Origin of the sequence: Pseudomonas sp. MWU347 (assembly GCF_017947305.1) — a bacterium.
GTDB classification, from domain to species: Bacteria; Pseudomonadota; Gammaproteobacteria; order Pseudomonadales; family Pseudomonadaceae; genus Aquipseudomonas; species Aquipseudomonas putida_A.
Window position 1 is genome coordinate 281,013 of the sequence record NZ_JAFGZB010000004.1, and the last position, 54,072, is coordinate 335,084.

At 60.3% G+C, this 54,072-nt stretch carries 62 protein-coding genes and 1 tRNA gene (2 of these 63 running past the window's edge); 40 read left to right on the top strand and 23 right to left on the bottom strand.

The features are described 5' to 3' along the window. Positions 1–129 carry the 5' portion of a tripartite tricarboxylate transporter substrate binding protein gene (locus KCG87_RS10630; RefSeq protein ID WP_169841079.1) on the bottom strand. The gene continues 849 nt to the left of window position 1, outside the view, so only the first 129 of its 978 coding nucleotides appear in the window; the start codon lies at positions 127–129; its stop codon lies off the left edge, out of view. A gap of 39 nt (positions 130–168) precedes the next feature. Beyond that, positions 169–1,461, bottom strand: coding sequence for an OprD family porin (locus KCG87_RS10635; RefSeq protein WP_135295135.1), 1,293 nt, complete (start codon positions 1,459–1,461; stop codon positions 169–171). A 236-nt stretch (positions 1,462–1,697) separates the two neighbouring features. Between KCG87_RS10635 and KCG87_RS10640 the strand changes: the two genes are divergently transcribed. Next, positions 1,698–2,369, top strand: a complete 672-nt coding sequence (locus tag KCG87_RS10640; protein WP_003222545.1) for a response regulator — start codon at positions 1,698–1,700, stop codon at positions 2,367–2,369. Continuing rightward, positions 2,362–3,747: a sensor histidine kinase gene (locus KCG87_RS10645; protein ID WP_096796597.1), complete on the top strand. Its 1,386-nt coding sequence runs from the start codon at positions 2,362–2,364 to the stop codon at positions 3,745–3,747. The genes KCG87_RS10640 and KCG87_RS10645 overlap by 8 nt, the downstream gene beginning before the upstream one ends. 117 nt (positions 3,748–3,864) lie before the next feature. On the opposite strand, the gene KCG87_RS10650 is transcribed toward KCG87_RS10645, so the two are convergent. Next, positions 3,865–4,686 carry an HDOD domain-containing protein gene (locus KCG87_RS10650; RefSeq protein WP_027614457.1) on the bottom strand — a complete coding sequence of 274 codons (822 nt, stop codon included), beginning with the start codon at positions 4,684–4,686 and terminating at the stop codon, positions 3,865–3,867. Positions 4,687–4,721: 35 nt separating this feature from the next. Continuing rightward, positions 4,722–5,663: a folate-binding protein YgfZ gene (locus KCG87_RS10655; protein ID WP_098967662.1), complete on the bottom strand. Its 942-nt coding sequence runs from the start codon at positions 5,661–5,663 to the stop codon at positions 4,722–4,724. A 150-nt stretch (positions 5,664–5,813) separates the two neighbouring features. Here KCG87_RS10655 and KCG87_RS10660 point away from each other — a divergent pair, with 150 nt between their 5' ends. Then, positions 5,814–6,068: a succinate dehydrogenase assembly factor 2 gene (locus KCG87_RS10660; RefSeq protein WP_003222550.1), complete on the top strand. Its 255-nt coding sequence runs from the start codon at positions 5,814–5,816 to the stop codon at positions 6,066–6,068. Continuing rightward, positions 6,052–6,504, top strand: coding sequence for a protein YgfX (locus KCG87_RS10665; RefSeq protein ID WP_097086670.1), 453 nt, complete (start codon positions 6,052–6,054; stop codon positions 6,502–6,504). The genes KCG87_RS10660 and KCG87_RS10665 overlap by 17 nt, the downstream gene beginning before the upstream one ends. Here KCG87_RS10665 and nadB read toward each other — a convergent pair. Further along, positions 6,473–8,089, bottom strand: a complete 1,617-nt coding sequence (gene nadB / locus KCG87_RS10670; RefSeq protein WP_098967664.1) for an L-aspartate oxidase — start codon at positions 8,087–8,089, stop codon at positions 6,473–6,475. The two genes, KCG87_RS10665 and nadB, sit on opposite strands and share 32 nt — an antisense overlap. Before the next feature lie 558 nt (positions 8,090–8,647). Here nadB and rpoE point away from each other — a divergent pair. From rpoE to KCG87_RS10690, 4 genes are all read left to right on the top strand, one after another. Continuing rightward, a complete protein-coding gene (gene rpoE, locus KCG87_RS10675; RefSeq protein WP_003172477.1) occupies positions 8,648–9,229 on the top strand; it encodes an RNA polymerase sigma factor RpoE in 582 nt (193 codons plus the stop codon). Positions 9,230–9,259: 30 nt separating this feature from the next. Then, the gene (locus KCG87_RS10680; protein WP_003222558.1) at positions 9,260–9,847 is read left to right on the top strand and encodes an RseA family anti-sigma factor; all 588 of its coding nucleotides are present in this window, start codon (positions 9,260–9,262) and stop codon (positions 9,845–9,847) included. Between the two features lie 8 nt (positions 9,848–9,855). Next, on the top strand, positions 9,856–10,818 hold the full coding sequence (locus tag KCG87_RS10685) for a MucB/RseB C-terminal domain-containing protein (protein WP_098967666.1): 963 nt from the start codon (positions 9,856–9,858) through the stop codon (positions 10,816–10,818). Between the two features lie 210 nt (positions 10,819–11,028). After that, a complete protein-coding gene (locus tag KCG87_RS10690) occupies positions 11,029–12,459 on the top strand; it encodes a DegQ family serine endoprotease (RefSeq protein WP_123586894.1) in 1,431 nt (476 codons plus the stop codon). 79 nt (positions 12,460–12,538) lie between these two features. Here KCG87_RS10690 and KCG87_RS10695 read toward each other — a convergent pair whose 3' ends face one another. Next, positions 12,539–13,972, bottom strand: a complete 1,434-nt coding sequence (locus KCG87_RS10695) for a M48 family metalloprotease (protein ID WP_007963277.1) — start codon at positions 13,970–13,972, stop codon at positions 12,539–12,541. 98 nt (positions 13,973–14,070) lie between these two features. Between KCG87_RS10695 and KCG87_RS10700 the strand changes: the two genes are divergently transcribed. Continuing rightward, positions 14,071–14,310, top strand: coding sequence for a sulfurtransferase TusA family protein (locus KCG87_RS10700; protein ID WP_007963279.1), 240 nt, complete (start codon positions 14,071–14,073; stop codon positions 14,308–14,310). Between the two features lie 31 nt (positions 14,311–14,341). Continuing rightward, positions 14,342–15,412: an AI-2E family transporter gene (locus KCG87_RS10705; RefSeq protein ID WP_003222568.1), complete on the top strand. Its 1,071-nt coding sequence runs from the start codon at positions 14,342–14,344 to the stop codon at positions 15,410–15,412. 125 nt (positions 15,413–15,537) lie between these two features. On the opposite strand, the gene KCG87_RS10710 is transcribed toward KCG87_RS10705, so the two are convergent. Next, positions 15,538–16,011, bottom strand: coding sequence for a peroxiredoxin (locus KCG87_RS10710; protein WP_003222570.1), 474 nt, complete (start codon positions 16,009–16,011; stop codon positions 15,538–15,540). 10 nt (positions 16,012–16,021) lie between these two features. Further along, positions 16,022–16,582 carry a glycine cleavage system protein R gene (locus KCG87_RS10715; RefSeq protein WP_007963284.1) on the bottom strand — a complete coding sequence of 187 codons (561 nt, stop codon included), beginning with the start codon at positions 16,580–16,582 and terminating at the stop codon, positions 16,022–16,024. Positions 16,583–16,907: 325 nt separating this feature from the next. On the opposite strand from KCG87_RS10715, the gene dapA reads away from it, so the two are divergent. From dapA to KCG87_RS10750, 7 genes are all read left to right on the top strand, one after another. Next, entirely contained in the window at positions 16,908–17,786 is an 879-nt protein-coding gene (gene dapA / locus KCG87_RS10720) for a 4-hydroxy-tetrahydrodipicolinate synthase (protein ID WP_041070368.1), read from the top strand. 17 nt (positions 17,787–17,803) lie between these two features. Then, positions 17,804–18,919, top strand: coding sequence for an outer membrane protein assembly factor BamC (gene bamC, locus KCG87_RS10725; protein ID WP_027614466.1), 1,116 nt, complete (start codon positions 17,804–17,806; stop codon positions 18,917–18,919). A 4-nt stretch (positions 18,920–18,923) separates the two neighbouring features. Beyond that, entirely contained in the window at positions 18,924–19,685 is a 762-nt protein-coding gene (locus KCG87_RS10730; RefSeq protein WP_210557899.1) for an MBL fold metallo-hydrolase, read from the top strand. A gap of 28 nt (positions 19,686–19,713) precedes the next feature. Further along, positions 19,714–20,427, top strand: a complete 714-nt coding sequence (gene purC / locus KCG87_RS10735) for a phosphoribosylaminoimidazolesuccinocarboxamide synthase (protein WP_007963288.1) — start codon at positions 19,714–19,716, stop codon at positions 20,425–20,427. Positions 20,428–20,511: 84 nt separating this feature from the next. Then, positions 20,512–20,601, top strand: a tRNA-Ser gene (locus KCG87_RS10740). A gap of 346 nt (positions 20,602–20,947) precedes the next feature. Further along, a complete protein-coding gene (locus KCG87_RS10745; RefSeq protein WP_081730304.1) occupies positions 20,948–21,202 on the top strand; it encodes a type II toxin-antitoxin system HicA family toxin in 255 nt (84 codons plus the stop codon). Continuing rightward, complete coding sequence (locus KCG87_RS10750) at positions 21,199–21,531, top strand: type II toxin-antitoxin system HicB family antitoxin (RefSeq protein ID WP_047598089.1); 333 nt, start codon at positions 21,199–21,201, stop codon at positions 21,529–21,531. The genes KCG87_RS10745 and KCG87_RS10750 overlap by 4 nt, the downstream gene beginning before the upstream one ends. A gap of 117 nt (positions 21,532–21,648) precedes the next feature. Here the strand turns inward: KCG87_RS10750 and KCG87_RS10755 are convergent, their stop codons facing one another. Together KCG87_RS10755 and KCG87_RS10760 are read right to left on the bottom strand one after the other, a co-directional pair. Then, positions 21,649–21,855 carry a hypothetical protein gene (locus tag KCG87_RS10755; protein ID WP_027614505.1) on the bottom strand — a complete coding sequence of 69 codons (207 nt, stop codon included), beginning with the start codon at positions 21,853–21,855 and terminating at the stop codon, positions 21,649–21,651. 138 nt (positions 21,856–21,993) lie between these two features. Then, on the bottom strand, positions 21,994–22,185 hold the full coding sequence (locus KCG87_RS10760; protein WP_007963291.1) for a DUF1508 domain-containing protein: 192 nt from the start codon (positions 22,183–22,185) through the stop codon (positions 21,994–21,996). Between the two features lie 276 nt (positions 22,186–22,461). On the opposite strand from KCG87_RS10760, the gene KCG87_RS10765 reads away from it, so the two are divergent. The 7 genes from KCG87_RS10765 to KCG87_RS10795 all read left to right on the top strand — a co-directional run bounded on the left by KCG87_RS10765 (position 22,462) and on the right by KCG87_RS10795 (position 29,432). After that, the gene (locus tag KCG87_RS10765; protein ID WP_027614506.1) at positions 22,462–23,427 is read left to right on the top strand and encodes a glycosyltransferase family 2 protein; all 966 of its coding nucleotides are present in this window, start codon (positions 22,462–22,464) and stop codon (positions 23,425–23,427) included. A 3-nt stretch (positions 23,428–23,430) separates the two neighbouring features. Further along, positions 23,431–24,141: a class I SAM-dependent methyltransferase gene (locus KCG87_RS10770; protein WP_210557897.1), complete on the top strand. Its 711-nt coding sequence runs from the start codon at positions 23,431–23,433 to the stop codon at positions 24,139–24,141. Continuing rightward, complete coding sequence (locus KCG87_RS10775; RefSeq protein ID WP_027614508.1) at positions 24,138–24,524, top strand: GtrA family protein; 387 nt, start codon at positions 24,138–24,140, stop codon at positions 24,522–24,524. Before KCG87_RS10770 ends, KCG87_RS10775 begins: the two co-directional genes overlap by 4 nt. Continuing rightward, a complete protein-coding gene (locus tag KCG87_RS10780; RefSeq protein ID WP_210557895.1) occupies positions 24,521–26,626 on the top strand; it encodes a DUF6311 domain-containing protein in 2,106 nt (701 codons plus the stop codon). The genes KCG87_RS10775 and KCG87_RS10780 overlap by 4 nt, the downstream gene beginning before the upstream one ends. A gap of 81 nt (positions 26,627–26,707) precedes the next feature. After that, complete coding sequence (locus KCG87_RS10785; protein ID WP_027614510.1) at positions 26,708–27,628, top strand: LysR substrate-binding domain-containing protein; 921 nt, start codon at positions 26,708–26,710, stop codon at positions 27,626–27,628. Positions 27,629–27,805: 177 nt separating this feature from the next. Beyond that, positions 27,806–29,014, top strand: coding sequence for a low temperature requirement protein A (locus tag KCG87_RS10790; protein ID WP_134785673.1), 1,209 nt, complete (start codon positions 27,806–27,808; stop codon positions 29,012–29,014). A 52-nt stretch (positions 29,015–29,066) separates the two neighbouring features. Continuing rightward, positions 29,067–29,432, top strand: a complete 366-nt coding sequence (locus KCG87_RS10795) for a 5-carboxymethyl-2-hydroxymuconate Delta-isomerase (RefSeq protein ID WP_210557893.1) — start codon at positions 29,067–29,069, stop codon at positions 29,430–29,432. Positions 29,433–29,435: 3 nt separating this feature from the next. Here the strand turns inward: KCG87_RS10795 and KCG87_RS10800 are convergent, their stop codons facing one another. Together KCG87_RS10800 and KCG87_RS10805 are read right to left on the bottom strand one after the other, a co-directional pair. After that, positions 29,436–30,371: a LysR family transcriptional regulator gene (locus KCG87_RS10800; protein ID WP_027614513.1), complete on the bottom strand. Its 936-nt coding sequence runs from the start codon at positions 30,369–30,371 to the stop codon at positions 29,436–29,438. 201 nt (positions 30,372–30,572) lie between these two features. Further along, on the bottom strand, positions 30,573–31,754 hold the full coding sequence (locus tag KCG87_RS10805) for a cyanate transporter (protein ID WP_135295149.1): 1,182 nt from the start codon (positions 31,752–31,754) through the stop codon (positions 30,573–30,575). A 254-nt stretch (positions 31,755–32,008) separates the two neighbouring features. On the opposite strand from KCG87_RS10805, the gene rnd reads away from it, so the two are divergent. The 3 genes from rnd to KCG87_RS10820 all read left to right on the top strand — a co-directional run bounded on the left by rnd (position 32,009) and on the right by KCG87_RS10820 (position 34,483). Then, positions 32,009–33,142 (top strand): ribonuclease D, encoded by a 1,134-nt coding sequence (rnd, locus tag KCG87_RS10810; RefSeq protein ID WP_097086696.1) that lies wholly within the window; start codon positions 32,009–32,011, stop codon positions 33,140–33,142. Further along, positions 33,139–33,432 (top strand): YcgL domain-containing protein, encoded by a 294-nt coding sequence (locus tag KCG87_RS10815; protein ID WP_097086697.1) that lies wholly within the window; start codon positions 33,139–33,141, stop codon positions 33,430–33,432. The genes rnd and KCG87_RS10815 overlap by 4 nt, the downstream gene beginning before the upstream one ends. Positions 33,433–33,550: 118 nt before the next feature. After that, the gene (locus tag KCG87_RS10820; RefSeq protein ID WP_003222601.1) at positions 33,551–34,483 is read left to right on the top strand and encodes a D-2-hydroxyacid dehydrogenase; all 933 of its coding nucleotides are present in this window, start codon (positions 33,551–33,553) and stop codon (positions 34,481–34,483) included. A gap of 124 nt (positions 34,484–34,607) precedes the next feature. On the opposite strand, the gene KCG87_RS10825 is transcribed toward KCG87_RS10820, so the two are convergent. Continuing rightward, the gene (locus KCG87_RS10825; RefSeq protein WP_210557892.1) at positions 34,608–35,201 is read right to left on the bottom strand and encodes a nitroreductase family protein; all 594 of its coding nucleotides are present in this window, start codon (positions 35,199–35,201) and stop codon (positions 34,608–34,610) included. 165 nt (positions 35,202–35,366) lie between these two features. Between KCG87_RS10825 and KCG87_RS10830 the strand changes: the two genes are divergently transcribed. Further along, a complete protein-coding gene (locus KCG87_RS10830) occupies positions 35,367–35,816 on the top strand; it encodes a YcgN family cysteine cluster protein (protein ID WP_098967686.1) in 450 nt (149 codons plus the stop codon). 36 nt (positions 35,817–35,852) lie between these two features. Further along, positions 35,853–37,082, top strand: a complete 1,230-nt coding sequence (locus KCG87_RS10835; protein WP_210557890.1) for a hypothetical protein — start codon at positions 35,853–35,855, stop codon at positions 37,080–37,082. A 120-nt stretch (positions 37,083–37,202) separates the two neighbouring features. Here the strand turns inward: KCG87_RS10835 and KCG87_RS10840 are convergent, their stop codons facing one another. The 4 genes from KCG87_RS10840 to KCG87_RS10855 form a co-directional block, all read right to left on the bottom strand. Further along, positions 37,203–37,580 (bottom strand): DUF2892 domain-containing protein, encoded by a 378-nt coding sequence (locus KCG87_RS10840; protein WP_098967689.1) that lies wholly within the window; start codon positions 37,578–37,580, stop codon positions 37,203–37,205. 82 nt (positions 37,581–37,662) lie between these two features. Continuing rightward, positions 37,663–38,133, bottom strand: a complete 471-nt coding sequence (locus KCG87_RS10845) for an RNA methyltransferase (RefSeq protein ID WP_007911337.1) — start codon at positions 38,131–38,133, stop codon at positions 37,663–37,665. Positions 38,134–38,325: 192 nt separating this feature from the next. After that, the gene (locus KCG87_RS10850; RefSeq protein ID WP_003222612.1) at positions 38,326–38,697 is read right to left on the bottom strand and encodes a YajD family HNH nuclease; all 372 of its coding nucleotides are present in this window, start codon (positions 38,695–38,697) and stop codon (positions 38,326–38,328) included. A gap of 49 nt (positions 38,698–38,746) precedes the next feature. Next, positions 38,747–39,433, bottom strand: a complete 687-nt coding sequence (locus KCG87_RS10855) for a spermidine synthase (protein ID WP_003222615.1) — start codon at positions 39,431–39,433, stop codon at positions 38,747–38,749. A gap of 80 nt (positions 39,434–39,513) precedes the next feature. On the opposite strand from KCG87_RS10855, the gene KCG87_RS10860 reads away from it, so the two are divergent. Continuing rightward, the gene (locus tag KCG87_RS10860) at positions 39,514–39,798 is read left to right on the top strand and encodes a hypothetical protein (protein ID WP_134785679.1); all 285 of its coding nucleotides are present in this window, start codon (positions 39,514–39,516) and stop codon (positions 39,796–39,798) included. Here KCG87_RS10860 and KCG87_RS10865 read toward each other — a convergent pair. Next, positions 39,795–40,268, bottom strand: coding sequence for a cyclic nucleotide-binding domain-containing protein (locus KCG87_RS10865; RefSeq protein WP_041070525.1), 474 nt, complete (start codon positions 40,266–40,268; stop codon positions 39,795–39,797). The two genes, KCG87_RS10860 and KCG87_RS10865, sit on opposite strands and share 4 nt — an antisense overlap. Positions 40,269–40,474: 206 nt before the next feature. Next, a complete protein-coding gene (locus KCG87_RS10870; protein ID WP_210557888.1) occupies positions 40,475–42,529 on the bottom strand; it encodes a S9 family peptidase in 2,055 nt (684 codons plus the stop codon). 236 nt (positions 42,530–42,765) lie between these two features. Here KCG87_RS10870 and KCG87_RS10875 point away from each other — a divergent pair, with 236 nt between their 5' ends. From KCG87_RS10875 to KCG87_RS10885, 3 genes are read left to right on the top strand one after another with little or no spacing between them, the layout of a single operon-like run. Beyond that, positions 42,766–43,263, top strand: a complete 498-nt coding sequence (locus tag KCG87_RS10875) for an MFS transporter (protein WP_086791999.1) — start codon at positions 42,766–42,768, stop codon at positions 43,261–43,263. Between the two features lie 16 nt (positions 43,264–43,279). After that, positions 43,280–44,056, top strand: a complete 777-nt coding sequence (locus KCG87_RS10880; protein WP_025110635.1) for a class II glutamine amidotransferase — start codon at positions 43,280–43,282, stop codon at positions 44,054–44,056. Positions 44,057–44,070: 14 nt separating this feature from the next. After that, positions 44,071–44,613 carry a DUF2937 family protein gene (locus KCG87_RS10885; RefSeq protein ID WP_007969600.1) on the top strand — a complete coding sequence of 181 codons (543 nt, stop codon included), beginning with the start codon at positions 44,071–44,073 and terminating at the stop codon, positions 44,611–44,613. 144 nt (positions 44,614–44,757) lie between these two features. Here KCG87_RS10885 and KCG87_RS10890 read toward each other — a convergent pair whose 3' ends face one another. Further along, on the bottom strand, positions 44,758–45,672 hold the full coding sequence (locus KCG87_RS10890) for a LysR family transcriptional regulator (RefSeq protein ID WP_098967696.1): 915 nt from the start codon (positions 45,670–45,672) through the stop codon (positions 44,758–44,760). Between the two features lie 158 nt (positions 45,673–45,830). Between KCG87_RS10890 and KCG87_RS10895 the strand changes: the two genes are divergently transcribed. The 4 genes from KCG87_RS10895 (at position 45,831) to KCG87_RS10910 (ending at position 49,554) form a co-directional block, all read left to right on the top strand. Next, complete coding sequence (locus KCG87_RS10895) at positions 45,831–47,117, top strand: MFS transporter (protein WP_096796615.1); 1,287 nt, start codon at positions 45,831–45,833, stop codon at positions 47,115–47,117. Between the two features lie 63 nt (positions 47,118–47,180). Next, positions 47,181–47,933 (top strand): 5-oxoprolinase subunit PxpA, encoded by a 753-nt coding sequence (locus KCG87_RS10900; RefSeq protein ID WP_098967699.1) that lies wholly within the window; start codon positions 47,181–47,183, stop codon positions 47,931–47,933. Next, entirely contained in the window at positions 47,930–48,634 is a 705-nt protein-coding gene (locus tag KCG87_RS10905) for an allophanate hydrolase subunit 1 (protein ID WP_210557886.1), read from the top strand. The genes KCG87_RS10900 and KCG87_RS10905 overlap by 4 nt, the downstream gene beginning before the upstream one ends. Continuing rightward, positions 48,631–49,554: a biotin-dependent carboxyltransferase family protein gene (locus tag KCG87_RS10910; RefSeq protein ID WP_210557884.1), complete on the top strand. Its 924-nt coding sequence runs from the start codon at positions 48,631–48,633 to the stop codon at positions 49,552–49,554. Before KCG87_RS10905 ends, KCG87_RS10910 begins: the two co-directional genes overlap by 4 nt. A 92-nt stretch (positions 49,555–49,646) precedes the next feature. Here the strand turns inward: KCG87_RS10910 and KCG87_RS10915 are convergent, their stop codons facing one another. After that, positions 49,647–50,825: a VWA domain-containing protein gene (locus KCG87_RS10915; protein ID WP_027614532.1), complete on the bottom strand. Its 1,179-nt coding sequence runs from the start codon at positions 50,823–50,825 to the stop codon at positions 49,647–49,649. A gap of 12 nt (positions 50,826–50,837) precedes the next feature. Further along, positions 50,838–51,683 carry a MoxR family ATPase gene (locus KCG87_RS10920; RefSeq protein ID WP_003222636.1) on the bottom strand — a complete coding sequence of 282 codons (846 nt, stop codon included), beginning with the start codon at positions 51,681–51,683 and terminating at the stop codon, positions 50,838–50,840. Between the two features lie 202 nt (positions 51,684–51,885). Between KCG87_RS10920 and KCG87_RS10925 the strand changes: the two genes are divergently transcribed. Both KCG87_RS10925 and KCG87_RS10930 read left to right on the top strand, forming a co-directional pair. Further along, positions 51,886–52,116: a DUF4160 domain-containing protein gene (locus KCG87_RS10925; protein ID WP_097086717.1), complete on the top strand. Its 231-nt coding sequence runs from the start codon at positions 51,886–51,888 to the stop codon at positions 52,114–52,116. After that, positions 52,104–52,601, top strand: coding sequence for a helix-turn-helix domain-containing protein (locus KCG87_RS10930; protein WP_041070304.1), 498 nt, complete (start codon positions 52,104–52,106; stop codon positions 52,599–52,601). Before KCG87_RS10925 ends, KCG87_RS10930 begins: the two co-directional genes overlap by 13 nt. Here the strand turns inward: KCG87_RS10930 and KCG87_RS10935 are convergent. Then, entirely contained in the window at positions 52,598–53,674 is a 1,077-nt protein-coding gene (locus KCG87_RS10935) for a DUF748 domain-containing protein (RefSeq protein ID WP_210557882.1), read from the bottom strand. The two genes, KCG87_RS10930 and KCG87_RS10935, sit on opposite strands and share 4 nt — an antisense overlap. Before the next feature lie 127 nt (positions 53,675–53,801). Between KCG87_RS10935 and cysK the strand changes: the two genes are divergently transcribed. After that, a protein-coding gene (cysK, locus tag KCG87_RS10940) for a cysteine synthase A (protein ID WP_041070300.1) crosses the window boundary here: on the top strand, positions 53,802–54,072 show its start. It continues 704 nt past the right edge of the window; only the first 271 of its 975 coding nucleotides appear in the window; the start codon lies at positions 53,802–53,804; the stop codon falls past the right edge of the window.

Genomic DNA, 54,072 nt, shown 5'->3' on the forward strand with positions numbered 1-54,072 from the left:
AGTCAGGTCGAAACCACCGCCGGGGGAGGCCGGGGCGATGCATTCCGGACGTTTCGGTTCGGCCATCAATTGGCCGGCGAACAGCATGACGCTAGCGGCCAGAGCAACTTTACGCAGTGATAAGTTCATCTATGTCTCCTTGGGAGTTGTTGTTATGGACGTACTGAATTACCAAAGGGCAACGCTATAGCTCACCAGCAGACGCACTTCATCGGCATCGCGAGCGGAGTAGTTGGAACGGTAGGTGGCATTACGCAGGCGTACGGCAACGTCCTTCAGGGCGCCGCTTTGTACTACATATTTGATCTCGGTGTTGCGCTCCCACTCTTTGCCTTCTTCGCCATTCTTGAGCTTGATGTTGTCACCGCTCAGGTAACGGCTCATGAACGACAGGCCAGGGATGCCGAGACGCGCAAAGTCGAAATCGTAACGCGCCTGCCATGAGCGCTCTTCGGCGCCGGCGAAGTCGTTGATCTGCACGAAGTTGACCAGGTACGGGTCGCTGCCATCGACATACGGGAAGGCGCTGTCGCCGGACATGTGCTGATAACCGGCGGTGAACTTGTGGCCGCTCAGGGCGTAGCTGACCAGACCGTTGAGCGAGCGGTTGTCGATCTCGCCACCCCGGGCCGCGCCCTGATCGTCACTGACCGCAAAGCGCAGGTCGGTGGCGAAGGTGCCCGGGCCCATCGGCCGCGAGGCGACCAGACCGAAGAAGTGCTGGTTATAAACTTCGTCGAGCTGGGCGAAGTGGTAACTGCCGGTGATCTTGTCGGTGAACTTGTAGTCCACGCCGGCAAAATCGAAATGCTTGCCGGCCACGGTGCCCGCGAAGCGGCTGTTCTTGTTGTTGAGGGCGATGTCCTCGAAATCGGTGCTGTCGCGATCCTTGGCTTTCTCCAGACGCCCACCGGTGAAGGTCAGGTTCTTGATCTCCTTGGAGGTCAGCAAACCACCTTCGAACGTCTGCGGCAGGATGCGCCCGTCATTCGGTTTGAGGATCGGCAGTTCGGGAATCAGGCTGCCGATTTTCAGTTCGGTGGCGGAGATTTTCACTTTGCCGGTCAGGCCGACTTTCGAGTATTCGTTCGCCGCGCGCCCGTCATCGTGGGTCGGCAACAGGCCGGTGCCGGTACGATCCGGGCTCGAATCAAGTTTGACCCCGAGCATGCCCAGCGCATCGACACCGAAGCCCACGGTGCCGTCGGTGTAACCCGATTGCAGGTTGAGCATGAAACCCTGCGCCCATTCATCACGCTTGCTTTGCTGGGCACTGGTGCCGTCGCGAAAGTCGCGGTTGAAGTACATGTTGCGGGTTTCGAAGGTGGCGGAACTGTCTTTGATGAAGTCGGCGTAGCTCAACGGTGAGAAACCGGCGAGGGCAGCGGTGCTGGCTAGGGTGGCGTGGCGCAAACGAGAAGGACGAACAGGCGTAGAAGCCTTGGTCTGCAAGGACGGCATGCGGGTGTACTCCGTTTATTGTTCTTATTGGTCGAAAACGCTTCGAGGCGTTTTTCGTATCGCTGTGTGGCAGCAGCGACGGCAGTCGAAACTGTCCGTGACCGGACTCTAACGGGCTAACCTTTCACTAACCTTTCAGCTGGATTTCGCGGGTTTCGGGCTTCACAGCGGCGGTTGCGGCTGTAAACTCCGCGGCAAAGAATGGCGTCGGCCATCCCTGAATGAGGTAGAGATCCATGCGTGTTCTGCTCGTCGAAGACCATTTGCAACTGGCCGAAAGCGTCGCCCAGGCGCTCAAGAGCACCGGTCTGACCGTGGACGTGTTGCACGATGGCGTGGCCGCCGACCTGGCGCTGGGCAGCGAGGAATACGCGATGGCGATCCTCGATGTCGGCCTGCCGCGCATGGACGGTTTCGAGGTGCTGGCGCGCCTGCGCGCACGTGGCAAGAACCTGCCGGTGTTGATGCTGACAGCGCGCAGCGATGTGAAGGACCGCGTACACGGCTTGAATCTCGGCGCTGACGATTACCTGGCCAAACCGTTCGAACTGACCGAGCTCGAAGCCCGGGTCAAAGCCCTGTTGCGGCGCAGTGTGCTCGGTGGCGAGCGTCAGCAGCGCTGCGGCGTGCTGGCCTACGATCTCGACACCCGACGCTTTAGTCTCGGCGAAGAACTGCTGACTCTGACCTCCCGCGAACAAGCCGTGCTCGAAGCGTTGATCGCCCGCCCGGGACGGGTGATGAGCAAGGAGCAACTCGCCGCACAGGTGTTCGGTCTCGACGAAGAAGCCAGCCCCGATGCCATCGAAATCTACGTGCATCGTCTGCGCAAGAAACTCGACGGCCAACCGGTGGCGATCGTGACCTTCCGTGGCCTTGGTTACTTGCTGGAAAGCCGCGATGCATAAGCCCAGCAGCCTGCGCTGGCGGTTGCTGTGGAACCTCGCGTTGTTGCTGGTGGTGTTGATGCTCGCCAGTGGTCTGAGCGCATACTGGAACGGGCGCGAAGCTGCCGACACGGCTTACGACCGAACCCTGTTGGCCTCGGCGCGAACCATTGCCGCCGGCCTGTCGCAGCGCGACGGCACGCTCAGCGCCGACGTGCCCTACGTGGCGCTGGACACCTTCGCTTACGACAGCGCCGGGCGGATTTACTACCAGGTCAACGACATTCACCAGAAGCTGATTTCCGGCTACGAAAACCTGCCCGGACCACCACCCGGTACGCCAAGAACTGACGATTATCCAGCGCTCGCGCGCTTCTATAACGCGACCTATCGCGGGCAGAACGTGCGCGTGGTCAGCCTGCTCAAAGCGGTCACCGAGCCGAACATGAATGGCATGGCGGAAATCCGTGTCGCGGAAACCGATGAGGCGCGGGTCAGCATGGCCCGCAGTCTGGCGGCCGATACGCTGCTGCGTCTGGGCATGCTCGCGATCGGCGCCCTCTTGCTGGTGTGGTTCGCGGTGAGTGCCGCGCTGCGCCCGCTGGAGCGTTTGCGCACGGCGGTGGAGGAGCGTCAGCCGGATGATTTGCGGCCGCTGCCGCTGGTGGAAGTGCAACATGAATTGTGGCCGCTGGTGCGCGCGCTCAATCACTTCACCGAACGCTTGCGCGGGCAGTTTGAGCGGCAGGCGCAGTTCATCGCCGATGCCGCCCACGAACTGCGCACGCCACTGGCGGCGTTGAAGGCGCGGCTGGAACTGGGGCTGCGTTCGTCTGAAGCGGAAACCTGGCGCAGCACGCTGGAATCCTCTGCGCAAAGCACTGATCGCCTGACCCATCTGGCCAATCAACTGCTGTCGCTGGCGCGGGTGGAAAACGGTGCCCGGGCGATTGCCGAGGGCGGCGCGCAACTGCTCGATCTGAGTCAGTTGGCCCGCGAACTGGGCATGGCCATGGCGCCGTTGGCTCATGCGCGCGGAGTCGCGCTGGCTCTGGAGGCGGATGAGCCGGTGTGGCTGCGCGGTGAGCCGACGTTGCTCAATGAGCTGCTGAGCAATCTGGTGGACAACGCGCTGGCGCATACGCCACCGGGCGGCAACGTGATTCTGCGGGTCGCGGCGCCGGCGGTGCTTGAAGTTGAAGATGACGGGCCGGGGATTCCGCTGGAGGAGCGTGATCGGGTGTTTGAACGCTTCTATCGGCGCAATCAGCAGGTCGCGGGGTCAGGGTTGGGTCTGGCGATTGTCGGAGAGATCTGCCGGGCGCATCTGGCGCAGATCACCTTGCACGATGGAGAACAGGCCGGTTTGAAGGTTCGGGTGAGTTTTATTGCTGGATAAATGTGGTGTTGGTGCGGGCCTCTTCGCGAGCAAGCCCGCTCCCACAGGGGGTCCACGCCGTACACAAATCCCCTGTGGGAGCGGGCTTGCTCGCGAAGGCCGCGCCGCGGTTCCGGATCAGTAAAACATCGTCCGCGATTCTTCCAGATCCGCGCACAACTCCTTGTTCTCCGGATCGATCCCAAGCTTCCTGAACGCCGGCACGCTGAGTGGGTCAATCCGCGCAATCGGATGATCGCTGTCCTTGTGACAATACAGACTCGCCACCTGCACCAGATCGACGTAATCGAGGTGCGCCGAGTCGCGTTTGAAATCCAGATACAGCCCCGGCAACGCCACCAGTTGCTCGGGAAATTCCCAGACCCGCAACAGCTTGTCGCCCAGCAGCGGGTGAATGTGGTCGATCACATGGTTGAGGCTGACCGGGTCTGACAGCAGTTCGTAGTGATCTTCGGCGTAGGTCAGGATCGGCAATACGCCGATCTGATGCACCAGCCCGCCCAACGCCGCCTGATCAGGTTTGAGTTGGGTGTGCCGACGGCACAGGGCGTAGCTGACGCCGGCGATCTCCAGGCTCTTGCGCCAGACTTCGCGCATCTTCTGTTCGACCACCTCGGAGCGGGCGTGGAAGATCTGTTCCATCACCAGGCCGATCGCCAGGTTGCTGCTGTAGTTCACCCCCAGTCGGGTGATCGCGGTGTGCAGGTCGGTGACTTCCTGGGTCGCGCGCAGCAACGGACTGTTGACCACTTTGATCAGGCGTGCCGACAGCGCCGTGTCGCGGCCAATCACTTTGCTCAGGTCGCTGACACTGATCTCCGGGTCTTCGGCGGCCTTGCGAATTTGCAGGGCCACTTCCGGTAACGTTGGCAGAACCAGGTCATCGTTATCGATGGCCTCAACCAAATCCTGTTGGACCTTATCCGCCAGCTCGCTCATGTAGATTCTCTAGGGTGTTGCAACAAAAGCTGCGATCAGCGCTGGATTTCGCGGTCGCGATCCAGTTCGTAGGGCAGGTCGAGCAAATGCAGGGCTGGCCCCTCAAGGGCGCCCAGGTGCAGATCACCCGCTTCGGCAGCTTCGGCCTGCAACACCGCCAGCAGTTCAATCTTTTCTGCGGCGCGGGCGGCAATCACCACTTCGCCGATGGTGCTGCTGTGGCTTGGGGCGAACAGCGGGGTGCCCGGCTCTGGCAGTTCAGTCGCGTCAAGTTCTACGCGATAGAGGCGACGCTTGAGCTTGCCCAGGTACTGCATGCGCGCGACGATTTCCTGGCCGGTGTAGCAACCTTTCTTGAAACTCACGCCACCGACGGCCTGCAGGTTGAGCATCTGTGGGATGAACAACTCGCGGGTGGTCGGCATGACCTGACCGATACCGGCGCGAATCTGCCCCAGCAGCCATTGGTTCAATTCGCCTTCAGGCAGGGCGGTGGCCAACTTGGCTTTGATGGCGTCGGCTTGATCGGCCGGTACCCAGAGTTCGGCGCGATCCGGCGAGACGCGAATCGCGATCAGGCCTGCGCTGCGCACTACGCTGTCGGTTTCGCTTGGCAGGCTCAGACCCAGGCTGGCCAACGCGGCGTCGCCGTGCTCCAGGCCAAAACGCACCCAGGCGGCGCTTTCGTCGGTCAGTTTGGACTTGGAGAACACCGCGTACTTTTTCAGATCCGCCAGTTGCGGCTCCAGCAGTTCACTGGCCATTGCCAGCAGCACGCCGTCACCTTCGAGCAGAATGCGGAAGCTCGACTGCATCCGGCCTTTTTGCGTGCAGCGCGCGCCCAGGCTGGCCTGGCTGTCGCTGAGGTAATTGATGTTGCAGGTCAATTGGCCTTGCAGGAATTTGCCGGCATCCACGCCGCGAACCGCGAGTACGCCTTCATGAGACAGGGTGCAGAAAAAAGCAGAATCGGCCATGGGTCATCGCAGGGTAAAAAAGTCTGGGGCACATCATAAGGGCGCGTTGTTGAAATGGGTAGTTGATAAAGGATCGGTGGTGCCCGACCAAAGCCGACTGTGCGACCCGCGCCGGGGCTGTATACTGCGCGCCTATTTGAGGAGGGCTCCATGGTCGAACAAGTTGAACTCAATCGCCTCTTCTGGCACAGCCGCCGCGGCATGCTGGAACTTGACGTACTGCTGGTGCCGTTCGTGAAAGAGGTCTATCCGCACCTCAACCAGGTCGATCGCGACTTGTATGTCCGTCTGCTGACCTGTGAGGATCAGGACATGTTCGGCTGGTTCATGGAGCGCAGTGAGTCCGAAGACCCTGAGCTGCAGCGCATGGTCCGGATGATCCTGGACCGTGTTCAGCCCAAGTAATACGTTCGAATGCCGCTGGCATGCCTCTCGGCAGTTGCTGGCGGCGTATCTGTTGACCCAGGCGTTCGCGCTGGGTGTGTTGTTTCTCCTGTCGATTCCACTCTGGGCCTGTCTGCTCGGGGCCTTCGCCTGTCTGCTGCACGCCGTGTGGGTGTTGCCACGGCAGATTCTGCTGACGCATCCGCAGGCTTTTTGCCGATTGCGCCGCGATGCCGATGGCTGGCAATTGTGGAATCAGGCGGGCGGCTGGCAAGCAGTCCAGCTGCGCCCTGACAGCCTGGCGTTGCCGTTGATCGTGGTGCTGCGCTTTCGTTTGCGCGGGGAGCGGCGGGTGCGCTCGATCTGTGTACCGCGAGACTCGCAGGCAGCGGATGTGCACCGACGCCTGCGAGTGCGGCTCAAGTTCAGCCGGCGTAGGTGGGCGGCACCAGAATAGTGTCGAGCGCCTCGGGCAGCAGGTTCGGGTAGTCGAGGGTGTAATGCAGACCGCGACTTTCCTTGCGCTCCATGGCAGAGCAGATCATCAGTTCGGCGACTTGCGCCAGATTACGCAGCTCGATCAGGTCGCGGCTGACTTTATAGTTGCTGTAGAACTCGTCGATCTCGTCCAGCAACAGACGCACGCGGTGCTGCGCTCGTTGCAGGCGCTTATTGGTGCGCACGATCCCCACGTAGTCCCACATGAAGCGGCGCAGCTCGTCCCAGTTGTGGGCGATGATCACGTCCTCGTCGGAATCGGTGACCTGGCTGGCGTCCCACTCGGGCAGGGCGGTTGGCGCGGTGACGTCATCCAGTTGCGCAAGAATATCCGCAGCCGCCGAGCGGGCATAAACGAAGCATTCGAGCAGCGAGTTGCTGGCCATGCGGTTGGCCCCGTGCAGGCCGGTGAAGCTGGTTTCGCCGATGGCGTACAGCCCCGGCACGTCGGTACGACCGTGCTGGTCAACCATCACGCCACCACAGGTGTAGTGCGCTGCCGGTACGACCGGAATCGGCTGCTTGGTGATGTCGATGCCGAAACCCAGGCAACGTTCGTAGACGGTCGGGAAGTGGTTTTTGATGAAGGCTTCAGGCTTGTGGCTGATGTCGAGATAGACGCAGTCGACGCCCAGCCGCTTCATTTCATGGTCGATGGCGCGGGCGACGATGTCGCGTGGCGCCAGTTCGGCACGTTTGTCGAAGCGCGGCATGAACCGTTCGCCGTTGGGCAGCTTCAGGTGCGCGCCCTCGCCACGCAAGGCTTCAGTGATCAGGAAACTCTTGGCCTGCGGGTGATACAGGCACGTAGGGTGGAACTGGTTGAATTCCAGGTTCGCCACTCGGCAGCCCGAGCGCCAGGCCATGGCGATGCCGTCACCGCAAGCGCCGTCGGGGTTACTGGTATAGAGGTAGACCTTGGCGGCGCCGCCGGACGCGAGGATCACGAAGCGTGCGCCGTAGGTGTCGACTTCGCCGGTCGCGCGATTCAGCACATAGGCGCCGAGGCAGCGCTCGCCACTCATGCCCAGACGGCGTTCGGTGATCAGATCAACGGCAACTCGCTGCTCCAGCAGTTCGATGTTGCTGCGTTCTCTGGCTTGGGCGAGGAGGGTGGTGAAAATCGCTGCGCCGGTTGCGTCGGCGGCATGGATGATGCGTCGATGGCTGTGGCCGCCTTCGCGAGTCAGGTGGAATTCGAAACCGCCGTCTTCGGTGCCGGACTGTTCGTCGCGGGTGAACGGCACGCCCTGGTCGATCAGCCACTGGATGGCTTCGCGGCTGTGCTCGACGGTAAAACGCACCGCGTCTTCATGGCACAGACCGCCGCCGGCGTTCAGGGTGTCGTCGACGTGGGATTCGACAGTATCGGTATCGTCCAGCACGGCAGCGACGCCGCCCTGGGCCCAATAAGTCGAGCCGTTGGCCAGATCACCTTTGCTCAATACGGCAATGCGCAAATGACCCGGCAAGGTCAGCGCGAGACTCAAACCGGCAGCGCCGCTGCCAATCACCAGAACATCGTGTTGAAACTGTTGGCTCATTTCAGGATTCCGCTCAAAGCGACCCGGATCGGGGGTGGCGCAGGACAGCTGGATCGGCGAGTCAAGACAGCCACACAGCCCACTAGTATATAGAGGGGTGGAGCGGCACAATAGCCGAGCTCGTATGGCATTGTGAAACTACTGTGACGACAAAAGCTTGACGTTTCGTCGGACGTTTTTTTCTGTCGTTTTGGGAAAAGGCGACTGTATCGAGGATGAAACAGGCTTTTTCAGCACGCGGTTGCTCAATGTCGCTTCAGCACGGCTATAAATAATTGGAACTTTTGCCAGAGGCCCAAGATCAATAGTCAGTTGCCAGAAGCACGGGACAGTGTCGGCTTCAATGCAGAACCTGCGATTGGGTTTTTGCCGGCGAACCGATGACAAGATTATTCGCGCAGCCGGTTTATCCCGCGCTGCGTTTTTCGTGCGTGCCAAATCAGAGCCCGCAGGAAACTTGCCTGGAGGGGGAGAACTTTTGCGAAAAGCCCGAGTCTATGTTTGCAAGTCTGGTCGTTTAGTTATGCAAGCCTCCTCCATGCTTATCGAGGAGTGTTCATGCTAACCCAGGAAGAGGATCAGCAGCTGGTCGAGCGCGTTCAGCGTGGCGACAAGCGAGCTTTCGATCTGCTGGTGCTGAAATATCAGCACAAAATTCTCGGGTTGATCGTGCGTTTCGTGCACGACACCCATGAAGCCCAGGATGTGGCTCAGGAAGCCTTTATCAAGGCCTACCGAGCGCTAGGAAACTTTCGCGGAGACAGCGCGTTCTATACGTGGCTTTACCGCATTGCCATCAACACGGCAAAGAACTATCTGGTTTCACGCGGCCGCCGGCCGCCGGATAGCGATGTAAGTTCTGAAGACGCAGAGTTCTACGACGGCGATCACGGCCTGAAGGATCTCGAATCGCCGGAACGCGCGTTGCTGCGGGATGAGATCGAAGGCACCGTCCATCGAACCATTCAGCAACTGCCAGAGGATTTACGTACGGCTTTAACTTTACGTGAATTCGATGGTCTGAGTTACGAGGACATTGCGAGCGTCATGCAGTGTCCGGTGGGTACCGTGCGCTCCCGGATTTTCCGCGCCCGGGAGGCCATCGATAAAGCCCTGCAGCCGTTGTTGCAGGAAAACTGAGACAGCGGCGACAGCCAAGAGAGGAACGCCATGAGTCGTGAAGCCCTGCAGGAATCGCTGTCCGCAGTGATGGATAACGAAGCGGACGAACTGGAATTGCGTCGAGTGATCAATGCACTGGACGATGTTGAAACCCGTGAGACCTGGGCTCGTTATCAGATCGCTCGGGCAGCCATGCACAAGGATCTGCTGCTTCCGCGTCTGGACATTGCTGCGGCAGTTTCTGCTGCGCTGGAAGACGAAACGGCTCCAGCCAAAGTATCCCGCGGCCCTTGGCGCAATCTGGGTCGTCTGGCCGTTGCGGCTTCGGTGACCGTTGCGGTATTGGCTGGTGTGCGCCTGTACAACCAGGACGAAATCGCTGGCGTCGAACTGGCCCAGCAGTCCAATCAGCCTTCGCTGGTTGCGCCGCAGGTCAAAGGCCCGGCCGTCCTGGCTGGCTACAAGGAAAGCTCGGAAACTACGGGGCCGATGGCCAACGGCGTTCTGCAAGGTCAGCCAGGCTGGCACGATCAGCGTCTGCCAGGCTATCTGCGTCAGCATGCTCAGCAAGCTGCGTTGAAAGGTACTGAAAGCGCTCTGCCTTATGCGCGTGCAGCAAGCATGGAAAACCGTTAAGGAGGATCATGCGCGCCATACCTCTACTTTCGCTTCTGCTTAGCGGCTGGTTCATTGTTCCAGCCCATGCCGACGAGGCCCAGGACTGGTTGATCCGCCTGGGTCAGGCCGAGCAGCAGCAAAGCTTCCAAGGCACTTTCGTATACGAGCGTAACGGTAGTTTTTCTACCCACAATATCTGGCATCGTGTCCAGAGTGGTCAGGTCCGCGAGCGTTTGCTTCAGCTCGACGGCTCGGCTCAGGAAGTCGTGCGTGTTGATGGGCATACTCAATGCGTCAGCGGCACTCTGATTGCGGGGTTGGGAGACTCTCCCAACTCGACCGCTCGTTCGCTTGATCCCCAAAAGCTGAAAAACTGGTATGAGCTTGCCGTCATCGGCAAGTCGCGCGTGGCCGGGCGTGATGCGGTCATCGTATCGTTGACGCCTCGCGACCAGCATCGTTATGGTTTCGAACTGCATCTGGATAAACAGACCGGATTGCCACTGAAGTCGTTGTTGCTCAACGATAAAGGGCAGCTACTCGAGCGTTTCCAGTTCACCAGCCTCGATACCGCTGATGTCCCGTCGGACAAAGACCTTCAAGCTGGCGCCGAGTGCAAGGCCGTCACTATTGATAGTGACAAGGCGTCTGCCGTGAAAACGGCTCAGGTCTGGCATTCCGACTGGCTGCCTCCGGGTTTCGTGCTGACCAGCAGTACTTCACACAAAGATTCCGAAACCAAAACTCAAGTCAGCAGCCTGATGTATGACGACGGGCTGGCGCGGTTTTCAGTGTTTCTTGAGCCGTTGAACGGTGCAACAGTGACCGATACCCGCACGCAGTTGGGGCCGACTGTCGCAGTTTCCCGCCGCCTCACTACGCCTGAGGGTGAGATGATGGTGACGGTGGTCGGCGAAATTCCAATCGGCACGGCCGAGAGGATTGCCCTTTCGATGCGCAACGATGGCGCTGCAACCAGCAAGCAGTGAGCTGATTTCAGTCATTTCCACTTCTTCTTCGAGACGTAGATGAAATGTTTGCTCAGCATTTTCATTTGCAAATCACCCGAAAGTTTTTTATAGGTCAGAGCCTCACGGCTCTGGCCTTGTCTGTTGTTCCCGGAACAAAAATACCGGCCCGCGGTTCCCGGTGTTCCTTGCTCCATATCGCTTAACCCTGCTCGTCGTAACGGGAGCTGTATGTCGATACTTAGCTTGAAGTCTTATCTCTCCATTTTCGCCACCGTGCTGGTGCTGGGTCAGGCTGTCCCCGCTGCCCAGGCGGCCGACCTGCCGGATTTCACCCAACTGGTTGAACAGGCCTCGCCTGCAGTGGTGAACATCAGTACCACGCAGAAGCTGCCGGACCGCAAGGTGAACCAGCAGATGCCTGACCTGGAAGGCTTGCCGCCGATGTTGCGCGAGTTCTTCGAGCGTGGCATGCCGCCTCAGCAGCGTTCGCCGCGCGGCGATCGTCAGCGTGAAGCGCAATCGCTCGGTTCGGGCTTCATCATTTCCTCCGATGGCTACATCCTGACCAACAACCATGTGATTGCCGATGCCGACGAAATCCTCGTGCGTCTGGCAGATCGCAGTGAAATGAAAGCCAAGCTGATCGGCACCGATCCACGCTCCGACGTGGCCCTGCTGAAAATCGATGGCAAGGATCTGCCGGTGCTCAAGCTCGGCAAGTCCCAGGACTTGAAGGCGGGTCAGTGGGTTGTGGCAATCGGTTCGCCGTTCGGCTTTGACCACACCGTGACCCAAGGTATTGTCAGCGCCGTCGGCCGTAGCCTGCCGAACGAAAACTACGTGCCGTTCATCCAGACCGACGTGCCAATCAACCCGGGTAACTCCGGTGGCCCGCTGTTCAACCTGAACGGTGAAGTGGTCGGGATCAACTCGCAGATTTACACCCGTTCCGGTGGCTTCATGGGGGTGTCGTTCGCCATTCCGATCGACGTGGCGATGGACGTTTCCAATCAGCTGAAAAGCGGTGGCAAGGTCAGCCGCGGCTGGCTGGGCGTGGTCATCCAGGAAGTGAACAAGGATCTGGCCGAGTCGTTCGGTCTTGATAAGCCGGCCGGTGCGCTGGTTGCGCAGATTCAGGATGACGGTCCGGCAGCCAAGGGTGGCCTGCAAGTGGGCGACGTGATCCTGAGCATGAACGGTCAGCCGATCGTCATGTCCGCCGACCTGCCACACCTGGTGGGTGCGCTGAAAGCGGGCGCCAAGGCCAACCTCGAAGTGATCCGTGACGGCAAGCGCAAGAATGTCGAGCTGACCGTCGGCGCGATTCCGGACGAGGACAAAGAACTGGCAGCACTGCCGAAGTCGGGTGCGGAAAGCAGCAGCAACCGCCTCGGCGTTTCGGTGGCGGAACTGACCGCTGAGCAGAAGAAAACCTACGACCTCAAGGGCGGAGTGGTGATCAAGGAAGTTCAGGACGGTCCTGCGGCTTTGATCGGTCTGCAACCGGGTGACGTGATCACTCACCTGAACAACCAGGCCATCGGCTCCACCAAGGAGTTCGCCGAGATCGCCAAGGCGCTGCCGAAGAATCGTTCGGTGTCGATGCGCGTCCTGCGTGAAGGTCGCGCGAGCTTCATCACCTTCAAACTGGCTGAATAACCCGGTTGCGGTGAAATAAAAACCGCCTCGAAAGAGGCGGTTTTTTTATGCCTGAAATTTTTATATCGCTGATGAAAACTCAGCCCATCATGTCCTTGATCATGCGCTCCTGCTCCATCAGCTCGCGCTGGCGTGCATCGATCCGCGAGGACAGCGGGAAGTTGCTGCCCGCCTTGCGCTTGGCAAAATCAAGCTGCTGGATCGCCTGACGATAATCGCCGACCAGCGCGAAGTACTCGGCGCGGGCCTGATGCAGACCAATGATGTTGCCAGAGAGGCCACGGGTTTCGGCGACCTGATACCACACGTCCGGATCATTCGGACGGGATTTGAGCAAGCTGTCGAGGGCTTTCTCGGCGTCGGCGGTGCGATTCTGTTTCAGCAACAGATCGACCCGAACCTGATTCAGCGGGTAATTGCCCGGATATTGCGTGAGCATGCGGTCAACCCGCGTTTGCGCATCCGGCAGGCGGTTGTTGGTAATGTCCAGGTCGATCTGCGCGAGGTTGTAGATGATCTCGTTGGGTGACTTGGCCAGCAGCTGTTTGAGATTCTCCCTGGCTTCATTGAGCTGGCCGCCCTTGATCTGGGCGATCGCCAGGCCGTAGCGCGCCACGTCGTTTTTCGGATTCTCATCCAGTTGTGCACGAAAGCGCTTGGCGCCCAGTCCCGGGGTTTCTTCGTAGATCAGCTGTACGCGGGCGCGGATCAACTGATAGCGCATGCTGTCTTCAATGCCGCCCGCTGGCGCTTGTTCTGCACGGTTACGGGTGTCGGCGATACGCGATTCGGTCACCGGGTGAGTCAGCAGAAATTCTGGTGGCTTGGCGTCGAAGCGATACTGGCGCATCAGGCGTTCGAACATAGTCGGCATCGAGCGCGGGTCGTATCCGGCCTTTTCCAGGTTGAGGATGCCGATACGGTCGGCTTCCTGCTCGTTCTGGCGCGAGAAGGTACGCTGCGACTGAATGGCTGCGGCCTGAGTACCGGCGATGGTTGCGATCCCGGCATCACCGCCACCGGCGGCGGCAATCACGATCCCGGCGAGCAGCGCCGCCATCATCGGCACCTGCATCCGCTGCGAAGCTTCTACACCGCGCGCGAAGTGGCGCTGTGACAAGTGAGCCAGTTCGTGGGCCAGTACCGAGGCGTATTCGCCTTCAGTCTGCGCGTTGAGGAACAGGCCACCGTTGACCCCGACCACGCCCCCCGGCGCTGCGAAGGCGTTGAGTTGCGGGCTGTTGATCAGGATGAATTCCAGGCGACGATCGGTCACCTGGCTGGTTTCCACCAGCTTATAGACGCTGGATTCGACGTAGTCTTTGAGCTGCGGATCGTTGAGCTGTGCAACCTGACTGCGCAACATGGCCAGCCAGGCGCGGCCCAACTGGTATTCCTGTTGCGGAGAGACAATGGCAGAACTGGCGTCGCCAAGTGACGGCAGATCGTCGGCAAAGCCCGGTGAGGCGAGCAGGCAAGCGAGCGTCAGCAGGGTAGGGCGCAGAAATGTCATGCACAAAGCCTTAGAAGACAAAGACCTTACTGTAGCCGGACACCGGGCTTGCGACCAGATATTCTAGGCGCCTCAACCACCTGAACCGGAGTGACGCAATGACTGACGCTGTAGCCCATGACTGTGAATTGGACGCCAGTGGCCTGAATTGCCCGTTGCCGTTGCTCAAGGCCAAGATGGAACTCAACAAGCTGCCCAGCGGCGCGGTGCTCAAGGTGATCGCCACGGACGCGGGTTCGCAGCGTGACTTCCGCACCTTTGCCCGTCTGGCCGGTCATACGCTGCTGCGCGAAGAAGACGAAGCGGGCGTCTACCGTTACTGGTTGAAAAAAGCCTGAACCGACAGCGTAAAAGACCTAAGGATTATTGATGTTCAAAGTGTTACGCGACTGGATTCAGCGCTACTTTTCCGACGAAGAAGCGGTGGTGCTGGCGGTGCTGCTGTTTCTCGCCTTCACCGCGGTGCTCACGCTCGGTGGCATGCTCGCCCCGGTATTGGCCGGGATGGTGTTGGCGTATCTGATGCAGGGGCTGGTGCTCGCTCTTGAACGCATGCGCTTGCCTGGTGCGGCGGCGGTGGGGCTGGTGTTTGCGCTGTTCATGGGCGTGTTGCTGGTGTTCATCGTGGTGGTCTTGCCGTTGCTGTGGCATCAGTTGATCACGCTGTTCAACGAACTTCCGGGGATGCTCGCCAAATGGCAGTCGCTGCTGCTGTTGCTGCCGGAGCGCTATCCGCATCTGGTCTCTGACGAGCAGGTGCTGCAGGCCATCGAAGCGGCGCGTGGCGAAATCGGCAAGTTCGGCCAATGGGCGCTGACCTTCTCGCTGTCGAGCCTGCCGCTGCTGGTCAACATCATGATCTATCTGGTGCTGGTGCCGATTCTGGTGTTTTTCTTCCTCAAGGATCGGGCCATGATCGGCGAGTGGGTGCGCGGCTATCTGCCCCGTGAGCGAGCGCTGATCACCCGCGTGGCGCAGGAAATGAACCGGCAGATCGCCAACTACATTCGTGGCAAGGTCATCGAGATCGTGATCTGTGGCGGCGTGACCTACATCGCGTTCGTCGCGCTCGGCCTCAACTATGCGGCGCTGCTGGCGTTGCTGGTCGGGGTGTCGGTGGTGGTGCCGTACGTCGGCGCGGTGGTGGTGACCGTGCCGGTGTTGCTGATTGCGTTGTTCCAGTGGGGCTGGAGCGATCAGTTCATCTATCTGATGGCGGTCTACGGGATCATTCAGACCCTGGATGGCAACGTGCTGGTGCCGTTGCTGTTTTCCGAGGCGGTTAACCTGCACCCGGTGGCAATCATTTGTGCGGTGCTGTTGTTTGGCGGGTTGTGGGGGTTCTGGGGCGTGTTCTTCGCAATTCCGCTGGCGACGCTGTTCAAGGCCGTGCTGGATGCGTGGCCGCGCAAGGAGCCGGTTGTGGCTCCATTGCTTTAGAGCCGAGCTATTCGCTGAGGCTTATTGCCCCTTCGCGAGCAAGCTCGCTCCCACATTTTGAAATGCATTCCAAATGTGGGAGCGAGCTTGCTCGCGAAGGCGTCAGTGAAAACGACGCAGAAATATCAGGCCTTGTTCAGCGCCTGAGCCGCAGCCAGCACCGCATCCACATGCCCCGGCACTTTCACGCCGCGCCATTCCTGGCGCAGCACGCCATTCTTGTCGATCAGGAATGTGCTGCGATCAACGCCCAGATATTCCTTGCCATACAGTTTCTTCAACTTGATCACGTCGAACAGCTGGCAGACGGCTTCGTCCTTGTCGCTGATCAGCTCGAACGGAAATTCCTGCTTGCACTTGAAGTTCTCGTGAGACTTCAGGCTGTCGCGGGAGATACCGAAAATCTCGGTATTAGCGGCCTGGAACGCCGCGTACTGGTCACGAAAACCCTGGCCTTCGGTGGTACAGCCGGGGGTGCTGTCCTTCGGATAGAAGTAGATCACCACTTGCTTGCCCTTCAGGGCGGACAAGCTGACGGTCTGCCCGCTGGTGGCAGGTGCTTCGAAATCCGCAACCGGTTGGTCGATGACAACGGCCATGAAAGCTTCCTTACATTGGGTTTTGTGGGCGCCAAGGTTCGATCAGCGCATCCAGGTTCATCGCGTCGGCGAAGTCCAGGAACTGGTCGCGCAGCCAGCTGATCTGGGTGCCGGCCGGCAGCGTTACGGTGAACGTGGCGTTGAGCATGGTGCCGCCAGTCTGCGGGGCCTGATAGGTATCGCAGGTCAGGTTTTCCAGCTCGACGTTGTGATCCATGAAGAACTGGCACAGCTCGTTGATGATGTCCGGGCGATACGCCGAGCTGACATAAGCCACGTACGGCAGGGCCTGTGGACGATTTTCCAGGGCCGCGCTGCGTACCACGTTGACGGTGAATGCGTGGCGCTTGGCCAGGGTCGGCAGGCTGCCTTCGAGGCGGGCCAGCGCGTCCCAGCTGCCGGAGATTTCCAGCACCAGGGCGCTGCATTCGCCATGGCGAGTCAGGCGGGAGGTGACGACGGCGCAGCGATTTTCATGGCTGGCGCGGCACAGGACGTTAGTCAGCTCCATGGGGTTGGCGCCAAGGGCACTGATGACAAGGAATTGTTCGCGAACTGTGGGGGTGGACATGCAGCATTCCTAAAGCGATGAGCGGTCGGTAGGTCGATGGGCGTTGGCCGTCGGGAAGCGTCTGCGCGTGCCCGTTCAGAAAGCCCCGGGCCGTGGCTCGCAATTCGCTCCAATAAAGGCGGAGCGTGCAGCAGCGACACTGGAACGGGGCCTGGGAGGCCGAAAGGGGAGGCTGGAACCCGGCGTACAAGCTGATCTGTACCGATCAAAGTCTGAAGGGTAGCGAAAACCGACGCCAAGGGGAATGGCGGCGCAGTACTTCGCTTGTGCAAGCATCTTGGCGCCAGTACCATTACCGCTCTCTTTTTCCGGCAGGAGCGGTTTCATGATTGCGGGCAGTATGGTGGCACTGGTCACTCCCATGGATGCACAAGGGCGTCTTGACTGGGACAGCCTCAGCAAACTCGTGGACTTCCATCTCAAGAACGGCACCCATGCCATTGTCGCGGTCGGTACTACCGGCGAGTCGGCGACCCTTGATGTAGAAGAACACATCGCCGTCATCAAAGCCGTGGTCAAACAGGTAGCCGGGCGCATTCCGGTGATCGCCGGTACCGGCGCCAACTCGACCCGCGAAGCCGTCGAGCTGACCCGCAACGCCAAGGAAGCCGGCGCCGACGCCTGCCTGCTGGTAGTTCCGTACTACAACAAGCCGACCCAGGAAGGCCTGTACCAGCACTTCAAGCACATTGCCGAAGCCGTCGACATTCCACAGATTCTCTACAACGTTCCCGGCCGCACCTCCTGCGACATGCAGGCCGAGACCGTAATTCGCCTGTCCACCGTGCCGAACATCATCGGCATCAAGGAAGCCACCGGCGACCTGAAACGCGCCAAAGCCATCATCGACGGCGTGAGCAAGGACTTCATCGTGCTGTCAGGCGATGATCCGACCGCGGTCGAGCTGATCCTGCTGGGTGGCAAAGGCAACATCTCCGTAACGGCCAACGTCGCCCCGCGCGAAATGGCTGACCTGTGCGAGGCCGCGCTGAAAGGCGACGCCGAGACCGCACGGGCGATCAACGAAAAATTGATGCCGCTGCACAAGGACCTGTTCATCGAAGCCAACCCGATTCCGGTGAAGTGGGCTTTGGTTGAAATGGGCCTGATGCACGAAGGCATCCGCCTGCCGTTGACCTGGCTGAGCGCTCCTTGTCATGAAACGCTTCGCACGGCCCTGCGCCAGTGCAGCGTCCTGGTTTAATTGAGGAAGTACAACGCATGAAGCGAATGGCCGGACTTTCCGCACTTGCCTTGATTATCTCCAGCACCAGTGGCTGCGGATGGGTCTGGGGCCCGGAAGGTTATTTCCGTGACCGTGGTAGCGATTACCTGGAAGCGCAACAGACTGCACCGATGCAACTGCCACCGAATGTCAGCACCTCCAAGCGTCTGGATCCGCTGTTGCCGATCCCGCGCAACGTGGCTGATGACACGGCGAAGGGCGAATACGTGGTACCGCGCCCGCAACCGCTGACGGCGGTTGCCGAGGCGACCGACTACTCGCTGCAGAAGAGCGGTGACTCGCGTTGGGTCGTGGCCCAGCACCCGCCGGCCGAAGTCTGGCCAGTGGCGGTACAGTTCTTCCAGGACAATGGTTTTCGGCTGGATGAACAGCGTCCGCAAACCGGCGAATTCACCACCACCTGGCAGCATTCCGACGAACTGTCCGCCGCCATGGCCAAGCGCCTGAGCGCCGCCGGTGTCGGTGCCGACAGCGAAACCCGCGTGCGGGTGCGTATCGAGCCAGGCGTGCAGCGCAACACCAGTGAAATCTACGTGGTCAGCGCCGAGCGTCCTGCCGGCAGCACCGCCGACGTCGATTTCACCAACCGTTCGGTCAACACTGGCCTGGACGCAGCGCTGGTCGACGACATGCTCGCGAGCATGAGCCGGATCTCCGAGAAGGGTGGTTCGGTGTCGATGCTGGCTTCGCGTGACTTCGATACCCCGAGCCGTGTCAGCCTCAGCGAAGACGGCAGTGGCAACCCGGTACTGAACGTCGGTCCGGACCTGGATCGTGCCTGGTCGAGCGTCGGTCGTGCGCTGGAGCAAGGTCAGTGGCGCGTTGAAGACATCAACCGCAGCCTGGGCCTGTACTACATCAACCTGGCCGAGAAAGCCGAGAAGAAAGACGACAAGCCTGGTTTCTTCAGCAGCCTGTTCGGCAGTGCGCCGACCAAGGAAGAAGTTGAAGCCCGCGCCGAGCGTTATCAGGTTCGCCTGAGCAAGGTCGGTGAGAACGTTCAGGTGACCGTAGAGAAGAACATCAATACCGTTGCGCCGGCCGATGTGGCGCGCAAAGTGTTGAGCGTGATTCAGGACAACCTGGGCTGATCACATGCGCTTTGCCGTTCTCGGCAGCGGTAGCCAAGGGAACGGCACGCTGATCGCCAGCGCTGATACCTATGTGCTGGTGGATTGTGGTTTTTCCCTGCGGGAAACCGAAAAACGCCTGTTGCGTCTGGGGGTTCACCCGGCGCAACTGAGCGCGATACTCGTAACCCACGAACATGCCGACCACGTGCATGGCGTGGGTTTGCTGTCTCGGCGCTACAATCTGCCGGTCTACCTCAGTCGCGGCACACTGCGCGGGATGCGCAAACCGATCGAACCCGCAGGCTTTCTGGCCGGCGGCGAGCAGCTGCAGATCGGCGCACTGAACATCGGGGTCATTGCCGTGGCCCATGATGCGCAGGAGCCGACCCAGTACGTATTCAGTGATAACGAGCAGCGGCGCTTCGGCCTGCTGACCGACCTGGGTTCCTATTGCGAGCGGGTGCTGGACGGCTATCGGGATCTCGATGCGTTGATGATCGAGTCCAACCACTGCCGCGACATGCTGGCCCGTGGTCACTATCCGTACTTTCTCAAGCAACGGGTGGGCGGCGAGCTGGGACATTTGAACAACCATCAGGCGGCATTCCTGGTGGCCGAGTTGGGGTGGCAGGGCTTGCAGCATCTGGTTCTCGCCCACCTGAGCAGCAAGAACAACCTGCCGCAGCTGGCCCGGCAATGTTTCGTCGCCACCCTCGGGTGCGACCCGGACTGGCTGCAACTGGCCGATCAAGATTCAGGGCTCGACTGGCGCCATATCGCCTAGCCCATCTACTTAGCAAGCGGAGCCCATCATGGAAAAACGTGAAGAACTCTACCGCGGCAAAGCCAAATCGGTTTACAAGACCGACGACGCTGACCGTTTGATCCTGCTGTTTCGCAACGACACCTCGGCGTTCGACGGCAAGCGCATCGAGCAGCTCGACCGCAAAGGCATGGTGAACAACAAGTTCAACGCCTTCATCATGCAGAAACTCGAAGCGGCCGGCATTCCGACCCAATTCGACAAGCTGCTGGGCGACAACGAGTGCCTGGTGAAGAAGCTGGACATGATCCCGGTCGAGTGCGTCGTGCGTAACTACGCCGCCGGCAGCCTGGTAAAACGTCTGGGCGTCGAAGAGGGCATGAAGCTCAACCCGTACACCTTCGAACTGTTCCTCAAGGACGACGCCAAGGGCGACCCGTTCATCAACGAATCCCACGTCGTGGCATTCGGTTGGGGCACCGCCGAGCAACTGGCACGCATGAAAGAACTGTCGCTCAAGGTCAACGAAGTCCTGAGCAAACTGTTCGACGACGCAGGCCTGCTGCTGGTGGACTTCAAGCTTGAATTCGGCGTGTTCAGCGACGGCTCGATCGTCCTCGGCGACGAGTTCAGCCCGGACGGCTGCCGCCTGTGGGACAAGGACACCAAGAAGAAGATGGACAAAGACCGCTTCCGCCAGGGCCTCGGTGACGTCATCGAAGCCTACGAAGAAGTCGCCAATCGTCTGGGTGTACCGCTTTAATCGACGCAAGCATCTGATAGCACGAAGAAAATTTTCGAAAGAGGGTTTGCTTTCGGCAGAAGTGTTGTTATGATGCGCGCCGTTGGAGAGATGCCAGAGTGGCCGAATGGGACGGATTCGAAATCCGTTGTACCTTCACCGGTACCTAGGGTTCGAATCCCTATCTCTCCGCCATATATAGAAAAAGCCCCGTAGCTGAGAAGCTACGGGGCTTTTTTGTTTCTGCTCGCTTGAGTAATCAGCAAATCCTGTCGCCGGAACCCGAGGTTGAAAACTCGATAATCGGATGTGACTCGATTGATGCCGGTTCGTACGTAACTCTCGGAGTCTACCTACAGCTCTATTTCCAATCACTCCTTATCCTGACCTATGTGCCCAATATTGACCGGATTCGGATAAAAAGACGCCGTTTTCAAGCTTGGAGGGTGGCGTTATCCGCTTGTTCAAGGGGGCGCTTCATGGATCAGCGATATGAATCGCGATTGTCAATTTTTCCTGCGCGGTATCATGGTGTAATACTATGAACAACAAACAACTCGGTACGCTCGCAGCTATATTTTCACGACCCACACCCGCCACGTTGGAATGGGCGCGCATCGAGTCTCTGTTCAATGCGGTCGGGGCCAGAACCGTGGAAGGCAATGGTTCGCGAGTTCGGTTTGAATTAAGAGGTGTGGTTGCTACGTTCCACCGACCTCACCCGGATAAAGAAGCAAAGCCCTATCAGGTTCGTGATGCTCGGGCTTTTCTTGAACAAGCAGGAGTCACTCCATGAACGTGATGAATTACAACGGGTATGCGGCCCGAATTGAATACAGTGATGAAGACGGTCTTTTTGTTGGTCATATCGCTGGGATCAAGGACGTTGTAGGTTTTCATGGCGAATCTGTAAAAGAGCTTCGGTCAGCGTTCGAAGAGGCTGTTACTGACTATCTGGAGACTTGCGCAAAACTGGGCCGTGCTCCTCAAAAGCCTTATTCGGGCAATCTCAGTCTGCGTTTGGCGCCAGCTCTTCATGCGACTGTTGCCGTAAAAGCGCAATTGGCTCAAAAAAGCATTAATCAGTGGGTTGCGGATGTTCTTGACCGAGAGGCCCATGCCTAGCTTGATTCTGGTCTGGAGGTTGTACGTCGTTCCCGAACAGAGCAAATAGCCCCGTAGCTGAGAAGCTACAGGGCTTTTTTGTATCTGCGAGTTTTACCGAGCACCCGCCTCAGCCACTCACGGCTGCGGATGCCCGAGCTTCTGTTTGATCAGGTCATACACTTCCTTGTGCGTCGAGTTACGCAGGGTGTTGTCCTTGCAAGCCGAGGCCAGGAAGGTTTTCACTTCGTCCTTGGCGTGCGGATAGAGGCTGGCGACGTAGTCGGCTTCGTGTGTTTGGGTGCAGTTGAAGTGCTTGTCGTCTTTCGCTTTGTCTCTAGCCATGGTGCGGCTCCTTTTGAGTTTGAACGTCATTTGGCAAAACAGGGCTGGATGGCCCCGTACGCTGAACAGCGTAGGGGCGCAAAAGTGCTTTGCCAGTGCTTCAGACGAAAAAGGAAGAGGCTGTAGGACGCGGCGCCATCAGATTTCCTTCACCGGCGTCTCCCCCTGCACACCCTTGATCAACTCGATCACGTGTAAACAATCGGCCTTGTTCACATACGACTCGCCACTGGCAATCGTCTCGTGGTTCCCCGCCCGCAGTCTCCAGCGCCATTGGCCTTTGCCGGTGCTCGGGGTGCCTCGGGATTGCCTGTAGATCTCGAAATACATTCAGTTCGCTCCTTGCGATGGTGTTTGCGACAACCTGTGTGGCGCATCGTCGCAAGCCTAGCGGAGCGAGTTTTTTTCGCTATCGGGTATTTGTTTCCAATCGTTGGCAGATGTTTCTGAAGAGTGCGGGCTAGAGCGCACGCATCGGCGTCTGGATTGGCCAGAATGTCGCCCTTTGCACCTTGCAAGGCTATCGGCGCTACTGCTTAATACGGGACGGCTCATGGCGTTGAAAATGCTTCGACGACCGACAAACACTATAAAAAGAGCACTCCATTGACTGAGCATGGAACGGCACAGGCCACACGGGTCACGTTATCGCTGGTTGTCCCGGTTTTTAACGAGGAGGACAGTCTCGACGCGTTCATTCTGCGCATCGATGAAGTCTTCCAGCACCAAGCCTCAATTGCTTTGGAGCTGGTGTTCATCAATGACGGCAGCACTGATGCCACACTTGAGCGGCTGCTGGATCGTCAGCGGCACGACTCGCGGCTGCGCATCGTCGATCTGAGCCGTAACTTCGGCAAAGAGGCGGCGTTGTCTGCGGGATTGCAAATCGCCAACGGGCAGATTGTGGTGCCTATCGATGCCGATCTGCAGGACCCACCCGAAGTCATTCTGCAAATGATCGAGCGATGGCGCGAGGGCTATGAAGTGGTGCTCGGTCATCGCGTCAGCCGCCGCAGCGACACCTGGGCCAAGCAGACGTCGGCGCATTGGTTTTACCGCCTGCACAACAAGATCGCCGAGCAACCGCTGCCGGAAAACGTCGGCGATTTCCGCCTGATGGACCGTTGTGTAGTCGATGCCTTGCTGACTTTGCCCGAGTCCCGGCGCTTCATGAAGGGCCTGTTCGCCTGGGTCGGTTTTCGGACTACCCACGTTGATTACGAGCGGCCCGAGCGCGTGGCGGGGCAGAGCAAATTCAACGGCTGGCGGCTGTGGAATTTTGCCCTGGAAGGCATCACCAGTTTCAGTACCGAACCGTTACGGATCTGGACTTACATCGGCGCCGCGGTGTCGCTGGTGTCCTTCGCCTTTGCCATTTTTATCGTGTTGCGCACGCTGATCCACGGCGTCGACATGCCCGGTTATGCCTCGCTGATGGTGGCCGTGACGTTCCTCGGTGGCCTGCAATTGATTGGCATCGGCGTACTCGGCGAGTACCTCGGCCGCACTTATATCGAATCCAAACGCCGGCCGGTTTTTCTGGTGCGTCGCGTCTACGACCCCAAGGACTGAAACATGGATCTCAAGGAAACCGATATCCTCGGCGACAGCATCGGTGAGCATTGGTATTACTGCTCCAAAGCGGCGGCGACTCGTCGTCTGCTCGGTGATGTACCGATCACGCGGATTCTCGACGTGGGCGCCGGTTCCGGGTTTTTCTCGCACCATTTATTGACCCAAACCGCGGCGCAAGAGGCGTGGTGCGTCGACATCAGTTACCCCGCCGACTCCGATGCGACCACCGCCGGCAAACCGGTGCATTACCGCCGCGATATCGACGCCATCGACGCCGATCTGGTGCTGCTCATGGATGTGCTGGAGCATGTCGACGATGACCTCGGTCTGCTCAAGGCTTACGTTGACAAGGTGCCGTCCGGCAGCCGTTTCCTGATGACCGTGCCGGCGTTTCAGTTCCTGTGGAGCGGTCACGACGACTTCCTCGAACACAAGCGCCGCTACACCCTGCCGCAGTTTGAAACCCTGGCCCGTGATGCCGGTTTGAGCGTGCAGCGCGGTGCCTACTATTTCGGCGCGGTGTTTCCGATCGCGGCGGCGTTGCGTTTGCTGCCCAAAGGGCCGCAGGCAGCAGCGCCGCAGTCTCAGCTCAAACGCCATCATCCCTTGGTCAACGGCGTGCTCAAGACGTTGTGCAGCCTCGAGCTGCCGCTGATGAGCCACAACCGTCTGGCCGGGCTGAGCGTGTTCGTGCTGGCGCAAAAACCGTGACTTCAGTTGAAAGGAAAACGCTGATCCAGCGCGGTCTGCGCTTTGCCGTGACCGGTCTGTTCGTCACCGCGCTGCATGCGCTGGTGGCTGTGCTGTTCATCAATTTCGTTGCGCCGCAACCGCCGCTGGCCAACGGTGTGGCGTTTGCCGTGGCGACGGTGGTGTCTTACGTGATCAACACCACCTGGAGTTTCTCCGCCCGACTGCACGGCAGAACATTGCTGCGATTTCTATCGGTATCGGCGTGCGGTTTTCTGTTGGCGATGTTTGTCGCCTGGGCCGCGCAGGTGGCCGGGTTGAATTATCTGTTGGGCATTGTCGCGGTGGCGCTGACGATTCCGGCATTCACGTTTGTCTTGCACAACTTCTGGACGTATCGATGAAGCTCTCCGCAACACATCGGGCGACTGCGCTGCTGCCCGTGCTCTTGGGAATTCTGGCGTTTTTCATTGTGGTCGGCCCACGTGCCTTGAACCCGATGAACATTGCATGGCTGGGCGACGGCGACCCCGCCACGCACTATCAGGGTTGGGTTTTTTTTCGTCATTCGCCCTGGACGTTTCCACTGGGGCTTAACCCGAGCTATGGGCTGGAGTTGGGTAACGGGATAATTTTCTCGGATTCCAATCCGTTGTTCGCTTTTATCTTCAAACCGTTCTCAGCCCTGTTGCCTGAACCTTTCCAGTATTTCGGCCTGTGGCTACTGACGTGTTTCGTTCTGCAGAGCTGGTTTGCCTGGAAGCTGATTGGCCTGTTCAGTCGCGACGTGGCGTTGCGTTTGCTTGGTGCAGGAATGTTTTTGTTCATTCCGGCGATGATCGTCCGCATGAGCGTACATCTGTCCCTGGCTGGGCATTTTCTGTTGCTGGCAGGGTTATATCTGGCATTGCGCCCCTTTACGCCGAAACGCCGCCTCGCCTGGGGCGCGCTGCTGGCGGCGGCTGCGCTGGTGCACGCTTATTTGCTGGCGATGGTTGCGTTGATCTGGCTTGCCGACCTTGCCGCCAAAACCCTTCAGCGGCGCCAGACGCCGGGTAAGGCCTTGATCGAGTTGATCGGTCTGTTTCTGCTGGTCAGTGTCTGCTGCTGGCAGGCGGGTTATTTCAGCATAGGCGACAGCGGTCTGGCGTTGATGGGGTATGGCCTGTTCCGGGCGAATGTGCTGACCTTTTTCGATGCGGGTGTCTGGTCCTATACCTTGCAGGACATGCCGGGTGTACTGGGCGACGGCGACGGGTTCGCATTTCTGGGCCTGGGCGTGATCTGCCTGGGGATCTTTGCCTTGGTGCCGGTGCTGCAAGGGACGACTGACCTGGGAGCCAAGGCTCGCCGTTACCCGTTGGTTTTGCTCGCGCTGGCAGGGCTGGCGATATTCGCCGTTTCCAACAATATCGGCATAGGGCCATTCGAATTCAGGATTCCGCTGCCGGATGCGGTGGTTGCCGTGGCCACGATTTTTCGTGGCTCGGGGCGAATGATCTGGCCGCTCATGTACATGGCCATTTTTGCGATCCTTTATGTGGTGATTCGCGGGCACTCCTCGCGCGTGGCGTTGATGCTGCTGAGTGTGGCGCTGGTGGTTCAGGTGGCAGACACGCGCGCCGGCTGGGCGGTGTCGCGCGGTTTCTTCATGGCCACGCCGTCGCCCACATGGAAGACGCCATTGGTCGACCCGTTCTGGGAGCAGGCGGCGAAGCGTTATCAGGCAGTGCGCTGGCTGCGACCGGAGAATTATCCGGAACAGTGGATGACCCTGGCCGACTACTCAGGTCGCCATCACTTGCCGACCAACGCGGTCTACCTTGGGCGCGTCAGTACGGTTGCCACTGAAGCCGCTCAAGCGGTGTCGGATCGAATGGTCAGTTCTGGAAACTATGCAGCCGATACCCTGTACGTGCTCAGTAACCGTACTGTGCTGGAAGCAGCTCTGACCTTGAATCGCGACACCGATGTGCTCGCCAGAATTGACGGGTTGAACGTGTTGGCGCCGGGCTGGAAGCGTTGCGCCGACTGCCTGCCGATATCGGCCCCGGACCCATTGACGCTGATCCCGCCACTCAAGTCGGGCGAGAGAGTCGTGTTCAATCCCAGCAGTCTGGCGACGTTTTTCCTCGGTAAAGGGTGGGCGAACAATGAACCGTGGGGCACCTGGTCCGAGGGGAATGAGTCGCAAATTGCCCTGCGGCCGACTGCTCGGGTGCACTCGTTCTTGCTGGAAACCACTGCGCTGCTGGCCCCTTCACACACCGAGCAAGCAGTGGAAATTTTCGTCAACGATGTACGCGTGCTGTCCACCCGGCTGGTCAAGCCTGAAGCGAATCGCCTGAATGTCGAGTTGCCGGTCGAAGTGCAGCAGCGTGTCGAGCAACAAGGTGTGCTGAATATTCGTTTCAAATACGCCAACGCTATCAGCCCGGGGGAGTTGGGCATGGGCAAGGACATGCGCAAGCTGGCGATCGGGATACAGGCGTTGACGGTGAATTGAGCCGGTGTTGTTCCTTTCGCCCATAGACGCTGTCCATGGGCCTTTCTAAACTGCCCGCAGACCGGGGAGTAGGGGCAATGGATGAATCGAAATGAATTACGCAAGGCCGACATCAATCTGATGGTGGTGTTCGAGACCTTGATGCTCGAACGCAACGTGACCCGGGCGGCGGAGAAGCTGTTTCTCGGCCAGCCGACCATCAGTTCGGCGCTCAATCGCTTGCGCGCGATGTTCAACGATCCGCTGTTCATTCGCGTCGGCCATCGCATGGAGCCGACTGCCCGGGCCGAAGAGCTGTTCAAGTACCTGTCGCCGGCCCTTGACTCGCTGTCGGTGGCGCTGAGCCTGACTCACGATTTCGACCCGGCCGTGAGCAACATGACGTTCCGGATCGGCCTGTCCGATGACGTCGAATTCGGCCTGCTGCCACCGTTGCTGCGGGCGCTGCGTCAGGAAGCACCCAGCGTAGTGTTCGTGGTGCAACACGTCGACTACTGGCGCATCCCCGACCTGCTGGCCGCCGGCGACATCACCGTCGGCATCAGTCAGACCCGGGGCCTGCCGGCCAATGCCAAGCGCAAACTGCTGCGGCATATCCAGCCAAGCATCCTGCGCGCCGACGCCTCGGATTCGCCGCTGACCCTCGATGAATACTGTTCGCGCCCACACGTACTGGTGTCGCACACCGCCAACATCAGCGGCTATGCCGATGAGTGGCTGGCGGAAATCGGCCGCACCCGGCATGTGGTGTTGTCGGTGCCGCAATACAGTGCGCTGCCGGCATTGCTGGCCGGCACCGACCTGATCGCCAGCCTGCCGGACTACACCGCCGAAGCCATGGCTGCCTCCGGGCTGTTGTTCAAGGAACCGTTTCCGTTCAAGACGCCGATGCTGGATCTGTCGATGGTCTGGCTCAGCCACGTCGACAGCGACCCGGCCGAGCGCTGGCTGCGTTCGCGGCTTGAGGCGTTCATGAGCGAACGGCCACTGACCGCCCCCTGAATCCCACCACAAATCTCCCCTGTAGGAGTGAGCCTGCTCGCGATGAGGGTGTGTCAGTCGACATTGATGTTGTCTGACACGACTCCATCGCGAGCAGGCTCACTCCTACAAGGGTTTGCGTTCGTCTGGTCTGGCTGCTTTGCTCAATGGCAGTAACCTTGGCGGAGGCCTGTCCCGATGAGCATTTCCCGATCGTTGCTGCGTGGGCGCGGCAGTCTCGACAGTGGCAAGGTCGGCATGGTCGAGTTGTTTTTCGATCTGGTGTTCGTGTTTGCCGTGACTCAGCTCTCGCATTCGTTGCTCGCGCAGTTGTCGATTCTGGGCGCGGTGCAGGTGGCGCTGTTGATGGTCGCGGTGTGGTGGGTGTGGATTTTCACTTCGTGGATCACTAACTGGCTCGACCCGGAAAAATTGCCGATCCGTCTCGGCCTGTTCGGGCTGATGATCGCCGGTCTGTTGCTGTCGTCCTCGATTCCCAAGGCTTTCACCGAGCGCGGGCTGATGTTTGCTTCGGCGTTCGTGTTCATGCAGGTCGGGCGCACGCTGTTTGCGATCTGGGCGGTGCGTGGCGAGTCGCTGAGCATGACCCGCAACTTCCAGCGAATTCTGGCGTGGTTGATGTGCTCCGGCGTGTTCTGGATCGTCGGAGCCTTTCTTGACGGGCAACAACGTCTGCTGTGTTGGGCGCTGGCGCTGTTGATCGAGCTGATCTCGCCTTCGCTGTATTTCTGGGTGCCGGGGCTGGGGCGTTCGTCGTTGAGCGACTGGAACGTCGAAGGCAATCACATGGCCGAGCGCTGCGCGCTGTTCGTGATCATCGCCCTGGGCGAATCGTTGCTGGTCACCGGCGCGACGTTCGCTGAACTGACGCTGAGCGCCACCGGAGTCATGGCGTTTCTGGTGGCGGTGCTGGGCAGCATCGGCATGTGGTGGGTGTACTTCGACAGCGGCGCCGAGCGCGCGCATCACCGCATCGCGCATTCGAGCGATCCCGGGCGCCAGGCGCGCATCGCCTACACCTACCTGCACGTGCTGATTGTTGCCGGGGTGATTGTCAGTGCGGTGGCCGACGAACTGGTGCTGGTGCACCCGGATCACGCCAGTGACGCCGGGATCCTGGTGATCGTGGGCGGGCCATGGCTGTTTCTGTTGGGCAATGCGCTGTTCAAGTGGGTCATGTCCGACCGACCGCTGCCGCCGTTGTCGCATCTGGCGGGGCTGGTGTTGCTCATGCTGGCGCTGCCATTGGCGTTGAATCACTGGTTTTCGGCGCTGGTGCTCGGGGCGCTGACCACGGCGATCGTGGTGCTGGTGGCGCTGTGGGAAAGCCTGGCATTGCGTCAGGCGTCGGCCTCGATAACCTCGGAAAAAGCCGCAGGAGAGTAGGGCAGCGCTGTGGTATATGTACGACCTTTCTGCCGACTGACTGGAGCACCCCATGCCACACCTGCACATGGAATACACCGCCAACCTGCCGCAGTTGAACGCTGATGTGGCGTTGATCCGGCTCAACAACGCCCTGGTGGGTTCCGGTCAGTTCGCTGCGGAGTTCGATATCAAGAGCCGGGCGGTGAAGGTCGAGACCTTCAAGGTCGGTACCGGCATGGGTGAGCGTGCTTTCATCCATGTGAAACTGGCGCTGCTCAGTGGTCGCTCGCCGCAGATCAAGAAACAGCTCTCGGAGAGCCTGCTGGCGGTGTTGCAGGATCTGTGCGAGTGGCCGGCCGGAGTTGAAGTGCAGTTGTGTGTGGAGTTGCTCGATATCGACCGCGATTCCTACACCAAGACCGCCATCGGCATGTAGGACTCAGGCCGCTTCCAGCTCACTGCACACCTTGATCACCTGCTCGCGCAGCCAGACGTTGGCGCTGTCCTGATCGGCGTTCTGGCTCCATTGCATGTCGAGGGTGAACCCCGGCAGGCCGTTCGGCGCCTCGCAGTGATTGAACACCGCGTCGTTGGTCAGCAGACGCTGGATGCGCCGGGGCAGGGTGAGGATGAAATCGGTGCCGGTGATCATCTTCAATGCCGCGCTGTAGCTGTTGGAACGCGCGACGATCTGCCGTTTCTGCGCCTGACGCGCCAGCCAGCCATCGACCATGTTGGTGGTGGAAGTCCACGGTGTCGGGAACACATGGCGCCGCTCGGTGAAGGCCTGCAGGCTCAGGCGCGGTTCCAGCGGCGTGGCGCGTTTGTCGAAGACACAGACCAGATCGTCCTCCAGCAGCATCCGCGATTTCAGGTCGGTGTGGCTGCGGTGGAAGTTGGGGCCGAAACAGATCACCAGGTCGAGGCTGCCGTCGCGCAGTTCGTCGGCGGGCACATCGGTCTCGAACTTGTGCATGTTGACCACCACCGGCAAATCGTCGAAGTCGAAACGCTTCAACAGCCGTGGCAGCACCAATTGCTCGAAGTATTCCGGAGCGCAGATATTGAAGGTCACCGCTTGCCGGGTCGGATCGAAGGCCGGGGCGCCGGCGTGGCACAGGTTGATGCTTTCGAGGATCTTCTGCACATGGCCGTACATGGTGCCGGCCTTGTAGGTGGGACGCATGCCCGTGCGGGTGTTGATGAACAACTCGTCTTCGAAACTGGTGCGCAATTTTTTCAGGCAATAGCTGACAGTGGACTGGCTGACGCACAGCGTCTCCGAGACATCCGTGACGCTGCTTTGCTCATACACGGCGATAAACACCATGAGGTCCTGCATGTCGAGCTTTCGAAGCAAGTTACTGTTCAGCATCCGTTCCGTCCCGCTGTGCTCCTTGCGCTGAAATCCGCGCAAACGTGTGCGCATGATCGTAGCGGAACGATGGTGCCAGGACAAAGCCCTGTAGGACGTTTCAATGTCGCCAGTGGGACAGAAACTTTTAGCAACACGACGTCGGCAAATAAACCGCAAAAAGATGGCAACAGGCCTCTAGCCCGGCGGCGGCATTCGGCTTCAACGGATGTGTCGGGCGTACAGCCGAGGGTCGAAGCGCAGCACTATCAGCAGCATCACCACCATCACTGCGGTCAGCGACCACCAGGCCCATTCAAAGCTGCCGAGCCGGTCGCGGATGATTCCGGCCAGCAGCGGCGAAAGCCCGGCGATCAAGTAGCCGATGCCTTGCACGAACGCGGTCAGGCTGCCGGCGCGCTGCGGGTTGTCGAGGTGATCGAGGGAGACAATAAGGCTCATCGGAAACAAGCCGCCAATCCCCAGCCCCAACAGGCACGGCCACAGCAGGCTGAGGTGTTGCGGGCTGAGGATCAATCCGCAGAAACCGGCAATGATCAGCAACAGCAACGTAGCCAGAATCAGGCGACGATCACGGCTGCGGTTGGCGATGGCCGGCGTCAGCAACCCGGAAATCACCTCCATGGCTGTCAGAAAACCCAACAGCAGGCCGGCGTGCTGTTCGCTCCAGCCTTGTTCCACGTAGTACGGCGCCAGCCAGGCGAGTACGCAGGTGTAGGACGCCGTGCCGAGGCCGAAGAAGAAGGCCAGCAGCCAAGCGCGGGAGCTACGCGTGAAGGACTCTTTTCCTACAGGCGTGTTCTGGATGGATGACGGGGTCGACTGTGTCCACCAGACCAACAACGCGAGCAAGGAAAGTGCCGCCCAGATCGCCAAGCCGATGCGCCAGCTGCCGGTCTGCCCCAGCACCAGCGGCGAAAATGAGGCGGCCAGCGCGGCGCCGCCCATGATCGATGTGACATACAGGCCCATGCACAGCGCCACATGGTCGGGGAAGCGTGACTTGATCAGCACCGGCATCAGCGCCTGAATCAGGGCGATACCCATCCCGGCCAGCACCGCGCTGCCAATCAACTGCGGTGCCGAATCGAGCACCAGCCGCGACAGTGTCGCCAGACCGATAATCCATAGCGACAGGATCACCGTGCGTTGCTCGCCTAGCCGGCGGCTGATGCCGATGCCGAAAAACATCGCCAGCCCCATCGCCATCACTGGCAGCATGGTCAGCAGCGAAGCCACGCTGAAACTCAGCGGGATATCGCCACGAATTGCCGACAGCAACGGCCCGACGGCGGCCATGGATGGGCGCAGATTGAGTGCGACGAGAATGATCCCGAACATCAGCCAGGCAGCGGGGCGGGTGTTGGCGCGGACGTTTTCCATCGGCAGACTCTGGATTGCGGAGGCTGTCGATTAGGCGGCGCGCAGCACTTATCGGCAAATCAGATTTCCCGAGCATTATTTAAAAATTAAATATGGCTCTCCTACATGGGGAGGTTCGGATTCCTCTTGCTGATCACGCTGTAAGACTATTCTTTCTTTCTGGCAGGACATTTCGTTACAGCTCTGGCCCAGCGCAGGCGCGTAAAACGCCGGCGGCGATATATACTGCGCGCCATTCTTCAAGGGAGAGCCGTGTGGCCATCGATATTCACTGGATTCGCGACAACGAAAGCCTCGCGCAGTTTTGCGCCGAGTGGCAGCAACTGCCGTTCGTTGCCCTCGACACCGAATTCATGCGGGTCGACACCTTCTACCCGATTGCCGGTTTACTGCAGGTCGGCGACGGCAAACGCGCCTACCTGATCGATCCGCTGAGCATCGACGCCTGGCAACCGCTGGCGGCGTTGCTGGAAAACCCGGCGGTGCTCAAAGTCCTGCACGCCTGCAGCGAAGACCTCGAAGTGCTGCTGCGTCTGACCGGCAGCCTGCCGGCGCCGTTGTTCGACACGCAACTGGCGGCGGCCTACCTGAACCTCGGGTTCTCGATGGGCTATTCGCGGCTGGTGCAGGAAGTGCTGGGCATTGAGTTGCCGAAGGGCGAAACCCGTTCCGACTGGTTGCAGCGTCCACTTTCCGACACACAAATCAGCTACGCCGCTGAAGACGCAGTGCATCTGGCGGAAGTTTTCGTACAGCTGCGGCCGAAACTGTCCGACGACAAATTCGCCTGGGTGCTGGAGGACGGCGCCGAACTGGTCGCCAACCTGCGCCGCGAGACCGACCCGTACGAGGTCTACCGCGAAGCCAAACTGGCGTGGAAACTGTCCCGTGCGCAACTGGCGGTGCTGCGTGAGTTGTGCGCCTGGCGTGAAAAAGAAGCCCGCGCCCGTGATCTGCCGCGCAACCGCATCGTCCGTGAGCACTCGCTGTGGCCGCTGGCCCGCACGCAGCCGGACAACCTCGCCGCGCTGGGCAAGATCGAAGACATGCACCCGCGTACCGTGCGTCAGGACGGCCAATTTCTGCTTGATCTGATCAAGCGCTCTGGCAGTGTGGGGCCTGATCAATGGCCGCCGGCGGTGCCGGAACCATTGCCGGTCGAAGCGGCTGCGCTGATCAAGCAACTGCGCGCCCTCGGCCAGGTCGAAGCCGAACGCCTGGGCATCGCCCCGGAACTGATGCTGCGCAAGAAAACCCTCGAAGCGCTGGTTAAAAGTGGCTTCCCCGAGGGTCCTTATCAATTGCCTGAGTCGCTGCGTGGCTGGCGCCGCGAACTCATGGGCCAGAAGCTGCTCGACAGCCTGGCCACCGCCGGAGAACAGCCTTGAAACGTATTTGCTCCATTTATCAAAGCTCCAAGCGAAGCGGGATGTACCTTTATGTGCTCAAGAGCGATGCTCTGGAGCGTGTGCCGGAACCCCTGATGCTGGCGTTCGGCAAGCCGAAACATGCCTTCGATCTGGTGCTGTCGCCTGAGCGCAAGCTGGCCAGCGAGGACATCGTCGTGGTCCTGGAAAACCTCGACAAGCAGGGCTATCACCTGCAGATGCCACCGGCCGAGGACGAGTACATCGAACACCTGCCCGAAGAATTGCTGCGACGCAACGACCCGGTCTGATCTGCGAGGCCCTGTTCTGGGCCTCTTGCCACCCTGGAACTGATTTTACGGCGACGACCGCCACGAAGGAGCACGGCTCTTTCGGCGGTTGCCTGCACGGTTTGCGAAAGGTTTGAAGATGCGCGTTCTGATTGCTGAACACGACCACGCGGTGTACGCCCGGCTGCTGCGTCAGGCGGCCCCCGAACTTGAAGTACTGACCAGTGGCGACTCTGCCGAACTGGCCCGTCAGGCGGCCGATTGCCCGGTGTGGCTGGGGCAGCCGGATCTGCTGGCGACCCTGCTGCGTCAGGGCCATCAGCCGCAATGGCTGCAATCGACCTGGGCCGGCATCACGCCGTTGCTCGCTGACGGCTTGCGCCGCGATTACCGCCTGACCCGCGCAGTGGGGATCTTCGGTCAGGTGATGGCCGAATACGTGCTGACCTACATGCTCGGCCACGAGCGGGAAGTGCTGGCGCGGCTGGTCAGCCAGGTCGAGCGCAAGTGGGACAACCGCACCGGCCAGAGTCTGGTCGGGCGCAAGGTGCTGATCGTTGGCACCGGCGATATCGGCCAGAGCGTGGCGCAGTTCCTGTTGCCGTTCGGCGTCGAGTTGTACGGCATCGCCAGCAGCGCGCGCGAGCAGGCGCCGTTCGTCGAAGTCGGCTCGATGGCGGATCTGCCACGGCTGGTGGGCGCGGTCGATTACGTGGTCAATCTGCTGCCGAATACCGAGCACACCCACGACATTTACGACGCGGCGCTGTTCAAGCAATTCAAGCCGACCGGGTTGTTCATCAACGTCGGGCGCGGCGTGGCAGTGGTTGATGCGGATCTGGTGGAAGCCCTGAAGGAAGGGCATCTGGCGGGCGCGGTGATCGACGTCTGCCGTCAGGAGCCGTTGCCGCAACGCCATCCGTTCTGGACCGCCTGGGGCCTGCTGCTGACCGGGCACAGCTCGGCACCAACGTCACCGGCGTTGATGGTGCAGTTGTTTGTCGAGAACCTGAAGGCGTATCAAGCGGGAGAAGCGTTGCGCGGGGAAGTGGATTTCAACCGCGGATATTAAATCCACCGCGATACCTGTAGGAGTGAGCCTGCTCGCGATGGCGTAGTGTCAGTCGACATTGATGTTGTCTGACACTACGCCATCGCGAGCAGGCTCACTCCTACAGTGGTTTTTGCATGGTGGCTTAGAGGGTGAAGTTGCCTTCTGCGGCCAGCTCGCTCAGCGGGCGACGCGGGCTCGGCACTTCACGAGCCTGCAGGTATTCGGCCAGGGTCGCCTTGTCACCCAGCTTGCCGATCGCGACCGCCGCATGCAGCGCATAACCTTGCGGAATGTTCAGCTCCTTGCGGGCCAGCTCCTGATCGAAACCGGCCATGCCGTGGGTGTGCCAGCCGCTGATGCTCGCTTGCAGCGCCAGGTGGCCCCAGGCCGAGCCGGTGTCGAAGGTGTGCCACAGCGCCGGGGACTCTTCGCTGGCACCGGGTGCGGTGAAGGTGGTTTTCGAAATCACGATCACCAGCGCCGAAGCGTGTTGCGCCCAGCTGCGGTTGAATTCATTCAGCAGACCCAGGAAGCGTTCCCAGTTCGGCGTGTCACGGCGCGCATACAGAAAGCGCCATGGCTGCGAGTTGTAGGCCGACGGCGCCCAGCGTGCGGCTTCGAAAAAGCTCAGCAGGGTTTCTTCCGGGATCGCTTCGCCGGTGAAGGCGCGGGGCGACCAGCGGTCGGTGAACTGCGGGTGAATGGCGTAATCGGCGACGCGAGGGTTGGCACTCATCGAAAGATTCCTTGCTGTGTTTGAGTCATGAATTCGTGGCAAAACCCTACTGGGCGGCGATTCGGCTGACAAGCGCGATTTACCGACAGTCGCCAGCGCTTGGCCCGCAAGGCCTTGGGCACTAGACTGGCGGCCTTTTCACCACCTGATGTTGATGCTTGAACCATGGCCGCCATAGTCGAACCGTTCTGGAAACGCAAAACCCTCGAGCAACTGGATCACGAGGAATGGGAATCGCTGTGCGACGGCTGCGGTCTGTGCTGCCTGCAGAAACTCGAAGATGAAGAAGACAACAGCGTCTATTACACGCGCATCGCCTGCAAACTGCTGGACCTGAAAACCTGCCAGTGCAGCGACTACCCGAATCGCATCAAGTTTGTCCCGGACTGTATCCAGCTCACTCCTGGCCAGGCCGAAGAATTCAAATGGCTACCGCCGACTTGCGGTTATCGTCTGGTCAGTGAAGGCAAGGATCTGCCGCTGTGGCACCACCTGGTGTGCGGCGATCGTGACGCCGTGCACCACGAACGGATTTCCCAGTCCGGGCGCATGCTCGCCGAAGGCAGCGTGCCGGAGGACGACTGGGAAGATCACCTGATTTTCCGGGCTGGTTAAGCACCAAGGGTTTCCAGGATTCAACAAGGAGTGTGTATGGCTGGGGGATTGCTGCGGGCATCGCTGATCGGCCTGCTGGCGCTAAGCGCGCCGGTGTGGGCGGCAAAGAAGGTCGATCTGGATTACCACGTGCGCCTGTTGCCGCAAAGCGATCAGGCCGAAGTACGCCTGACCCTGGCCAAAGGCGAAGCGGTGCGCAGTCTCGACTTTGACCTCGGTGACGGCAGCCATTACAGCGACTTCAAGGCCGACGGCCAGTGGCAACTGACCCCGGGCAAACAGACCCGGGGCCTCTGGCGCCCGATCGGCGACAAGCCCAGCCTGACTTATCGCGTCAGTATCAGCCACGGCCGCAAGAGCGGCAGCTTCGACACGCGCATGACCCCGAGCTGGGCGCTGCTGCGTGGTGATGATCTGGTGCCGCCGGCCAGGCTCGATCAGCAGGATGGCATCGAGCTGGTGTCGCGTCTGCAATTCGAACTGCCCAATGGCTGGCAAAGCGTTGAAACCGCCTGGCCGCGCATCGGCAAGAACAAATTCCGCATCGACAACCCGTCACGCCTGTTCGACCGCCCGACCGGCTGGATGCTCGCCGGTCACCTCGGCAGCCGCCGCACGCGCCTGGGCGAAACCGAAGTCACCGTGGCCTCACCGCAAGGGCAGGGCATGCGGCGCATGGATGTGCTGACTTTGCTGACGTTCGTCTGGCCGCAGGTGCAAGCGGTCTATCCCCGGCATCCGAAGAAACTGCTGATTGTCGGCGCCAACGACCCGATGTGGCGCGGCAGCCTCGGTGCGCATGAGTCCATTTACCTGAACACGCGTTTGCCGCTGGTCAGCGAGAGCGGCAGCAGTGCGCTGGTGCGCGAGCTGGCGCAGGTGTTCGGGCGCATCAATGACGAACAGCGCAGCGACTGGATCAGCGAAGGCTTTGCCGAGTACTACGCGATCGAACTGGTGCGGCGTGCCGGGGGCATGAGCGATGAGCGCTATCAGGCGTTGCAGGCGAAGTTGACCAAGGACAGTCAGAAAGTCACGTCCCTGCGCGGCGAACAGATCAGTGCGGCGCAGCTTGCAAAAGCGGTGATTGTCTTGCAGGAACTAGATCGCGAGATTCGCTTGAAGACGCGCAACAAACGTTCGCTGGATGATGTGTTGCGCGGGGCGATGCATCTGGGGACGGTGAGTACCAAGGAATTTGTGCAACTGGCCGAGAGTGTTCTGGGCGAGTCTTCCAAAGTCCTCGATAGCGCATTGCTTCAGTAATACCGCTTTCGCGAGCAAGCCCGCTCCCACATTTGATCGCATTCCAACTGACGGAACCCGGTTCAATGTGGGAGCGGGCTTGCTCGCGAAGAGGCCAGAAGCCTCACCGAAAATTCAGGCTCAAACCCCGGCCTTCGGCGATTTCACCGAATCATTGCCGGTCACCGTCGCGGTGCTGGTCGCCGCTTCGGCATTGGCCTTGAGCTTGCTCAGTTCTTCCCCGGCCCGTTCGATCTTCGCCCGGACGTTGTTCATGTCCTCACGGCTTTTCTCCAGCAGGCTTTTCACCGAGCTGTGCCCAGTGATGCCACGGGCCATCGCCACGCCGCCAATCGCCACCTGAATCAGACCGAACACGCCGCCACGGCGCAGGCCCTTGCCGACCATGATCACGCCACCGGCCAGCGAGCCAATGCGCTCCCAGCCCTGGACGTTCTGCTCGGTCGGGCTCTGGAACGGGGTGGAATCGATACGTTGGACGCGTTTGAGTTCGGTCATGATCTGTCTCCCAGGCAATGTGCAATAGATAGATAAGCTGACTGCCGCAGCGGCCGGCTCGTTCCATCGGATGTGCGACGTTTCAGCGGAATTTCGGCCCGGAGCGGGTATTCAGGCCCTTGGCCATGCGGTCGTAGAGTACGACGTTGACCGTGGCAGCGAGGTTCATGCAGCCGGTGGTCGGGATGTACACGACGTCTTCACACCAGTCACGGATCTCTTTATCCAGCGAGCCGTCTTCCGGGCCAAAGATGTATAGCGCGCGATCCGGATGGGTGTATTCGGGCAGCGGGCGGGCGCCCTCGACCAGTTCCACGGCGACCGGGACGCAGTTGAGCGGGAGGATCTTTTTCAGGTCGTCGATGCCGATCAGCGGGATGTCGTAGTGCACGCGCTTGGTGTCGGTGACGAAATCGGCGGCGCGTTCATAACGCTTGCCGGTGTAGAACACCGACGCCACGCCGTAACAGCCTGCGGCGCGCATCACCGAACCGACGTTCTCCGGTGATTTGGGGTTGTACAAACCAATGCAGCTGTAACGTTTGTCTGCCACGAGCGGGGTGCCTTCGGGAAAAAGAGGGCGATTATACGGGGATTGGGCGGTTGTGGTCAGACCTGGGATTATCGGTGCCCGAACGGCCGCCTTCGCGAGCAAGCTCGCTCCCACAGTGGTTTTGTGTATGACACCGATCCAGTGTGGGAGCGAGCTTGCTCGCGAAGGGGCCAGTCGGGCCAATGAAGAACTTTAATCTTCTTTTTTCATCAACCCGGCGAGGGCAGCAAACGGGTTATGCGTGGCCTTGGCGATTTTTGGTGTGCTCAGCGAGCCGTCGCCGAAATATTGCTGGTCGGTGTAGCGCGAGTGTTCGTTGTCGTGGCAGTACAGGCACAACAGCTCCCAGTTCGAGCCGTCCTGCGGGTTGTTGTCGTGGTTGTGGTCGCGGTGGTGCACGGTCAATTCGCTCAGACGCTTGCCGGAAAACTCACGGGCGCAGCGGCCGCAGACGTGCGGGTACATCTTCAGGGCCTTGTCGCGGTAGCCCATTTCCTTGTCGCGCTGGTTGTCGGCAAGGATGCGATCGAGCTTCGACGTGTTGGTCGGGGTGGACGAACTCATGGGTTCACCTTTGTAAAAAGACTAATGACGGTTATGTGCAGAGTTTAGCTCAGCCCTTGAGCTTCTCGGCAATCCAGATCGTGTGGCGGGTGCCCTTGTTGCCGTGGGCGAAGACCTGGACTTCTTCGGCCTTGAACCCGGCCTTCTTCAATTTGTCGGAAAACTGCCGGTCAGCGCTGGCCGACCACACCGCCAGCACACCTTTGGGCCGCAGGGCCTTGGCGCAGGCGTTGAGGCCAGCGGCGGAGTACAGCCAGCTGTTGGCCTTTTGGGTCAGGCCTTCGGGGCCGTTGTCGACGTCGAGCATGATCGCGTCGAAGCCGTTCGGCTCGCTTTGCAGGACCTTGGCCACGTCGTCCTGACGGATCACTGTGCGCGGGTCGAGCAATGGTCGTCCGGACTTTTCACCGAGCGGCCCGCGATTCCACTCGACCACGCCGGGCACCAGTTCGGCGACCACCACCTCGGCACCCTTGCCCAGATGCTTGAGCGCCGAGGCGAGGGTGAACCCCATGCCCAGACCGCCGATCAATACACGCGAATTCGGCCGGCCGGCGACCTTGCGGCAAGGGATCTCGGCCAGCGCATCTTCCGAACCGTGCATGCGGGTGTTCATCAATTGCCCGCCGTCGCCACCCTGGATCTTGATGACGAAATCCTCGCCATACTCGAACAGGCACAGGGCGCCACCGTTGTCAGGGATCGGCGTGGTGTCGAGCAGAACGAAACGTTTCATGGAAATCTCTACAAGGGGGAAGGCAAGCAGGCCCGTTGGGAGTAGCCTGAGCGCAGACTAAAGGCCAAACGGAGCCCTTGATGAAGCGCACCATTCTAACGGTCATTGCCCTGGCCGCGCTCTCGATTACTGCAGTGCAGGCGCAGCAGACCATTCCGGTCAGCCCGACGCCGCAACCCGGCTCGCCGGGAACCGCCACGCCGACCCCGTATCCGCAAATTACCCCGATCAGCGCACCGAAGGTCGGTGCCGGCAGTGGTAGCCCGCCGCTGGTGCCGATCGAAATGCCCAGCCCGCCGAGCAAGGATCAACCGGTGCCGGGCATCGAGCCGAGCGGCACCAAGGTCAAATCCCCCGGCGGTTAAACCTGTTGCGCCGCCAGTTGGCCGTCGGCCATGCGCAAACGTTTGGAGAGTGACACGGCAAGGGCGCGGATGATTTTCGCGGCGATCTTCGGCGCGTCGTTGAGCATTTTTTCCAGCGAGTCCTTGCCCAGGTTGAGCAACTGACAGTTGCTCGCCGCGACGCAGGTCGCCGAACGGCGCTCACCATCGAGCACCGCCATTTCCCCGAACGCCCGCCCGCTGCGCAGGGTGGCCATGGTGATGACCTGGCCGTCGGGGCCAGTCTTTTGCACCGCGACCTGGCCGGTGTGGAGGATGCACATGAAACTGCCGGCATCGCCCTCACGGAAGATCGCTTCGCCCTCCGCCACGGTGCTGATGCTGAAGTAGCCCGAGGCCGCGGCAAAGTCCGCCAGTTGCAATTGATCGAACAGGCCACAGTCCATCAGCCAGTCGCGAATTTCGTTGTTCAGCAGGGTGGGTTCTGACATGTCATTGCGGTCTTTATTGTTTTCACGGTTTTCAGGCACTACACGAACCCCTGTGGGAGCGGGCTTGCTCGCGAATGCGGTGGTTCAGTCAATATCAGTGTCGACTGACCCACCGCATTCGCGAGCAAGCCCGCTCCCACAATGGGATTTGTGGTGTATCGACCACCGGGGTCTGGAATTAAGACCCAAGTGACCGACGGAGTTCCTCAGGCCAGGCCCAAAACCTTGAACACAAATGCATATTCGAGCGCTACGTCACGTAATCCCTGATAACGCCCGCTCATCCCGCCATGCCCGGCACCGAGTTCGGTCTTGAGCAGCAGCAGGTTGTCGTCGGTCTTGGTCGCGCGCAGTTTCGCCACCCACTTGGCCGCTTCCCAGTACTGCACGCGGCTGTCGTTGTAGCCAGCGATGACCAGGGTTGCCGGATAATCCTGCGCGGTGACGTTTTCGTACGGTGCGTAGGCCTTGATCCGCTCGTAGACGTCCGGCTCTTCGGGGTTGCCCCACTCGTCGTACTCAGTGACGGTCAACGGCAAGTCCGGGTCGAGCATGGTGTTGAGCACGTCGACGAACGGCACTTCGGCAATCGCCACGCCGAACAGGTCCGGGCGCTGATTGAGCACCGCGCCAATCAACAAGCCGCCAGCGCTGCCGCCGCTGATCGCCAGTTTCTCGGCGGTGGTGATGCCGTTGAGGATCAGGAATTCGGCGCAGGCAATGAAGTCGCTGAAGGTATTGTGTTTGTGTTCCTGTTTGCCGGCGCGATACCAGGCTTCGCCCAGCTCACCGCCGCCACGCACGTGGGCGATGGCGAAGGCCATGCCGCGATCCAGCAGGCTCAGGCGGGCATGGGAGAACCACGGATCGAGGCTGGAACCGTAGGCGCCATAACCGTACAGATACAGCGGCACCGGTTTGCCGACCATTTCGCGTTTCATTACCAGACTGATCGGCACCTGCGTACCGTCCGGCGCCGTGGCCCACAGGCGTTGGCTGACGTAGGCGTCGGCGTCGAACGGGCCGAGCACCGGGGTTTCTTTCAGCACGGTTTGCTCGCCGCTGGCCAGCAGCAATTGGCGCACCTGTGCCGGACGATTCAGCGCCTCGTAACGCAGACGGATGCAGTCGTTCTCGAACTCCAGGCTGTTCTGCACATAGAGGCTGTAAGCCGCGTCCGGCAATTGCACGCGATACGGCGTCAGGCCTTGCGGATGAACTTCGATGATCGGCAGACCGCCTTCGCGCAGGCTCAGGGTCATGGCCGCGGTGTTCAGCGTCACGCCGTCGAGCATCACCGTGTCGCTGTGCGGGATCAGGTTCTGCCAGTCGGCTTCGCTCGGTACCACACCGGTGTCCGGCGCCTGATACAGGGCGAAATTGATGCCGTCACGGTTGGTGCGGATGAACCAGGTCCACACGCCATCCAGCGCGCCGTGATCGACATCGTATTCGTGATCCTCGACCCGTGGCGCCAGGCAAGTGAAGGGCAGGTGCGGCTGATGCGCGTCCAGCGCCCAGACTTCGCTGGTGGTCTTGCTGCCCAGGGTCAGCAGCAATTGCTGCTCGGAACTGGAGCGGTAGCAATGCAGGAAGAAACGCCCGTCCGGCTCGTGGAACACCTCTTCGGCGGCGGTGCCGTCGAGGCGATAGCGAAACAGTTTGTGCGGGCGATGGGTGTCGTCGAGCACACCGAAGAACAGCGTCAGGCTGTCGTTGGCCCAGGTCATGCTGCCGTCGCAGTCCTGAAATTCCAGTTCACTGACCTTGTCATTGGCCAGCTCCTTGACGAACAGTGTGTAGATCTCGTCGCCCGAGGCGTCGACGCTGTAGGCCAGACGCTGGTGATCCGGGCTGATGCTGAACGCGCCGAGCGAGAAGAAGCCGCCGTTGGCCAAAACGTTCGGGTCGAGCAGCAGTTGCTCGCGGCTTTCGTCGAGGGTCAGGCTGTCATCGGCCGGACGCGGGCAACGGTAATGGCGGGCGTACTCGTCACCCGCCGTGGTGCGCGTGTAATACAGATACGGGCCCCAAGGCGAGGGCAGGGACAGGTCGGTTTCGAGGATCCGGCCCTTGATCTCCTCGAACAGGCTCTCGCGCAGGCCGACCTGATCGGCGGTCTGTGCTTCCTGATAGGCATTTTCGGCCTTGAGGTAGTCGAGCACCGCGTCGGTGTCGCGTTCCTGCAGCCAGGCATACGGGTCGGCACCGGCAGCCTTGCGGGCGATCGGGGCGCGGAGGACGTGGGCGGATTCGGGCATGGAAGGCTCTCGGACAATGTTCGGAATAAAGGTTTTCGCGGATCGTGAAACCGCCGCAGCACCTGTGGGAGCGGGCTTGCTCGCGAAGGCGTCCTGTCAGTAAAGACTTATTTGGCTGACACACTGCTTTCGCGAGCAAGCCCGCTCCCACAATGATTGCGGCAGGCCGTCTGGCATTGGGACAAGCCTGACGGGCGAAAAGTCGTTACTATAAGCGCCTCTTTGCCTGCCTTGCCATGGACACCATGACCGAGAACGACTATCTGATCGCCTGGGGCCTCTACGCCTTTGCTGCTGTGGGCTGCCTGTTGGTATGGATGCGCCTGACCCGCTGGATGTGGCGCTGGCTGCGCGAGCCGCTGCGGGTGCTGATGGCAGTGTTGCTGTTCAGCCCGACCATCATTGACCCGGTGAAAGCCAAGGTTGCACCGTCGATCGCCATCACCGCGCTGGACCTGGCCTTCAAGGTCGGCAACAACGCCTGGCGGGCGATTTCCGATCTGTTCATGTACGGCATGATTGCGTTCGGCATCTACCTGATTTTCGTGCTGATCCGCTTCCCGATCGAACGCGCCTCGCGCGCCCGCCGCGAGCAGGCCGAGGCGGCCAAAGCGGCGGCGCGTGCCGATGATCGCGACGACGATCAGCCGTTCGGCGCTGCCGGTGATGACCGTTACGGTCGCCCGCCATTGCCGAACAATCCGCAGCGCATGCGCGTCGAGCCGCGCCTGTAATCACGAGAGTCAGCACATGTGTGAACTACTGGGCATGAGTGCCAACGTGCCGACCGATATCGTGTTCAGCTTCACCGGCCTGATGCAGCGCGGCGGGCGTACCGGCCCGCACCGCGACGGCTGGGGTATCGCCTTCTATGAAGGCCGCGGCTTGCGTCTGTTTCAGGATCCGGCCGCGAGCAGTGAGTCGGAAGTCGCCAACCTGGTGCAGCGCTATCCGATCAAGAGCGAAGTGGTCATCGGCCACATTCGTCAGGCCAACGTCGGCAAGGTCTGCCTGTCCAACACTCACCCGTTTGTGCGCGAACTGTGGGGGCGCAACTGGTGTTTTGCGCACAACGGCCAGCTCGCCGATTTCACCCCGATCAAGAGTTTCTACCGCCCGGTGGGCGATACCGACAGCGAAGCGGCGTTCTGCGATTTGCTCAACCGCGTGCGTGCAGCATTCCCGGAACCGGTCGATATAGAAGTGCTGCTGCCGGATCTGGTCGCTGCATGTGCCGAATACCGCAGCAAAGGCGTGTTCAACTGCCTGCTCAGCGACGGCGACTGGCTGTTCTGCTATTGCTCGACCAAACTGGCACAGATCACCCGGCGCGCACCGTTCGGCCCGGCGCGGCTCAAGGATGTCGATGTGATCGTCGATTTCCAGGCGGAAACCACGCCCAACGACGTGGTCACGGTGATCGCCACCGAGCCTTTGACCGAAAACGAAACCTGGACCCGTTACGAACCGGGCCAATGGAGCCTGTGGCGACGCGGCGAATGCGTCAGCCAGGGCACGACCGAATAAAGGATCTCTCCCCGATGTTGCTCAGTTATCTACGGCTGGTGTTGTTTGCGGCGGGCCTGTTGATCGGTGTCCAGGTGCCGGGTTTCATCAACGATTACGCCAAACGCGTCGAAGCTCATCTGATCGAAGCGCAGACCGGTCTGCGCGGTTTTCAGGGCACCGCCGAGCAGTTCTTCAAGGGCGACTTGCAGGCGCTGGTCGCGCATTACCGCGCCAGTGATGACCCGGTATTTCGCAGCGATGCCGACAGCCTGAGCACCTTGCTCAACCGCCAGACAGCGCTGGATAAACAGTTCCAGGCGATGCAGGGCCCGTGGTACATCCGCTTCCTGCAAGTGGTGCTGGCCGCCGACCCGGACATTCGCAAGGAAACCTGGAACGGCTACAGCTACCAGATCCTGCTGACTCCGGAAGCGATGATCTGGGGCATGAGCGGCGCGTTGCTGCTGTCGTTCGGCATCGAGTGCCTGATTCGTCTGATTGACTGGGTGGTGCTCGGCGGCCGGCGTTTGCGCCAGAGCCGGCCGATTGAAGACCGCGACGTGCGCGGCTTGTAAGGCTGGCCAAATTCCGTGGCGAGGGGATTTATCCTCGATGGGGCGCGAAGCGGCCCTCAATGGTGTGTCAGATCAACCTGATTGCTCAGGTTTCAGGACTGCTGCGCAGCCCATCGGGGATAAATCCCCTCACCACAGGTGTGATTACTGAGTGAGGGTGATGTAGTTTTCACCGACCTTGCGCGCATACCCCGCCAGCACCTGCTGACACAACGTCACCATCTCCTCGACCCACTCCACGCCAACTCGCCACGACACCACCACCTGCAGATTCGGCGGTCGCAGGTCGATGTCGAGCAAAGTCAGTTCACCCCGCGCCAGTTCCTCGGCCACCAGCACCGGCGGCAGCACGCCAATCCCAAAACCATCGCGCAACAGCCGGGTGATCGCCGACACCGAATTCACGCAGTTCAGGCGCGGCGCCAACACACCGTTGGCCTGCATCAATGCCAGCAGATCCTGATGCGGTCGGGAGTTCTTCGAGTAGGTGATGATCCGCTCCTGCGCGAGTTCGCCGAGGTCAGCGTACTCGCGGTTGTAGATCGAATTGCTCGCAACGATCCAGCCCAGCGGATGGCTGGCCAGCTCAAGGCTGCGCACACTTTCGTGGCGCACCAGATCGGTTTGCAGAATGATGTCGAGAAAGCCTTTTTGCAGCTGATCGCAGAGGTTCAGCGAGGTATCCGCCACCAGCTCGATTTCCACCCGCGGATACAGATCGGTCATCTGCGCCACCAACGGGCTGAGCCAGGTGTGGATCACCGTGTCCATTACGCCGATGCGCACCCGCCCGACCTTGCTCGAACGGGTTTCGATCGATTGCTTGAGCGCCGACATGGTGTCGAGCATCTGCTCGGCATAATCCAGCACTTTCAGGCCTTCGGGCGTCAGGCTGACGCCGCGTGAATCGCGCAGAAACAGCTTCACCCCCAGCTCGCCTTCGAGCACCGCGATGCGGCTGGAAATCGACGCCTGGGTAGTGAACAGCTTGTCGGCGGTCAGGCGAAAACTCTTCAGCCGGGCGACCCAGACAAAGGTCTCGAGAAACTTCAGGTTCATGGCAACGGCTCGGGTGACAAATTTTTCTTATGCCTAAGGCGGGTTTTTATTCGTTGGACGCAGCAGGGCCGGGCGACGAAAAATCGGCGCATCCGGTTCCCACGATAGGCGTCGTCGGAACTTCGAACAAGACCAATAAAAGCCTGCGGAGACTTGCCATGCGTGCGCCCGACACCCTCGACCTCCCCAAGAACACGGCCCGCCCCGGACCGTTCGACTGGTATCGCAACATCAATCAGCAAGAGCGTCGCACCTTCTGGAGCTGCAAGATCGGCTATGGCCTGGACGGCATGGACACGCAGATGCTCAGCTTCGTGGTGCCGACCCTGATCGCCATGTGGGGCATCACCACCGGACAGGCCGGGCTGATTCACACCAGCACCCTGATCGCTTCGGCCATTGGTGGCTGGGTGGCGGGGATTCTCTCCGACCGCATCGGCCGCGTGCGCACCCTGCAACTGACGGTGCTGTGGTTCGCTTTCTTCACGTTCCTCTGCGGTTTCGCGCAGAACTACGAACAGCTGCTGATCGCCCGCACCCTGATGGGCTTCGGTTTTGGCGGCGAATGGACCGCTGGCGCGGTGCTGATCGGTGAAGTGATCCGCGCCAAGGATCGCGGCAAAGCGGTGGGCATGGTGCAGAGCGGTTGGGCCTTGGGCTGGGGATTGACGGCGATTCTCTATGCGCTGCTGTTCTCGGTGTTGCCGCCGGAAGATGCCTGGCGTGCGCTGTTCATTCTCGGCATCGTCCCGGCAATTTTCGTGATCTTCGTGCGGCGGCTCGTGAAAGACCCGGAAATCTATCGCGAAGCCAAGGCGGCGCAAACTCCGCAGAATCCGGCGAAGTTCTACGAGATCTTTGCCCCCGGCATGCTGTTCACCACGTTCCGTGCTTCCTTGCTGACCACCGGTGCGCTCGGCGGTTACTACGCAATCACCTCGTGGCTGCCGACCTTCCTCAAGAATGAACGCGGCTTGAGTGTGCTCGGCACTGGCGGGTATCTGGCGATGGTGATTGTCGGCTCCTACGTCGGCTATGTGATCAGCGCTTATCTGACCGATCTGCTGGGACGTAAAAAGAACTTCATCCTGTTTGCGGTCGGTTCGTTCACCATCGTCTTGCTGTACACGCAGATGCCGGTCAGCAACGGCGTGATGCTGTGGCTGGGCTTTCCGCTGGGCTTCTTTGCCTCGGGGATTTTCAGCGGCATGGGCGCGTTTCTCACCGAGCTGTTTCCAACGCGGATTCGTGGCTCGGGGCAGGGCTTCTGCTACAACATCGGTCGGGCGCTGGCGGCATTGTTTCCGCTGTTGATTGGTTTGCTGAGTCAGAAAGTCCCGTTGAGCGTGGGCATCGGTGCGTTTGCTGCGGTGTCCTACGGCGTGGTGATTCTCGCCGCATTGAGCCTGCCGGAGACCCGTGGCAAGCAACTGGATGCGCAGTAACTGATAACCTGCCGGGCAAGCGTCCTACAGATAAAAAGACCAGAAGCTACAGGAGTGTTCACCGTGAGCCGCCTGCTATTGAATTGTGATATCGGCGAGAGTTTCGGCAGCTGGACCATGGGTCTGGACGCCGAGGTCATGCCCTTCATCGACTGCGCCAACGTGGCCTGCGGTTTCCATGCCGGTGACCCGAGCATCATGCGCAAGACCGTCAGCCTGGCCCTGAGTCACGGCGTGCAGATCGGCGCGCACCCGGCCTATCAGGATCTGGTCGGTTTCGGCCGGCGTTCCATGGCCTATTCCGCGCAAGAGCTGCAAGACATCCTGCATTACCAGATCGGCGCGCTCGACGGCATCTGCAAGGCGCAGGGCGGGCGAGTCAGTTACGTCAAACCCCACGGCGCGATGTACAACGACATGATGGCCAACCCGGTGCAATTGCGGGCGGTGATTCAGGCCGTTGCCGCCTACGATCGCAGCTTGCCGTTGATGCTGATGGCCACCCGCGACAATTCAGCGGCGCAGCAACTCGGTGACGAATACGGCGTGACCCTGTGGTTCGAAGCCTTCGCCGACCGCGCCTACGACAGTGCAGGTCGACTGGTTTCGCGGCAACTGCCGGGCGCACTGCATCACGATCCAGAAAAAATTATCGAACAGGCCCTGACCATCGCCCGTGGCGGTGACCTCGTCGCCAGCGACGGCAGCGCATTGCAGTTGCAGGCCAACACCTTGTGCGTGCATGGCGACAACGCCAGTTCGGTGGCCGCCGTGCAGCGCATTCGCGAGGCCCTGAATCAGCAGAGCGCGCCATGAACCCAAGGATTGAAGTGGTGGCCCTCGACTGCCTGATGCTACGCCTGTTCGATGAAATTGCCGAATCCAACATGCCGTGGATGCTCGCCGCCAGTGAGCGCTTGCGCGCGGTGTTTGCCGCGCAGTTGATCGACTTGGTGCCGTCCTATACCACGTTGATGGTGCATTACGACCTGACTGCGTTGAGCCCGAGTCAGGCCCGTAAATTGATCGCTGAAGCCTTGATCGACCTGTCGCCGAATGCGCGCACCGGCGGCCAGTGCCATGTGTTGCCGGTCTGGTACGACCTGAGTGTCGGCCCCGAACTGAGCCTGCTGGCGCAGCGCAGCGGGTTGGCGGTGGAGGAGGTGATCCGCCGCCACAGCGCTCGCGAATACCAGGTGTTCGCCCTTGGCTTTGCACCGGGATTCGCCTTCATGGGACTGGTGGAAGAGGTGCTGGCAGCGCCACGTCTGGACACCCCGCGCAAAAAAGTTGCGGTCGGCAGCGTCGGCATCGCCGAACGGCAGACCGCGGCTTATCCGGTGGTGTCCCCTGGCGGCTGGAACCTGATCGGCCGCACCCCGGCGAAACTGTTCGACCGCCATCGCGACGGCTACAGCCTGATGCAACCCGGCGACACCGTGCGTTTCGAAGCGGTGAGCCACGCCGAGTTCATTAACCTGGGCGGCGATGACACGCCACTGGAGGCGCTGGCATGAGCCGACTGACGATTGAAGCCAGCACGCTGCTGTGTTTGTTGCAGGACGCCGGGCGTTTTGGCGTGCGCCATTTGGGCGTGACCCAGGGCGGTGCCGCGGATTGGAGTTCGATGTGTTGGGGCAATTGGTTGCTCGGCAATGCGCTGGATCTGCCGGTGATCGAAATCACCCTCGGCGGGTTTGCCGTGGTGGCGCAGGAAGATTGCCTGCTGGCGCTGGCCGGCGCTGATCTTGGTGCGCAGATCGATGGGCAGGCGCTGGCGCCGTGGCGCAGTTTCAAACTGGGCAAAGGGCAAACATTGAAGTTTACCCAACCGCTGCTCGGCGCCCGGGCTTATCTGGCGGCGCCCGGTGGTTTCGATGCGCCGCAGGTGCTGGGCAGCAGTGCCACGGTGGTACGCGAAGAACTCGGTGGTCTTGATGGTATGGGGTTACCGCTGACCAAGGGCGCGACGTTGAGTTATCGCGGTGCGGTTCTGCAGGTGCGTGAAGTGCCGCTGGCGCATCGACCTGATCTGCGCCTCAACGCGCCGCTGGATCTGGTGCTTGGCGCACAGATCGGCCAGTTCAGCGGACAGAGTCTGTTCGATGTGTTCAACAGTCCGTGGACGCTGGACAGTCGCGCTGATCGCATGGGCATTCGGTTGCTGGGCAAGGCGTTGCAGTATCAGGGCCGGCCGATGATTTCCGAAGGCATTCCGCTGGGTGCGGTGCAGGTGCCGCCGGATGGACAGCCGATTGTGCTGCTCAATGATCGGCAGACGATTGGTGGCTATCCACGTTTGGGGGCGTTGACGCCGTTGGCGCTGGCGCGACTGGCGCAGTGTCTGCCGGGGGCGCAGGTGCGGTTGAGGCCGGTGTTGCAGGACGTGGCGCACCGGGAGCATTTCGAGTATTTGCAGCGCTTTCGAAATAGCTGAGAGCTTCGCGAGCAAGCCCGCTCCCACAGGGGAATGCATTCCAAATGTGGGAGCGGGCTTGCTCGCGAAGGGGCCATCACGGCTAACGAAGATTATTTCGACAGAAACCGCATCCCTTCCTCAAGCCCACGCAACGTCAGCGGATACATCTGATCCTCGATCAAATCGCGCACGATATTGGTCGACGAGGTGTAGCCCCAGGTGTCCTTCGGATACGGATTGATCCAGATGAGCTTCTTGTACTTCTCCATGAACCGCTGCATCCACAGGTAGCCCGGCTCTTCGTTCCAGTGCTCGACGCTGCCGCCGGCCTGGGTGATTTCGTAGGGCGCCATGGCGGCGTCACCGATGAAGATCACTTTGTAGTCGGCGCCGTACTTGTGCAGCAAATCCTGGGTCGAGAACCGCTCGGAAGTGCGGCGCATGTTGTTCTTCCACACCGACTCATAAATGAAGTTGTGGAAGTAGAAGTACTCCAGATGCTTGAACTCGGTCTTGCAGGCCGAGAACAGTTCCTCGCAGATCTTCACGTGAGCGTCCATCGAACCGCCGATGTCAAACAGCAGCAGCAGCTTCACCGTATTGCGCCGCTCCGGGCGCATCTGGATATTCAGCAGGCCGGCGTCCTTGGCGGTGTGGTCGATGGTGCCGTCGATGTCCAGCTCTTCCGCCGCACCCTGACGGGCAAATTTGCGCAGACGACGCAGGGCGACCTTGATGTTGCGCGTACCCAGCTCCACCGAATCGTCGAGGTTCTTGTACTCGCGCTGATCCCAGACCTTGACCGCTTTGCCCTGACGCTTGCCGGCATCGCCGACCCGAATGCCTTCCGGGTTGAAGCCGCCGGAGCCGAACGGGCTGGTGCCGCCAGTGCCGATCCATTTGTTGCCGCCGGCGTGGCGTTCCTTCTGTTCTTCCAGACGTTTCTTGAACTCTTCGATCAGCTTGTCGAGACCGCCGAGGGACTGGATCTGCGCGCGCTCTTCGTCGGTCAGCGAGCGCTCGAATTCCTTGCGCAACCAGTCTTCGGGAATCAGCGCCTGCAAGTGATCGTCGAGTTTTTCCAGGCCATTGAAGTAGGCGCCGAACGCACGGTCGAACTTGTCGAAATGCCGTTCGTCCTTCACCAGAATCGCCCGCGACAAGTAGTAGAACTCGTCCATGTCGGCGAAGGTCACGCGCTGTTTCAGCGCATTGATCAGGTCGAGCAACTCGCGCACCGACACTGGCACCTTGGCGGCACGCATTTCATTGAACAGGTTGAGCAACATGGCATCAGCCTCTTAGCGAGAACCGCGACGGCTCATGAACGCCAGGCGCTCAAGCAACTGCACATCCTGTTCGTTCTTCACCAGCGCACCGGCCAATGGCGGAATGGCCTTGGTCGGATCGCGCTCGCGCAGCACTGCTTCGCCGATGTTGTCGGCCATCAGCAGCTTCAGCCAGTCGACCAGTTCCGAGGTCGACGGCTTCTTCTTCAGGCCCGGCACCTTGCGCACGTCGAAGAACACGTCCAGCGCTTCGCTGACCAGATCCTTCTTGATGTCCGGGTAGTGCACGTCGACGATTTTCTGCAGGGTGCTGCGGTCGGGGAAGGCGATGTAGTGGAAGAAGCAGCGGCGCAGGAAGGCGTCCGGCAGCTCTTTCTCGTTGTTCGAGGTAATGATGATGATCGGGCGCTTCTTGGCCTTGATGGTCTCGTCGATTTCGTAAACGTAGAACTCCATCTTGTCGAGTTCTTGCAGCAAGTCGTTGGGGAACTCGATGTCGGCCTTGTCGATCTCGTCGATCAGAAGGATCACCCGCTCTTCGGACTCGAAAGCCTCCCAGAGCTTGCCCTTCTTCAGGTAGTTGCGCACGTCGTGGACTTTTTCGTTGCCCAATTGCGAATCGCGCAGACGGCTGACCGCATCGTACTCGTACAGGCCCTGATGGGCCTTGGTGGTGGACTTGATGTGCCAGGTGATCAGCTTGGCGCCGAACGATTCGGCCAACTGCTCAGCGAGCATGGTCTTGCCGGTGCCGGGTTCGCCCTTGACCAGCAGTGGCCGCTCCAGGGTGATGGCGGCATTGACCGCCAGCTTCAGGTCATCGGTGGCGACGTAGGCCTGGGTGCCTTCGAACTTCATCTGCTAATCCTCGAACGGTAACGCCGACCTGCACGGGCAGGGCGGGGGCGAAAAAATCGGATGCCCCGACTATAACGCGCACCCCGGTCGACTGTGAACGCAGACGGCTTATTCAGTCTCTGAATGGGGCGTCACATGTTGACTCGGTTTCGGCCAGAGGCCAGTATTCAGGTATCGCCGATTTGGCGATAGCCTGTCGGGCATGACGACTAAATACCGATTTCGCGACAAATACCGCATTCAGTTACGTGAGAAGGATCACCCGCCACCCCATGTCCACTTGATCGGTGGCGGAGTGGACGTGATGCTGAGCCTTGAAACCGTCGAAGTCATGACGGGCAAGGCACCGCCGCTGATTATCAAGGAAGCGCTGGCTTGGGTTGCGGCTCATCAAGTGCAACTGCTGGAGGACTGGAAACGATGTTACCCATGAAAAGGCCTCGTCTGACGGCTGTGCAGGCACTGTCAGGTTTTCGATTGAAACTGACCTTTATTGATGGTCAGGATCTGACCCTTGACCTGAGCCGAGACATCCACGCTTATCCAGGTCTGCAACCATTGCTTGATCCCGAAGTGTTTGCGGCTGCGACCCTTGACGACAATGGCTGGACGGTCGAATGGCTTGAGCCCGATATACAGATTGGCGCAGACACGCTTTATATGGATGCGCTGGCCCAAAACACTGTCGATGAAAACACTCGGATTTTCATCGATTGGCGTGCACGTACCGGACTCTCACTGAATCAGGCAGCCGAGGCGCTGGGTGTCAGTGCCCGCAGCATCAGCCGATACAGTAATGGGCGGGAGGCGGTGCCAAGGTCATTAGCCTTGGCTTGTCTTGGTTGGGACTCATTGCAGCAAAAGTCCACGCTGGCGGCTGAAGAATCTGGTCGATATGTCGTTAATCGTAAGAATTAGCCCGCATCCGGCTTCGGCCGCTCATACCGCGCATTGAAAGCCTGAATGAAGCCATTACGCAAAATCTGCAAAAACGCTTCGAACGCACTGATGTTTTGCTGATGCACGTTGCCACTGAGTTCGACCTTGGTGGCGAACTGATTCTTGGCCTGGTTCTTCAGCACGGTTTCCGTGCCGCCGACGATGGCCTCCCAGACTGAGCGGAAGATGCTCTTGTCCTTGTTCTCCACGTCCTGCTGCCAGTTGAACACTTCGACGTCGCGCAGCAGCGGTTTGATGTAGCCAGTGACCTGGGCTTTTTTCGCCTGGGCTTCGATGACCACGTCGCCGTTGCCGGCGTTGAAGTCGAACTTGCCGTAGGCCGAGGCGAAGTCGTTCATGCTCTTGAGTTCGATGTCGCGGGCGCGCAGGCGGAACTGGAAGTCCTCGAAATTGCTCAGCGGATCGAAAGTGGCCGTGGTTTCCAGTGGTGCGTGGCCGAGCAGCTTGGCCTTGCCTTCGAAGCGGGCATCGCGCTTGCCCTGTTTGTCGACCACGTTGGTCAGGTTGTAGATGCTCGCCTCGACGTTGCTGGCGTTCATGTTGACCGGCGGTTTGGAGTTGAAATTGCGGAAAGTGATCTTGCCGTCGTGGATCTGCACCTCGTCGAGAGTGATCGGCAGCAACTTGCCCAGTTGCGCCCGCCAGTCGGTGCCTTTACCAGTCTGCGAGTTCTGCTTGTTGGGGCCGCCATCGACGAAGTTGATCTCGGGATTGAAGAATTGCACCTGCGCCACCACGGCATGGTCGTACCACAGCGAATGCCAGCTGACCGCCAGATCGATCACGGGCGCGTTGACGAACGGCACCGGCACCTTGCCGTCGACCTTGACGATCTTCAGGCCGTTGATCCGGTAGGCGCCGCGCCACAGGGCCAGATCGACGTCGGTGACCTGGCCGCGGTAGTCACCCATGTCGGCCAGTTTGCCGTTCAGGTAATCGCGCACCACGTAGGGCAGGGCGATGTGCAGGGCGATCAGCAGCACAACCACGACGGCAAAAATCCCTATTGGCCAGCTATAACGACGCTTCATGGCAACAATTCCCGAACGATGTAAGCGATTGACTGTGGCGCGGCGCAGACGTTCGACCCGACTGGACTGCACCCGGCAACAGGCATACCTTGAAAGGCTGAATTCAACGCTGCATAAGGACCCAGCCATGAGCCGTATTTTCGCTGACAACGCCCATTCCATCGGCAACACGCCGCTGGTGCAGATCAACCGTATCGCGCCGCGTGGCGTGACCATTCTGGCCAAGATCGAGGGGCGCAACCCCGGTTATTCGGTCAAGTGCCGGATCGGCGCGAACATGATCTGGGACGCCGAAAGCAGCGGCAAACTCAAGCCGGGCATGACCATCGTCGAGCCGACGTCGGGCAATACCGGCATCGGTCTGGCCTTCGTTGCCGCCGCCCGTGGTTACAAATTGA

Coding starts and splice junctions, on each gene's coding strand:
- KCG87_RS10785 (WP_027614510.1), top strand. CDS start 26,708: ATGAATCGAAATGAATTACGCAAGGCCGACATCAATCTGATGGTGGTG.
- rpoE (WP_003172477.1), top strand. CDS start 8,648: ATGCTAACCCAGGAAGAGGATCAGCAGCTGGTCGAGCGCGTTCAGCGT.
- KCG87_RS10760 (WP_007963291.1), bottom strand. CDS start 22,185: ATGTATTTCGAGATCTACAGGCAATCCCGAGGCACCCCGAGCACCGGC.
- KCG87_RS10930 (WP_041070304.1), top strand. CDS start 52,104: ATGTTACCCATGAAAAGGCCTCGTCTGACGGCTGTGCAGGCACTGTCA.
- KCG87_RS10800 (WP_027614513.1), bottom strand. CDS start 30,371: ATGCTGAACAGTAACTTGCTTCGAAAGCTCGACATGCAGGACCTCATG.
- KCG87_RS10885 (WP_007969600.1), top strand. CDS start 44,071: ATGTTGCTCAGTTATCTACGGCTGGTGTTGTTTGCGGCGGGCCTGTTG.
- KCG87_RS10780 (WP_210557895.1), top strand. CDS start 24,521: ATGAAGCTCTCCGCAACACATCGGGCGACTGCGCTGCTGCCCGTGCTC.
- KCG87_RS10855 (WP_003222615.1), bottom strand. CDS start 39,433: ATGAAACGTTTCGTTCTGCTCGACACCACGCCGATCCCTGACAACGGT.
- KCG87_RS10870 (WP_210557888.1), bottom strand. CDS start 42,529: ATGCCCGAATCCGCCCACGTCCTCCGCGCCCCGATCGCCCGCAAGGCT.
- KCG87_RS10825 (WP_210557892.1), bottom strand. CDS start 35,201: ATGAGTGCCAACCCTCGCGTCGCCGATTACGCCATTCACCCGCAGTTC.
- KCG87_RS10905 (WP_210557886.1), top strand. CDS start 47,930: ATGAACCCAAGGATTGAAGTGGTGGCCCTCGACTGCCTGATGCTACGC.
- KCG87_RS10705 (WP_003222568.1), top strand. CDS start 14,342: ATGTTCAAAGTGTTACGCGACTGGATTCAGCGCTACTTTTCCGACGAA.
- KCG87_RS10865 (WP_041070525.1), bottom strand. CDS start 40,268: ATGTCAGAACCCACCCTGCTGAACAACGAAATTCGCGACTGGCTGATG.
- KCG87_RS10635 (WP_135295135.1), bottom strand. CDS start 1,461: ATGCCGTCCTTGCAGACCAAGGCTTCTACGCCTGTTCGTCCTTCTCGT.
- KCG87_RS10730 (WP_210557899.1), top strand. CDS start 18,924: ATGCGCTTTGCCGTTCTCGGCAGCGGTAGCCAAGGGAACGGCACGCTG.
- KCG87_RS10695 (WP_007963277.1), bottom strand. CDS start 13,972: ATGACATTTCTGCGCCCTACCCTGCTGACGCTCGCTTGCCTGCTCGCC.
- KCG87_RS10660 (WP_003222550.1), top strand. CDS start 5,814: ATGGTCGAACAAGTTGAACTCAATCGCCTCTTCTGGCACAGCCGCCGC.
- KCG87_RS10875 (WP_086791999.1), top strand. CDS start 42,766: ATGGACACCATGACCGAGAACGACTATCTGATCGCCTGGGGCCTCTAC.
- KCG87_RS10640 (WP_003222545.1), top strand. CDS start 1,698: ATGCGTGTTCTGCTCGTCGAAGACCATTTGCAACTGGCCGAAAGCGTC.
- KCG87_RS10890 (WP_098967696.1), bottom strand. CDS start 45,672: ATGAACCTGAAGTTTCTCGAGACCTTTGTCTGGGTCGCCCGGCTGAAG.
- KCG87_RS10925 (WP_097086717.1), top strand. CDS start 51,886: ATGACGACTAAATACCGATTTCGCGACAAATACCGCATTCAGTTACGT.
- KCG87_RS10910 (WP_210557884.1), top strand. CDS start 48,631: ATGAGCCGACTGACGATTGAAGCCAGCACGCTGCTGTGTTTGTTGCAG.
- nadB (WP_098967664.1), bottom strand. CDS start 8,089: ATGAGCCAACAGTTTCAACACGATGTTCTGGTGATTGGCAGCGGCGCT.
- KCG87_RS10700 (WP_007963279.1), top strand. CDS start 14,071: ATGACTGACGCTGTAGCCCATGACTGTGAATTGGACGCCAGTGGCCTG.
- KCG87_RS10770 (WP_210557897.1), top strand. CDS start 23,431: ATGGATCTCAAGGAAACCGATATCCTCGGCGACAGCATCGGTGAGCAT.
- KCG87_RS10745 (WP_081730304.1), top strand. CDS start 20,948: ATGAACAACAAACAACTCGGTACGCTCGCAGCTATATTTTCACGACCC.
- KCG87_RS10920 (WP_003222636.1), bottom strand. CDS start 51,683: ATGAAGTTCGAAGGCACCCAGGCCTACGTCGCCACCGATGACCTGAAG.
- dapA (WP_041070368.1), top strand. CDS start 16,908: ATGATTGCGGGCAGTATGGTGGCACTGGTCACTCCCATGGATGCACAA.
- KCG87_RS10835 (WP_210557890.1), top strand. CDS start 35,853: ATGGCTGGGGGATTGCTGCGGGCATCGCTGATCGGCCTGCTGGCGCTA.
- KCG87_RS10860 (WP_134785679.1), top strand. CDS start 39,514: ATGAAGCGCACCATTCTAACGGTCATTGCCCTGGCCGCGCTCTCGATT.
- bamC (WP_027614466.1), top strand. CDS start 17,804: ATGAAGCGAATGGCCGGACTTTCCGCACTTGCCTTGATTATCTCCAGC.
- KCG87_RS10830 (WP_098967686.1), top strand. CDS start 35,367: ATGGCCGCCATAGTCGAACCGTTCTGGAAACGCAAAACCCTCGAGCAA.
- KCG87_RS10805 (WP_135295149.1), bottom strand. CDS start 31,754: ATGGAAAACGTCCGCGCCAACACCCGCCCCGCTGCCTGGCTGATGTTC.
- KCG87_RS10710 (WP_003222570.1), bottom strand. CDS start 16,011: ATGGCCGTTGTCATCGACCAACCGGTTGCGGATTTCGAAGCACCTGCC.
- KCG87_RS10750 (WP_047598089.1), top strand. CDS start 21,199: ATGAACGTGATGAATTACAACGGGTATGCGGCCCGAATTGAATACAGT.
- KCG87_RS10935 (WP_210557882.1), bottom strand. CDS start 53,674: ATGAAGCGTCGTTATAGCTGGCCAATAGGGATTTTTGCCGTCGTGGTT.
- KCG87_RS10680 (WP_003222558.1), top strand. CDS start 9,260: ATGAGTCGTGAAGCCCTGCAGGAATCGCTGTCCGCAGTGATGGATAAC.
- purC (WP_007963288.1), top strand. CDS start 19,714: ATGGAAAAACGTGAAGAACTCTACCGCGGCAAAGCCAAATCGGTTTAC.
- KCG87_RS10755 (WP_027614505.1), bottom strand. CDS start 21,855: ATGGCTAGAGACAAAGCGAAAGACGACAAGCACTTCAACTGCACCCAA.
- KCG87_RS10650 (WP_027614457.1), bottom strand. CDS start 4,686: ATGAGCGAGCTGGCGGATAAGGTCCAACAGGATTTGGTTGAGGCCATC.
- KCG87_RS10820 (WP_003222601.1), top strand. CDS start 33,551: ATGCGCGTTCTGATTGCTGAACACGACCACGCGGTGTACGCCCGGCTG.
- KCG87_RS10840 (WP_098967689.1), bottom strand. CDS start 37,580: ATGACCGAACTCAAACGCGTCCAACGTATCGATTCCACCCCGTTCCAG.
- KCG87_RS10895 (WP_096796615.1), top strand. CDS start 45,831: ATGCGTGCGCCCGACACCCTCGACCTCCCCAAGAACACGGCCCGCCCC.
- KCG87_RS10880 (WP_025110635.1), top strand. CDS start 43,280: ATGTGTGAACTACTGGGCATGAGTGCCAACGTGCCGACCGATATCGTG.
- KCG87_RS10655 (WP_098967662.1), bottom strand. CDS start 5,663: ATGGCCGATTCTGCTTTTTTCTGCACCCTGTCTCATGAAGGCGTACTC.
- KCG87_RS10795 (WP_210557893.1), top strand. CDS start 29,067: ATGCCACACCTGCACATGGAATACACCGCCAACCTGCCGCAGTTGAAC.
- KCG87_RS10645 (WP_096796597.1), top strand. CDS start 2,362: ATGCATAAGCCCAGCAGCCTGCGCTGGCGGTTGCTGTGGAACCTCGCG.
- KCG87_RS10685 (WP_098967666.1), top strand. CDS start 9,856: ATGCGCGCCATACCTCTACTTTCGCTTCTGCTTAGCGGCTGGTTCATT.
- KCG87_RS10690 (WP_123586894.1), top strand. CDS start 11,029: ATGTCGATACTTAGCTTGAAGTCTTATCTCTCCATTTTCGCCACCGTG.
- KCG87_RS10790 (WP_134785673.1), top strand. CDS start 27,806: ATGAGCATTTCCCGATCGTTGCTGCGTGGGCGCGGCAGTCTCGACAGT.
- KCG87_RS10915 (WP_027614532.1), bottom strand. CDS start 50,825: ATGTTGCTCAACCTGTTCAATGAAATGCGTGCCGCCAAGGTGCCAGTG.
- KCG87_RS10715 (WP_007963284.1), bottom strand. CDS start 16,582: ATGTCCACCCCCACAGTTCGCGAACAATTCCTTGTCATCAGTGCCCTT.
- KCG87_RS10850 (WP_003222612.1), bottom strand. CDS start 38,697: ATGAGTTCGTCCACCCCGACCAACACGTCGAAGCTCGATCGCATCCTT.